The 47760-nt window shown below is 67.2% G+C and carries 47 protein-coding genes and 1 pseudogene; 22 read left to right on the top strand and 26 right to left on the bottom strand.

Going from position 1 to position 47760, the window contains the following annotated elements; translation table 11 throughout:
• The 9 genes from NNI01S_RS31145 to NNI01S_RS31105 all read right to left on the bottom strand — a co-directional run.
• Positions 1–1403 (bottom strand): cytochrome P450 (locus tag NNI01S_RS31145; RefSeq protein ID WP_063024814.1); only part of this gene is annotated, 1403 nt, incomplete at its 3' end.
• Positions 1400–2560, bottom strand: a complete 1161-nt coding sequence (locus tag NNI01S_RS31140) for an MAB_1171c family putative transporter (protein ID WP_063024813.1) — start codon at positions 2558–2560, stop codon at positions 1400–1402. The genes NNI01S_RS31145 and NNI01S_RS31140, both read right to left, overlap by 4 nt.
• On the bottom strand, positions 2557–3060 hold the full coding sequence (locus NNI01S_RS36245) for a hypothetical protein (RefSeq protein WP_245676442.1): 504 nt from the start codon (positions 3058–3060) through the stop codon (positions 2557–2559). The genes NNI01S_RS31140 and NNI01S_RS36245 overlap by 4 nt, the downstream gene beginning before the upstream one ends.
• 113 nt (positions 3061–3173) lie before the next feature.
• Positions 3174–4163 (bottom strand): pirin family protein, encoded by a 990-nt coding sequence (locus NNI01S_RS31130; RefSeq protein ID WP_063024812.1) that lies wholly within the window; start codon positions 4161–4163, stop codon positions 3174–3176.
• A complete protein-coding gene (locus NNI01S_RS31125) occupies positions 4160–4954 on the bottom strand; it encodes a GNAT family N-acetyltransferase (protein ID WP_063024810.1) in 795 nt (264 codons plus the stop codon). Before NNI01S_RS31125 ends, NNI01S_RS31130 begins: the two co-directional genes overlap by 4 nt.
• A gap of 150 nt (positions 4955–5104) precedes the next feature.
• Positions 5105–5398 (bottom strand): putative quinol monooxygenase, encoded by a 294-nt coding sequence (locus NNI01S_RS31120; protein ID WP_063024808.1) that lies wholly within the window; start codon positions 5396–5398, stop codon positions 5105–5107.
• 22 nt (positions 5399–5420) lie between these two features.
• Positions 5421–6431 carry an aldo/keto reductase gene (locus NNI01S_RS31115; protein WP_063024806.1) on the bottom strand — a complete coding sequence of 337 codons (1011 nt, stop codon included), beginning with the start codon at positions 6429–6431 and terminating at the stop codon, positions 5421–5423.
• A complete protein-coding gene (locus NNI01S_RS31110) occupies positions 6428–6859 on the bottom strand; it encodes a MerR family transcriptional regulator (RefSeq protein WP_245676441.1) in 432 nt (143 codons plus the stop codon). Before NNI01S_RS31110 ends, NNI01S_RS31115 begins: the two co-directional genes overlap by 4 nt.
• 97 nt (positions 6860–6956) lie before the next feature.
• Entirely contained in the window at positions 6957–7328 is a 372-nt protein-coding gene (locus NNI01S_RS31105) for a glyoxalase superfamily protein (RefSeq protein ID WP_063024803.1), read from the bottom strand.
• Between the two features lie 58 nt (positions 7329–7386).
• Here NNI01S_RS31105 and NNI01S_RS31100 point away from each other — a divergent pair, with 58 nt between their 5' ends.
• Positions 7387–7590 carry a hypothetical protein gene (locus NNI01S_RS31100; protein ID WP_063024801.1) on the top strand — a complete coding sequence of 68 codons (204 nt, stop codon included), beginning with the start codon at positions 7387–7389 and terminating at the stop codon, positions 7588–7590.
• 23 nt (positions 7591–7613) lie between these two features.
• On the opposite strand, the gene NNI01S_RS31095 is transcribed toward NNI01S_RS31100, so the two are convergent.
• Positions 7614–8105, bottom strand: a complete 492-nt coding sequence (locus NNI01S_RS31095) for a SixA phosphatase family protein (RefSeq protein WP_063024799.1) — start codon at positions 8103–8105, stop codon at positions 7614–7616.
• 181 nt (positions 8106–8286) lie between these two features.
• On the opposite strand from NNI01S_RS31095, the gene NNI01S_RS31090 reads away from it, so the two are divergent.
• Positions 8287–9957 carry an FAD-dependent oxidoreductase gene (locus NNI01S_RS31090; RefSeq protein ID WP_063024797.1) on the top strand — a complete coding sequence of 557 codons (1671 nt, stop codon included), beginning with the start codon at positions 8287–8289 and terminating at the stop codon, positions 9955–9957.
• A 143-nt stretch (positions 9958–10100) separates the two neighbouring features.
• Here NNI01S_RS31090 and NNI01S_RS31085 read toward each other — a convergent pair whose 3' ends face one another.
• The 3 genes from NNI01S_RS31085 to NNI01S_RS31075 all read right to left on the bottom strand — a co-directional run bounded on the left by NNI01S_RS31085 (position 10101) and on the right by NNI01S_RS31075 (position 12534).
• Positions 10101–10895, bottom strand: coding sequence for an acyl-[acyl-carrier-protein] thioesterase (locus NNI01S_RS31085; protein ID WP_063024795.1), 795 nt, complete (start codon positions 10893–10895; stop codon positions 10101–10103).
• Between the two features lie 188 nt (positions 10896–11083).
• The gene (locus tag NNI01S_RS31080; RefSeq protein ID WP_063024793.1) at positions 11084–12208 is read right to left on the bottom strand and encodes a transglycosylase SLT domain-containing protein; all 1125 of its coding nucleotides are present in this window, start codon (positions 12206–12208) and stop codon (positions 11084–11086) included.
• Positions 12205–12534, bottom strand: coding sequence for a type VII secretion target (locus NNI01S_RS31075; protein WP_063024791.1), 330 nt, complete (start codon positions 12532–12534; stop codon positions 12205–12207). The genes NNI01S_RS31080 and NNI01S_RS31075 overlap by 4 nt, the downstream gene beginning before the upstream one ends.
• 145 nt (positions 12535–12679) lie before the next feature.
• On the opposite strand from NNI01S_RS31075, the gene NNI01S_RS31070 reads away from it, so the two are divergent.
• Positions 12680–13654, top strand: a complete 975-nt coding sequence (locus tag NNI01S_RS31070) for an NADPH:quinone oxidoreductase family protein (RefSeq protein ID WP_063024789.1) — start codon at positions 12680–12682, stop codon at positions 13652–13654.
• Positions 13655–13672: 18 nt separating this feature from the next.
• Positions 13673–14785 carry a winged helix DNA-binding domain-containing protein gene (locus NNI01S_RS31065; RefSeq protein ID WP_063024787.1) on the top strand — a complete coding sequence of 371 codons (1113 nt, stop codon included), beginning with the start codon at positions 13673–13675 and terminating at the stop codon, positions 14783–14785.
• Between the two features lie 10 nt (positions 14786–14795).
• On the opposite strand, the gene NNI01S_RS31060 is transcribed toward NNI01S_RS31065, so the two are convergent.
• Positions 14796–15320 (bottom strand): Lrp/AsnC family transcriptional regulator, encoded by a 525-nt coding sequence (locus NNI01S_RS31060; RefSeq protein WP_063024785.1) that lies wholly within the window; start codon positions 15318–15320, stop codon positions 14796–14798.
• 160 nt (positions 15321–15480) lie between these two features.
• On the opposite strand from NNI01S_RS31060, the gene hppD reads away from it, so the two are divergent.
• The 7 genes from hppD to tuf all read left to right on the top strand — a co-directional run bounded on the left by hppD (position 15481) and on the right by tuf (position 22556).
• The gene (gene hppD / locus NNI01S_RS31055; RefSeq protein ID WP_063024783.1) at positions 15481–16683 is read left to right on the top strand and encodes a 4-hydroxyphenylpyruvate dioxygenase; all 1203 of its coding nucleotides are present in this window, start codon (positions 15481–15483) and stop codon (positions 16681–16683) included.
• A 59-nt stretch (positions 16684–16742) separates the two neighbouring features.
• Positions 16743–17270, top strand: coding sequence for a DUF3558 domain-containing protein (locus NNI01S_RS31050; RefSeq protein WP_063024781.1), 528 nt, complete (start codon positions 16743–16745; stop codon positions 17268–17270).
• Positions 17271–17280: 10 nt separating this feature from the next.
• Positions 17281–17838 (top strand): DUF3558 domain-containing protein, encoded by a 558-nt coding sequence (locus NNI01S_RS31045; RefSeq protein ID WP_245676440.1) that lies wholly within the window; start codon positions 17281–17283, stop codon positions 17836–17838.
• A 342-nt stretch (positions 17839–18180) separates the two neighbouring features.
• Entirely contained in the window at positions 18181–18555 is a 375-nt protein-coding gene (rpsL, locus tag NNI01S_RS31040) for a 30S ribosomal protein S12 (protein WP_039801925.1), read from the top strand.
• 1 nt (position 18556) lies between these two features.
• A complete protein-coding gene (gene rpsG / locus NNI01S_RS31035; RefSeq protein WP_014353063.1) occupies positions 18557–19027 on the top strand; it encodes a 30S ribosomal protein S7 in 471 nt (156 codons plus the stop codon).
• A gap of 137 nt (positions 19028–19164) precedes the next feature.
• Entirely contained in the window at positions 19165–21267 is a 2103-nt protein-coding gene (gene fusA / locus NNI01S_RS31030; protein WP_063024779.1) for an elongation factor G, read from the top strand.
• A 98-nt stretch (positions 21268–21365) separates the two neighbouring features.
• The gene (tuf, locus tag NNI01S_RS31025) at positions 21366–22556 is read left to right on the top strand and encodes an elongation factor Tu (protein WP_063024777.1); all 1191 of its coding nucleotides are present in this window, start codon (positions 21366–21368) and stop codon (positions 22554–22556) included.
• Positions 22557–22671: 115 nt separating this feature from the next.
• On the opposite strand, the gene NNI01S_RS31020 is transcribed toward tuf, so the two are convergent.
• Positions 22672–23313: a hypothetical protein gene (locus tag NNI01S_RS31020; RefSeq protein WP_063917767.1), complete on the bottom strand. Its 642-nt coding sequence runs from the start codon at positions 23311–23313 to the stop codon at positions 22672–22674.
• Positions 23314–23398: 85 nt separating this feature from the next.
• A complete protein-coding gene (locus NNI01S_RS31015; RefSeq protein WP_063024773.1) occupies positions 23399–25111 on the bottom strand; it encodes a WXG100 family type VII secretion target in 1713 nt (570 codons plus the stop codon).
• Between the two features lie 332 nt (positions 25112–25443).
• On the opposite strand from NNI01S_RS31015, the gene NNI01S_RS31010 reads away from it, so the two are divergent.
• Entirely contained in the window at positions 25444–28902 is a 3459-nt protein-coding gene (locus tag NNI01S_RS31010; protein WP_063024771.1) for a TraB/GumN family protein, read from the top strand.
• 131 nt (positions 28903–29033) lie between these two features.
• On the opposite strand, the gene NNI01S_RS31005 is transcribed toward NNI01S_RS31010, so the two are convergent.
• A complete protein-coding gene (locus NNI01S_RS31005; RefSeq protein ID WP_063024769.1) occupies positions 29034–29369 on the bottom strand; it encodes a CU044_2847 family protein in 336 nt (111 codons plus the stop codon).
• Between the two features lie 71 nt (positions 29370–29440).
• On the opposite strand from NNI01S_RS31005, the gene NNI01S_RS31000 reads away from it, so the two are divergent.
• The gene (locus NNI01S_RS31000; protein ID WP_169813048.1) at positions 29441–33205 is read left to right on the top strand and encodes a serine protease; all 3765 of its coding nucleotides are present in this window, start codon (positions 29441–29443) and stop codon (positions 33203–33205) included.
• A gap of 147 nt (positions 33206–33352) precedes the next feature.
• Here the strand turns inward: NNI01S_RS31000 and NNI01S_RS35540 are convergent, their stop codons facing one another.
• The gene (locus tag NNI01S_RS35540) at positions 33353–33541 is read right to left on the bottom strand and encodes a hypothetical protein (protein WP_169813044.1); all 189 of its coding nucleotides are present in this window, start codon (positions 33539–33541) and stop codon (positions 33353–33355) included.
• Here NNI01S_RS35540 and NNI01S_RS30995 point away from each other — a divergent pair.
• On the top strand, positions 33476–34348 hold the full coding sequence (locus NNI01S_RS30995) for a D-alanyl-D-alanine carboxypeptidase family protein (protein ID WP_281180708.1): 873 nt from the start codon (positions 33476–33478) through the stop codon (positions 34346–34348). The two genes, NNI01S_RS35540 and NNI01S_RS30995, sit on opposite strands and share 66 nt — an antisense overlap.
• A 125-nt stretch (positions 34349–34473) precedes the next feature.
• On the opposite strand, the gene NNI01S_RS30990 is transcribed toward NNI01S_RS30995, so the two are convergent.
• On the bottom strand, positions 34474–35244 hold the full coding sequence (locus tag NNI01S_RS30990) for an alpha/beta fold hydrolase (protein ID WP_245676439.1): 771 nt from the start codon (positions 35242–35244) through the stop codon (positions 34474–34476).
• 571 nt (positions 35245–35815) lie between these two features.
• On the opposite strand from NNI01S_RS30990, the gene NNI01S_RS30985 reads away from it, so the two are divergent.
• On the top strand, positions 35816–37039 hold the full coding sequence (locus NNI01S_RS30985; protein ID WP_063024766.1) for an FAD-dependent monooxygenase: 1224 nt from the start codon (positions 35816–35818) through the stop codon (positions 37037–37039).
• Between the two features lie 176 nt (positions 37040–37215).
• Here the strand turns inward: NNI01S_RS30985 and NNI01S_RS30980 are convergent, their stop codons facing one another.
• The 5 genes from NNI01S_RS30980 to NNI01S_RS36630 form a co-directional block, all read right to left on the bottom strand.
• Positions 37216–38403, bottom strand: coding sequence for an NAD(P)/FAD-dependent oxidoreductase (locus NNI01S_RS30980; protein WP_063024764.1), 1188 nt, complete (start codon positions 38401–38403; stop codon positions 37216–37218).
• A gap of 81 nt (positions 38404–38484) precedes the next feature.
• Positions 38485–39426, bottom strand: a complete 942-nt coding sequence (gene sigJ / locus NNI01S_RS30975; protein ID WP_063024816.1) for an RNA polymerase sigma factor SigJ — start codon at positions 39424–39426, stop codon at positions 38485–38487.
• A gap of 371 nt (positions 39427–39797) precedes the next feature.
• On the bottom strand, positions 39798–40883 hold the full coding sequence (locus NNI01S_RS30970; protein WP_063024762.1) for a fatty acid desaturase family protein: 1086 nt from the start codon (positions 40881–40883) through the stop codon (positions 39798–39800).
• Positions 40884–41435: 552 nt separating this feature from the next.
• Positions 41436–42242 carry a GAF domain-containing protein gene (locus NNI01S_RS33155; RefSeq protein WP_218019285.1) on the bottom strand — a complete coding sequence of 269 codons (807 nt, stop codon included), beginning with the start codon at positions 42240–42242 and terminating at the stop codon, positions 41436–41438.
• A 61-nt stretch (positions 42243–42303) separates the two neighbouring features.
• Positions 42304–42570: a helix-turn-helix domain-containing protein gene (locus tag NNI01S_RS36630; protein WP_084489436.1), complete on the bottom strand. Its 267-nt coding sequence runs from the start codon at positions 42568–42570 to the stop codon at positions 42304–42306.
• Between NNI01S_RS36630 and NNI01S_RS36625 the strand changes: the two genes are divergently transcribed.
• From NNI01S_RS36625 to NNI01S_RS30940, 6 genes and pseudogenes are all read left to right on the top strand, one after another.
• Positions 42501–42962 carry a hypothetical protein gene (locus tag NNI01S_RS36625; protein ID WP_084489432.1) on the top strand — a complete coding sequence of 154 codons (462 nt, stop codon included), beginning with the start codon at positions 42501–42503 and terminating at the stop codon, positions 42960–42962. The two genes, NNI01S_RS36630 and NNI01S_RS36625, sit on opposite strands and share 70 nt — an antisense overlap.
• Positions 42963–43006: 44 nt before the next feature.
• Positions 43007–43264, top strand: a pseudogene (locus NNI01S_RS35015) (allene oxide cyclase barrel-like domain-containing protein); the annotation flags it as partial.
• 288 nt (positions 43265–43552) lie between these two features.
• Entirely contained in the window at positions 43553–44101 is a 549-nt protein-coding gene (locus NNI01S_RS30955; protein WP_063024758.1) for a hypothetical protein, read from the top strand.
• Between the two features lie 92 nt (positions 44102–44193).
• Complete coding sequence (locus tag NNI01S_RS30950; RefSeq protein WP_063024756.1) at positions 44194–44532, top strand: hypothetical protein; 339 nt, start codon at positions 44194–44196, stop codon at positions 44530–44532.
• 380 nt (positions 44533–44912) lie between these two features.
• Positions 44913–45134 carry a transposase gene (locus tag NNI01S_RS30945; RefSeq protein WP_084489431.1) on the top strand — a complete coding sequence of 74 codons (222 nt, stop codon included), beginning with the start codon at positions 44913–44915 and terminating at the stop codon, positions 45132–45134.
• Positions 45135–45136: 2 nt separating this feature from the next.
• The gene (locus NNI01S_RS30940) at positions 45137–45460 is read left to right on the top strand and encodes an IS3 family transposase (protein WP_169813045.1); all 324 of its coding nucleotides are present in this window, start codon (positions 45137–45139) and stop codon (positions 45458–45460) included.
• 36 nt (positions 45461–45496) lie between these two features.
• Here NNI01S_RS30940 and NNI01S_RS30935 read toward each other — a convergent pair whose 3' ends face one another.
• On the bottom strand, positions 45497–45931 hold the full coding sequence (locus tag NNI01S_RS30935) for a YdeI/OmpD-associated family protein (RefSeq protein WP_063024752.1): 435 nt from the start codon (positions 45929–45931) through the stop codon (positions 45497–45499).
• 41 nt (positions 45932–45972) lie between these two features.
• Complete coding sequence (locus tag NNI01S_RS30930) at positions 45973–46602, bottom strand: VOC family protein (protein ID WP_063024815.1); 630 nt, start codon at positions 46600–46602, stop codon at positions 45973–45975.
• A gap of 667 nt (positions 46603–47269) precedes the next feature.
• Here NNI01S_RS30930 and NNI01S_RS30925 point away from each other — a divergent pair.
• Entirely contained in the window at positions 47270–47755 is a 486-nt protein-coding gene (locus NNI01S_RS30925) for a hypothetical protein (protein WP_063024750.1), read from the top strand.
• Positions 47756–47760: the final 5 nt, after the last annotated feature.

The raw sequence follows: 47760 nt of genomic DNA, 5'->3' as shown, positions 1-47760 counted from the left end.
CCGTGGCGCCGGGAGACTTTGAGGCGCAGGCGATCCGGCTTCAGGGTGATCGTCTCCTGCACGCGCAGTCGGTAATCGGGATCCGGGGTCAGATCGAAGGCGCGCAACAGTGTCGCCAAGACCAGCACCATCTCGTGCTGAGCGAATTGGCGGCCGATGCAGGCGCGCATCCCCACGCCGAACGGCCGGTACAACTCCGGATGGCGGCCGCGCACGCGCTCCGGGAGGAAACGGTCGGGATCGAACTGTTCGGGATCGCCACCCCACAGTTCGTGTCGATGAAGCTGGAGCAGGACGATGAACACCCACTCGTTCTTCTCGAACGGGTAGCGCCCACCCAGCATCGTGTCCGCGCGCGCCTTGCGGAAATATCCTGGGGCCGTCGGCCACAGCCGAAGGGTTTCGTCCACGATGCGCCGCACGTAGCGCAGCTTCGCGACGTGCTCGAAAGCGATGTCACCGTCGCCGCAGACCTCATCGATTTCCTGGCGGGCTCGCGCGGCCAGGGCCGGGTCGACCGACAGATAGTGCAGCGCGAACGCCAGGACGCCCGCGGTGGTCTCGTGGCCTGCGGTGAGGAAGGTGAGGATCTGGTGGCGGACGTTGGTCGGATCGAGCAGTTCCCCCGTCTCCGGATCCGGCACGGTGAGCATCCGGTCCAGCAGGTCCCCGTGCGCGCCCGCACCCTCCCGCGTGCGCTGCGCGATCACCTCGTCGATGGTCCCGTTGACGAGGTCCACGTCGCGCCGGTGCTGGGCGCGCTGCTCGCGGAACACCGTGCGCTCGACGAGCGGGTGGGAGTAGGCGGCGCGGTTGATGTAGGTCAGCGCGCGCAGCATCGCGGCGACCACGGGGTGCTGGTCGGTGCGGGTGAACGATTGGAAGTCGTAGCCGAACGCGGTCCGCCCGATGACTTCCAACGCGACCTTGTTGGTGTCGGCGGGTACGTCGACCCACTCGCCCGCCCGCCCCGCCCAGTACTCGACGAGCCCGGCGGCGCAGGTCCGCATCGTCGCGTGGTAGCCGCGCATCGCCGACGCGGTGAACGACGGCGCGAGGATGGCGTGGGCCTTGGCCCAGTTCGGTTCGGAGTTGTGCGCGGTGAACAGCCCGTCCCCGGCGACGGTGCGCAGGTCGCGGATCGGCACACCCAGGAATTTGGCCCAGAGCTCGTCGTCGTTGATCTCGCGCAGCAGGTCCGGATCCGACACGTACGTCACGCGGGTGCCGAAGATATTGCGCTCGTAGATCCCGCCGTACTTCTGCGCGCCACGCATGCCCCATTGACTGCTGTCGGTGACGTGCAGGTCCCATACGTCACCGGCGAGCGGCAGCCGGAACGGCGGGTGCGGCAATTCCCGGTCACTCGCGCGAATCCGGCGCTGGGAATTCGTCGTGGTCATCTTGCTCCGTCCAGTTGTGCGCACAGATAGGTCTGCGCCCGTCCCCAATGCCGCGCGACACGGCGCAGCGTACGGGTCTCATCGACGATGTCTCGACCGGGCGCCGACGCCTGCAGCCGAAGATAGGAACCCGGCTGTGCGCCACCGGCTTTGCGGTGCAAGGCGCGCGCGATCTGCACCGCATCGGCGACGTCGGCGGGCACGTCCGCCGGTAGCGGTTCGGCGAATCGCCCGAGCACGAGCAGCGCGTCCCGGATCTCGACCGCCATCCGGTGTAGTCGCCGCCGCGGGTCCGGATCCGGGTCGGAGTGCGCCAGGCGTGGAATCTCGGCGCACGTCGTCACCAGCTCCCGCCACATCGGGGTCAGTTGTCGTACGGTGCGCGAGGCCGAGTCGATGCCGAGCCGCCGCGCGATCTCGGTGCCCACCCGGGCGCCCGCGGCCAGCGAGCCGAGGCCGACCATGTACACGAAGTTGTTCTCGTTGGCGTGGAACCGGAAATCGACGAACGCGGTCCCGGTCCCGGTCGCCGCGCAGACCGAGCTGGCGAAGATCGAGACGGCCTCCTCCAACGTCCAGGCGCCGATGAACAAGATCAACTGATAGGTGAGCTTGTGCGACGGGCGCAGCTGCCCCGCGCGCAGCTCCCGGACGCTGGCCGTGAACACCAGGAGCCCGGTCACCCCGCACCACCCGGAGAAGAACGCGAAGTAGGCGATCGTCTGCCACCCTTCGGTCCGGTCGATGTACTGCCCGAGGACGCGGGCGTGTGTGCCGAGCAGCAGCATCAGCACCATCGACATGCCCGCCGCGGCCCACACGGTCCGCTGCATCCGCCGGTAGCCTGCCGAGGCCTGCTCCCACCACCGTTCCGACCAGGACTGCGCCAGCACGATCAGCGGCGCGAAGGTCGCGACGATGAACGTGGTGCCGAGTTGCCTGGTGAAATCCACGCTGAGCAGGCCCGCGTGGGCAAGGGCGGTCTGTACGGCTCCTTCGCGCAGCAGCGCCGCGATCACCGCGCAGATCAGGGCATAGGTCACCTGACGTTCACTGGGCCGGGCCCTGCGGTGCAGCCACGCCAGCCGCAGCAGGGCCACGGCGGAGCTGCCCCCGATGATCAGCCACGCGATGACCGGTGGAGCCGAGGAGGTCACCCCTCACCGCCCCAGAACGATCGCATCGGGCGAGAGGAGCGCCAGCGCGAGACGCCCGACAGCAGCAGGTCCGCGAACAGCTCGGCCTCGTCTTCCTGATGGTCGGCGAACTCGCTGCGGCCGAGTACCCGCCGGACCATGGCCGGGTCGATACTCGGCAGCAGCTGCCCCACTCCCGTGAGGGCCGCGGTGCCGGCCTGGTGATCGAGCACCATGTGGCCTGTCTCGTGCGCGATGATCTGGTCGATGTGGAAATCGGTGGTGCCCGCGGCGTAGGCGAACACGTCCACGTCGGTGCAATCCAGCCACAGGCCGCACGGTGCGCCGCGGCCCGGTTCCAGGGTTCCCGGTAGCAACGTCGAAGCGACCGGTACGAGTCGGATCGGCCGCCCGCGCCACTCGCCCAAGGCGGTCAAGAATTTCTCCCGGTTCCAGGGCGACGGAACCAGTTTCAGCACGGCCTCGCGCGCAGCCATCACCCGCTGCGTCGAGTCGTCCATCGGAAGCCCCCTCCCCACCGAAAAACATGTGGTGACTGGACTTTACAACGAACGGCGGACACCGGCCGCCCCGCCACCGAACCGTGGTGGAGCCGCGCTCTCGTGCGCGCGGCTCAGTCCCGGGCCGGGCCGATCCGGCGCTTGCGCGGTTTCAGGTGCAGGCCGGGCAGTGGCGGCGCGGGTATGCGCTGCTGCGGGGTGTGGCCCGCGATATCGGCGAATCGGGTGACGTCGTGGTTCTCCCAATCCGCCCGGGCGGCGGTGATGTCCTCGTGGCCGCGGCCGACGAAATTCCACCACATCACCAGTTCCTCGCCGAACGGCTCGCCGCCGATCAGCGCGAAGTGCGCGCCGCCGGTGCTGCCGAGCCGGAGTTCGTCGCGCTCGGTGCCCAGGTACAGCAGGGGGCCGGGCGCGAGTTCCTCACCCGCTACGGTCATCTCGCCCTCGATCACCAGCACGGCGTGCTCGAAGCGAGGGTCGAGCGGAAGGGTCACATCGGCGCCGGCCGTCAGCCGGACATCGGCGCCGACGATCGGTGTGTAGGCGATCGCGGGCGAGGTCTTCCCGGCCAGTGCGCCGATCAGGACGATCGCCCGGAGGCCGGGCGTCTCCACGACCGGCAGCTCGCGATGCTGCTCGAAATGCGGTGCTATGTCGGTACGGTCGCCCGGCAGGGCGATCCACAGCTGCAGGCCGTGCCCGGCGGGTGCGCCCGCGACGGCGTACTCGGAGTGGGCGATGCCGCGACCGGAGGTCATCAGGTTCAGCTGACCGGGCTCGATCTCCACGTCCGAGCCCACCGAGTCGCGATGGCGGATACGGCCCTCGAACGGCCAGGTCACCGTTTGCAGGCCGATGTGCGGATGCGGATCGATGTCCGGCGGCGCGCCGGTCTTGGTGACCGTCGGCGAGCCGAAGTGATCCAGGAAGCACCACGCGCCGACGGTCGGCAGGTCACGCTGCGGCAGCACGCGCTCGACGAAGACGCCGCGCACCCCGCCGAGCGGCACCTCCCGGGCCGGATACCGCTCCGCGACCGGGCCGGGGCCCGGCGCGGGTTCACACAGCGTCTCGGCCGGGCGGGGATCCAGATCGCTCACCGATCGACGCCCTTGCCGATCACGTGTTCGTCGTAGTCCGGGTGCTTGTCCAGGTAGGACTTGATGAACGGGCACACCGGACGGATCACGCGCTCGCGCTCGACGGCGTCCTCGATCGCGCCCTTGGCCAGGACCGAGCCGAGGCCCTTGCCGGAGAAGGCGCCGTCCACCTCGGTGTGCGTGAACACCGTCTCGTCGTCGCGTTCCTCGTAGTCGGCGAAGCCGGCCAGCTCCCCGCCGTAGAACACCTCGTAGCGATGCCGCTCGTCGTTGCGGACGACCTTGGACTCCGAAGCCGATTCGGTCATGGTTCCCTTCTCCTTCCGTGCGCGGACCGGATGTCTGCTGAGAATCGAAACCCGGTTGAACGCGCCGATCGTGGTGGCCACCCAGATGACGACGGACAACTGATCATCCGTCAGATACCGGCGCGCCGAAGCGTACTCACGCTCGACGACGTCTTCGCCCGGCAGCGTCGCCGTGACTTCCGCGATCGCGAGGACGGCTTGCTCGAACGGGGTGTACGTGCCGCCGCGTCGCCAGCCGGGCAGCACCGCGATCTCCTGTTCGGTGGCGCCGGCCGCCAAGGCGGCCCGGTAGTGCACGTCCAGGCAGTACGCGCAGCCGTTGAGCTGGGAGACGCGCAGATTGATCAATTCGATGATCCGGCGATCCAGCCCCACCGCCGCGCCAGCGGCCCTGACCTCGCTCGCGACGCTGTTGAGTGCACGGAACGCGGCCGGCGTCTGCTTGTCGATCCAGACGCGATCGTGTGGCGCTTCGGGCTTCATATTCGTGGGATGTTAGTCGTCGCCGGTGAACGGCGCAGACCTGGCCGCCGGATAAGCGGACTTCGGTCCGAAAGTTTGCGCGCTGATCACCGAGGATCGGCGCCGCCCTGATGGTCCGGCGTCGTAGCCGATGCCGGACCATCAGGTGCTTCAGGCGATTTCGGTGAATCGCCGCAGCTGGAACGGTTCGACCAGGACTTCCTGCAACGCGGTGGCGAGAGCCTTCAGATGCGGTGTCCGGAAGTGTGCGGCCAAGGCGTCCTCGTCGGCCCACTCCTCCAGGAGCACCATCCGGCTCGGGTCGGTGGGATGCAGGTAGAGCTCGTAGCGCAGGCAGCCGCCTTCCGCGAGGGTCGGTTCGATCATGCCTTGCAGGAGATCCTTCAGTTCCGCTTCGCGACCCGGCTTGGCGATGAAGCGCACGTTGAGCGTCAGCGTCGACATGGTCGTCTCCTGATCTCGAAGGTCATTCCCGGCCCGCGGAGGTGAACGACATGTCCGCGTACCGGGTTCCGGACACCTGACCCGCGATCGGCTCCAGTGTCGCGAGCTCGTCGGAGGTCAGTGCGATGGTGGCGGCGGCGACATTCTCGGTGAGCCTGGTCCGGCTGCGAGTGCCGGGGATCGGGACCACCGCGAGGTCGTGCACGCCTGCCTGGGCGTGCACCCAGGCCAGCGCCACCTGGGCCAGGGTGATGCCGCGTGCTTCGGCGATGGCCCGCAGCGGAGCGAGCAGTTCGGCGTTGCGGGCCGCGTTCTCGCCGGTGAAGCGCGGCATCGAGGAGCGGAAATCGTTCGTGTCCGCGGTGCCGATGAACGAACCGGTCAGGAACCCGCGACCCAGCGGCGAGTACGGCACGAACGTCACACCCAGTTCCGCCGCCGCGGGCACCACGCCGCGCTCGACATCCCGGGAGAACAGCGACCACTCCGACTGCACGGCCGCGATCGGGTGCACCGCGTGCGCCGCCCGCAGTTCGTCGCCCGTCACCTCGGACAGACCGAGGGCGCGGACCTTGCCCTCCCGCACCAGTTCCGCCATCGCGCCGACCGTGTCCTCGATCGGCACGGCGGGATCCTTGCGGTGCATGTAGTACAGATCGATGGTGTCGATCCCGAGCCTGCGCAAGCTGCCTTCCACCGAGCTGCGGATGTAGGCGGGGGAGTTGCCGAAACCCCGGTAGGCGGGGTCGTCGGCCTTGCGGACGATCCCGAACTTGGTGGCGATCACCAGCCGGTCGCGCTCGGCGCCGACGAAAGCGCTGAGGAATTCCTCGTTGTGACCGGAGCCGTAGACGTCGGCGGTGTCGAACAGCGTGACGCCCAGCTCCAGCGCCCGGTCCAGCGTAGCCCGGGATTCGGTGAGGTCGCTGGGGCCGTAGAACTCGCTCATCCCCATGCAGCCCAGACCCTGGGCCCCCACCCGGATGTCGCCGGCGCCCAGCGCGGTGGTGGGCAGCGTGCCGACCGTTGTCATACCTTGATCCCTTCGGTGTCCTGCGTGGTGACCACGGCCTGCTCGATCGCTCGGGTCTTGCCCTCGTACAGGGCGATCTTGTGATCGAGCACGGCCACGGTCTGACGAAGTTCATCGATCTTGGCGAGCACCTCCGCGCGGGTGTCCCGGAACATCGCCAGCCGCTGCTGGAGCGTGGCGTCCCCCGCCCGCACCAGCTCGGCGTAGCGGAGCATGTCCGCCACCGACATGCCGGTCGTGCGCAGCCGGCCGATCAGCGCCAGCCATTCCAGATCCCGGTCGCTGAATCGCCGCTTGCCGGTGTGGTCGCGCCCGATGTAGTCCATCAGCCCGATCCGCTCGTACCAGCGCAGCGTGTCCCGGCTCAGCCCCGATCGCTCGGATACCTCGCCGATCGAATACCGCGGCTGCTCCCTGTCGTCACTCACGCCCGCGTGAGAGGCGGTTTCACTCACTGCACTCGCCCTTCCCGTTGAACATCGATGACGCTAGTCACCTGGAGTGTGCTCCAAGCAAGGGCTGGATTCAGCTGCCGTAGTCGGGCAGCTGCTGGACGGCCCATTTGTTGCCGTCCGGGTCGGCGAAGAAGGTGAACAGGCCCCAGCCGAGCTCCTGGACCGGTGTGGCGTCCACACCGGCGGCGATCAACTGCTGATAGGCGTCTTCGGCGCTGGCCACCACCATCTGCATACCCCGGACGCTGCCGGGCGCCGCGTCGGTGATGCCCTCGCCGAGACAGATGGAGCAGCCGGAGCCGGGCGGGGTCAGCTGCACGAAGCGCAGGTTCTCGTCCACCCGGTGGTCGTGGTCGGCGTTGAAGCCGATCTTGGTGTAGAAGTCCTTGGCGCGGTCGACGTCGGTCACCGGAATGGCGACGAGCTCGATTTTCCAATCCATCCGGCGAGCATTCCATCGGGCGCCGACAAAGTCTCGGATTCCGGCCTACGCTGGGAACATGCCTGGAAAGGACATCGACCGGATCAGGGCTCGTTCGGCCTGGGCGACGGTCAAGGAAAGCCCGGTGATCACCGCCATCGCGATCGCGCCGTTCGCGCTCGCGCTCGGGGTGGTGTGGTGGTTGTTCGGTGGACTCGCCGCGTTCGCCCTGCTGCTCGTGCTCGGAGGGGTCGTCGTGGTCGGCGGCAGGTTACTGCGCTGACCGCGCGCACCGGTCGCGTGCGGTCAGCGCGGGATGTGGAAATGCACCAGCTCGCCGGTCCCCGGATCGACGTCCGCCCAGTCGCGGTCGAAGCGCAGCACCGCGAGTGCTGAGGTCGGGAACTTCCGGCTGAGTTCGACCGCGGGGGCGCTGTCGCGATTGCTCGCCAATTCCCAAGCGGTCCACGGCATGCCCGGCGCGTGCCCGACCACCAGCAGCGTCGCCACGTCGTCCTCGCTGAGGCGGACCAGCTCGATGAGCGTCTCCGGCGCGGCCTCGTAGATGCCGGGTTCGAAGACGACCGGCGCGGTGACCCCGGTGGCCGCCAGCGTCTGCCTGGTCCGGGTGGCGGTGGAGCAGCGCACGGCCTCGATCGGCGGCTGGGTCGCGCGCAACCAGTCGCCCGCGAGCCCGGCCTCGCGCCTGCCCCTCGGCGCGAGCGGTCGTTCGTGATCGTCGACGCCCTCCGGATAGGCCGATTTGCCGTGCCGCATGAGGATCAGGGTCCGCGCCATGGAGATACGGTAAGCCCTCCGGGCGAGAGGTCCCTGCCACACTCGAGGCAAACTGAAAGCGGCATCACATCACGAGCACCAGCGGGCGACCCTCGCGGCGGACGTGACGGACGCCGCTCATCTGTCCACCACAACACCCGGGTGGCCACAGCCCACGTACTTCTTCGAGGATCAGCACAATATGGCCTACGTAATCACGCAGCGTTGTTGCAACGACGCCAGCTGCGTCTCCGAGTGCCCGGTCGACTGCATCCGTCCCACTCCGGACCAGCCGGAGTTCGCGACGACCGAAATGCTCTACATCGACCCCGACACCTGTATCGACTGCGGCGCCTGTGTCGACGCGTGCCCGGTGGAGGCCATCTTCTCCGAGGACGACCTGACCGCTTCGCTGGCGCGATTCCGCGATATCAATGCCGCCTACTTCCAACGGCATCCGCTGGAATCGAACTTCGATCCGATCGTCACGCCCTCGCGTCCGCCGAAGGAGCTGGGCACCCTGCGCGTCGCGATCGTCGGCGCCGGTCCCGCGGCCTGCTACGCGGCCGACGAGCTGCTGCGCAGGGCCGACGTGGAGATCGAGATGTTCGACCGGCTGCCGACCCCATGGGGCCTGGTGCGGGCGGGCGTCGCGCCCGACCATCCCGGCACCAAGACGGTCTCTGGCATGTTCGAGTCCGCGTTCCGCCGCGAGACCCTGCAGTACTACCTCAACGTCGAGGTGGGCACGCATATCTCGCACGAGGAGCTGCTGCGCCACCACCACGCCGTGATCTACGCGGTCGGCGCCTCGAGCGACCGCAGGATGGGTGTCCCGGGCGAGGATCTGCCGGGCAGCCACTCCGCCACGGAATTCGTGGCCTGGTACAACGGCCATCCCGATTTCGCCGACCGGACCTTCGACCTGTCCGGCGAGCGTGCGGTGATCGTCGGCAACGGCAACGTCGCGTTGGACGTGGCGCGCGTGCTGACCGTCGATCCCGACGAACTCGCCAAGACCGACATCGCCGATCACGCGCTGGAGGCGCTGCGCCAGAGCAATATTCGCGAAGTCGTCGTGCTCGGCAGGCGCGGCCCGCTGCAGGCGGCCTACACCTCGCCGGAGTTTCTCGCGCTGGCGCATCTGAAGGGCGTCGACGTCGTCGTGGACGAGACCGATCTGGCGCTCGATCACGCCAGCCAGGCGATCGTGGACGACCCGCGGGTCGAGCCGTCGTTGACGTTGAAGTACACGCTGGCCAAGGAGTACGCGGGCGGCCGCAGGGCGGAGGGCAACAAGCGGATCGTGTTCCGCTACCTGACCTCGCCCACCGCGCTCACCGGCACCGAGCGGGTCGAAGCAATCGAGATCGTGCACAACGAGCTGTTCGAAGAAGACGGTCAGCTCGTCGCGCGGCCCACCGAGCGCACCGAGCGCATCGACACCTCACTCGTGCTGCGGTCGATCGGTTACCGCGGCGAGCGGATCGGTGAGCTGCCGTTCGACGAGCGGCGCGGCGTCGTGCCGAACGAGCACGGCCGGGTCATCGGCGAGGACGGGACGATGCTGAGCGGCGTCTACGTCAGTGGATGGATCAAGCGGGGTCCCCGTGGCGTCATCGGGTCGAACCGGGTCGACTCCGAGGAGACGGTCGAGCTGCTGCTCGCCGACTTCACCGCGGGCAAACTCGCCGCGCCGCAAGCCGACCGCGCCGCGCTGAAGGCCCTGCTCGCCGAGCGCCAGGCCGACCTGGTGGACCGGGCGGGCTGGCGAGCGATCGATCAGGCGGAGAAGTCCGCGGGCAAGTCCGCAGGCCGCCCGCGCGTCAAGTTCACCACCCGCGAGGACCTGATCAAAGCCGCCCGCGGCTGAGACCCCCGAGCCGGTCGGATCACCGAGATCCGACCGGCCTCGAGCCCCGATTCCCCGCTCGACCCTTGCGGTAGCGGCCGAGGAAGGCACAAACCAGCCCGCCTGCTCTCGCGAGACCCGGGCGGGGGCACGACCAGTACGGCCTAGAAACCCGGAGAGGCGGGCTGGCCCGGTAGCGGCATGATGCGGACGACGGTCGTCGTGGTTCCCCCGACCACGAACCACAACCGCAGCACCGGCTGCCCGGTGCGATCCCCCGGCTCGTACCGGCTGCGCACGCTCACGTGCTGGCGGGCCAGCACCGGGGCCACGTATTCGATCACCGCGCGGTGCGGGCCCGCGAGCAGTTTGGGGTATTCGACCAGGAACTGTTCCACCGCTTGCCAGTAACAGGCGTTGTTGACGTGGTTGAACTGGTCGATATCGGTGGCGCGCACCGGGAACGGTAAGTCGGTGTCCGACTCCGGCGGGGTCGCGTCGGTCAGATACGGCCGCCACCGCAGGCGATGTTCGGTGGAGGTGCGAGCGAGGTAGGCGAGGCCCTCGTCGCTGATCCGTGCGGGCATGCCGGTGGACTCGCTGATGTTGATCCAGAAACCCTCGGTCTCGATCAGTCCGCCGTTTCCGCTGGTGATCCGCACTCGCATGTTGGTCCACCGAGTGGACATCGCCGAGCACCACCGCAGCAGCCGCACCTCGTCCGGCCACAGGATCGGCCGGATGACGTCGATGACTGTGCGCCGGACGATCCAGTTCGGGTCGGTCCGGTGGAAGAACGTGCTATGCAGGTTTTCCCAGGCGATATCTTGCAAGTAGCGGGCGATGGCGTCGAACCGCAACCGGTCGTAGGGATCCACATCACCAGCCCGGACGGGCCACGCCGAAGCAAAGCCCATGCCCTCCTGGGGAAGCGGGGCGAGTGGCTGATCGAGTGACACTTGTGCTCCTCGCGCTGCACGGTGTGCCGCGTTTCTTCATGCGGTGCTGTTGTGACGACTTTACGGGGCGTACGTCACACCCTCGCGTCGAGCCGTCCGTACCTCCTTAATAGTCCGTCTGCCGGGATCTGGGCCAGCAGAAACGGGGTCTTGCGTGCGCGACCTGGCCGGGAGCGGTCGTGTCCGGGTCAGTAGCCCTGGTAGGCGCCGCCCGAGTTCACCGCGGCTACCCCCGGGACGCTGCCGAGCGACCCGTAGCGGTCGATGGAGTACCGCACTCCGGCGATGATGTTGTCGACCGGGTTCCAGATGTCGTCGTGGCCGGGCGCCTTGTACGCGTTGAACGTGCTGTCGATGGTCTGCATCAGGCCCTTCGACGGGTGCCCCGCCACCCAGTTGCTGTCCCAGCGGTTCTCCGCGTACGGATTGCCCGCGGATTCATGCTCGATGATCAGCGCGATGGCCCGCTCGTCGATCTGCGCGGGGTCGTAGCCCATCGCGATGAGCTTCTGTTTCGCCTCGGCGATCCATCGCGCGACGTCACCGCTCGGCAGCGGGCCGGTGGGGGCGGACGAACTCGGACCTCCCTGATACGTCGTGCCGGACGAGGTGCCGTGCGAGTTGTTGTGCCCGGACATCAGCTGACTTGTCCGGTCCGGCGAAGACGCGGCGACCGGGGTGCCCGATGCGGCGGCCGGTGCGGTGGCTGCTGGCGCGGTGGGCGCGGCGGGAACGTTCGCGCTGGGTTCGCCGAGCCCGGCGTACGCCGCCTCCAATTTCGCGACCGCGCCCTCGACCCGGGTCGTGGCTTGGGCCGCCACGTCTTCCGCGCTCTTCAAGGCGTTGGTGAGTTCCCACGTCCGTGAGGCGGCTTGCAGCGCCTCCTGGAAGACGAGCCCTTCGACGTCGGCCTTGTCCGCGTGCCCGCGGAGGTAGTCGATTCGCGTCTTGGCGTCCACGGTGCCGTTGGTGGCGACATCGAAGGGCGGCGTCTGGTTCAGCGCGTCGTCGCGCAGGCTCAGCACCTTGGCTTTCGCGTCGGTCAGGTTCTGCACCAGGGCGGTGAGCGCCGTCTGCAGCTCGAGCACGGCGGCGCTCACCGCGGAGGCGCGGGTCTTCTCGGTCTGCATCCGGGCGTCGGCGGCGTCGCCGGCGGAGCCGGACCACTGCTTCGCGTCGGACAGTGCTTTCGTGTCGTTCGCGCCTTTGGCGACCGCGGTGTCCAGCCCCTGCGACATCCGTCCGGCGAGCGCGCCCGCCGCCGAAAGCTGCTCCGGCTGCCAGTTCTCGACGTCAGGGATGGTGAGCGTCATGGCAGCTGAAGCCCGATCGCGCGGAGTTTTGCCGCGAAGTCGTCCTCGGCCAGTTCGTACTTGCCCGCCGCGTTGTGCAGGTTGTCGGCGATCGTGGTGAGCCGCGACCCGACCCGCTCCAGGCAACGGTTCACGGCATCGTTCGCGCGCTGGGCCACCGGGCCGAATTCGGTGCCGGGCAGCGCCCCCGCGAGGGCGCCGAAACCTTCGCCGCCGAGCTCGGCGACGGATGTGGCCTCGGTGCGCAGCGCCTGCGCGAACGAGCGCAGCGCCCCCGGGTCGACCTGCATCGTCGTCGCAGGTCGCGGCTGATTTTGCTCGACCATGAATCCCCCTTCCCTCCCGACCGCGAGGTCGCGGTCAGCATAGCAAAATCGGGCGTCCGGACGGGCGTGCTCGGGCGGCGCCCGTTATGTTGTCGGTGTGGCGCCGGCACGGATCATGCCGGGGCGAGGACAGAGAGGTCGGCACATGCGCGCAGCCCAGGTCAGCAAGCTGGAAGGACCGGAAGCGATCCGGGTCGTCGATATCCCGGAGCCCGCGGCGTTCCCCGGGGGCGTCGTGATCGACGTGCACGCGGCCGGTGTGGCCTTTCCCGACGTGCTGATGACGCGCGGCCTGTACCAGATGAAGCCCGAACTGCCGTTCGTGGTTGGCGGCGAGGTCGCGGGCATCGTCCGGGAAGCCCCCGAGGACGCGCACGTGCGGCCGGGTGACCGGGTCGTCGCGCTCACCATGCTCGGCAACGCGATGGCCGAGACGGCCGTCACGCCGACGCAGATGGTGTTCCGGCTCCCCGACAATGTCTCGCTGGAGGCCGGCGCAGGCATCCTGTTCAACGACCTGACCGTGCACTTCTGCCTGCGCACCCGCGGCAGGCTGGCCGAAGGGGAGACGGTGCTGGTGCACGGCGCCGCGGGCGGCATCGGCACCTCGACGCTGCGGCTGGCGGCCGCCCTGGGCGCTGGCCGGGTGATCGCCGTGGTGAGCACCGAGGCGAAGGCCGAGGTGGCACGCGCCAACGGCGCCACCGACGTGGTGCTGACCGACGGCTGGCTGGCGGCGGTCAAGGAGCTGACCGGCGGACGCGGCGTCGACATCGTGCTCGACCCGGTCGGCGGCGACCGGTTCACCGACAGCATCCGTTCGCTCGCCTCGGCGGGCCGGTTGCTGGTCGTCGGCTTCACCGCCGGGGAGATCCCGACCGTCAAGGTCAACCGGTTGCTGCTGAAGAACGTCGAGGTGACCGGCGCGGCGTGGGGCGAATGGGTGATGTCGCATCCGGGCTATCTGCAGGAGCAGTGGGCCGAGGTGGAGCCGCTGCTGGCCTCCGGAAAGATCGCGCCGCCGGAGCCGGTGCTGTATCCGCTGGACAAGGCCGCGGAGGCGGTCGCCTCGCTGGACGAACGGACGGCCACCGGCAAGGTCGTGGTCACGCTGCGCTGACGCGTTCCGGCCCGCCTCATGAAGCTGTCCAACCGGGTACTGAACCGGACCCTATTGGCTCGTCAGCACCTGCTCGACCGCTCGCGGTGGACGGTGCACGAGATGTGCGACCACCTCGTCGGGTTGCAGGCGCAGGATTCGCCGCCGCCGTTCGTCGGTTTGTGGAGCCGCGTCGCGGCCTTCGACCCGGCGACGGTGTCGGACGCGCTGGAGGACCGCTCGCTGGTCCGGATCACGTTGATGCGCGGCACCATTCATGTGGTCTCGCCCGCCGACGCGTTGCGGATCGCGCCGCACGTGCAGCCGGAACTGGAGAAAGTGCCCTTCCGCAAGGGCTTCAACTACGGCGCGATGGTGGGTCTCGACCCGGAGGAGGTGCGCGGGCAGGGCGAAGCGGTGCTCGGTGACGAGCCGATGTCCGCCGCGGACCTGCGCGCCCGCGCCGCCGAGCGCTATCCCGACCGCGATCCTGGTGCGGTGGTGCAGACCTGGCTGTACCAGCTGCCGGTCCTGCAGACCCCGCCGCGCGGGAAGTGGAAGGACAACAGCAGGCCGATCTGGTCGCGGGTCGAGCCCTGGCTGGGCGCTCCGCTGGATCCCACATACCCGTTGGCCGAGTTGATCTTCCGCTACCTGCGGGCGTTCGGTCCGGCGAGCACCATGGACATGCAGACCTGGTCGAAGCTGCCCGGCATGAAGGGCGCCGTCGCGGAACTCGGCGATCGGGTGCGTACCTATACCGACGAACGCGGCCGCACGCTGTACGACGTCGCCGACGGTGAATTGACCGATCCGGACGTCCCCGCCCCGGTGCGGCTGCTCGGCTGGTACGACAACGCTCTGCTGTCGCACCAGGACCGGACCCGGATCGTGCCCGACGGCGCCGCTCCTCCGCTGCGCGCCTTCGCGGCCCAGGTCTCCCCGGTGCTGGTCGACGGCTTCCTCGCGGGTCTGTACAAGGTGTTCGCGAACTCCGGCACCGCCCGGCTGCGCATCAGTCCCATCCGGCCGTGGACCAACGCGGAGCGCGCGGAGGTCGAGGCGGAGGCACACGCGCTGCTGGCCTTCCTGGAGGCGGACAAGCAGCGCAGCGTGGAGATCTTGGACCCGCAGGCCGACCTGCGCCCCTGAGCCGGATCGGCTACTGGTCGCGGGCGGGGCGATAGGCGGGAGCCTTGGTGGTCCCCGTCGGGCTCAGCGTGCGCAGCAGCGGCAAGGCCCGGCGGGAGACCACCGTGGACAGCACGATGACGCTGTGTGAGCGCACTACCGAGGAGGTCCGGTCGATGCTCAGCAGTACGGACTGCAACCCGGCGTGCGAGTCGGCCGCGATCCGGCACAGCACGTCGCCGGTGCCGGTCGTGGCGTAGGCCTCGAGCACGCCGGGGATCGCGTCGAGTTCGGCCGCCACCGCGTCCAGCGCCCCCTGGGCGATCTCCAGCGTGACGAACGCCTGCACGTCGAACCCCGCGGCGGTGACATCGATCTGCGGGTCGTAGGAGGCGATCACCCCGGACTCCTCCATGCGCGCGATCCGGGACTGCACCGTGGCCCTGGCGACCCTGGTCCGGCGGGACAGTTCGAGAATGCCCGCCTTCTGGTATTCGTGCATCGCGGTGAGGATGGCGAGGTCGAGCTCGTCGAGCTTCGCCGATGTGCGCGCCATGACGGCCTCCGTTCGAGCACCGGGCGGGCTTGCTGCCCGTCCCGCTGATGCTATTCAAATTGTCCAGCACCACCCGTCGGTTGCTAGCCGAATTCGCCACACTGCCTACCGCGAGTTGGCGCTGTTGCCTACTCGGCGGGCCCGGCGATTTCCTTGGTCCATGACCATCGAGCACCTGCCGGAGGCCCGCTCCGGCGCCGTTCCCAGCGACGGCGAGCTGCGCACGCTGGTGGGGTTGGTGGACCACGACGCCAGCGGTGACCCGTTCCCGGTCATCGGGTGGGACGCCCTGGTCTGGGTGGTGGGCAACGCCACCCAGACCGCGCATTTCCTGGAATCCGCCTTCGGCATGCGGCTGGAGGCGTACTCGGGTCCCGAGACCGGCAATCGTGATCACAAAGCGTTCGTCCTGCGCAGCGGCGCCGCGCGTTTCGTGATCACCGGAGCGGTGTGTCCGGACAGTCCGCTGGTCGCCCACCATGATCGACACGGCGACGGCGTGGTCGACATCGCGCTCGAAGTGCCCGACGTCGACCGGTGCGTCGCGTGGGCGCGCGCGCACGGCGCGACGGTTCTGGTCGAACCGCACGACGACACCGACGACTTCGGCACTGTTCGCTCGGCCGCGCTGGCCACCTATGGCGAGACCAGACACACCTTGATCGATCGTTCCGGCTATTACGGGCCGTACCTGCCCGGCTATGTCGCCCGCCGCTCCGGATACGAGCGACGCGACGGCGCGCCCGCCCGGTTGTTCCAGGCGATCGACCATGTGGTGGGCAACGTGGAACTCGGGCAGATGGACGAGTGGGTCGAGTTCTACCGGCGCGTCATGGGTTTCACGAACATGGCCGAATTCGTCGGCGACGACATCGCCACCGAGTACTCGGCGCTGATGAGCAAGGTCGTGGCCAACGGCAACCACCGGGTGAAGTTCCCGCTCAACGAGCCGGCCGTAGGCAAGAAACGCTCGCAGATCGATGAGTACCTGGAGTTCTACCGCGGCCCCGGCGTCCAGCACATCGCACTCGCCACCGGCGACATCCTGACCTGTGTGGACGCCTTGCGCCGGGAGGGCGTCGAATTCCTGGAGACGCCCGCGGCCTACTACGAAGATCCGGAACTGCGCGCCCGCATCGGCCGGGTCCGCGTCCCCGTCGAGGAATTGCAGCGCCGTGGCATCTTGGTGGACCGCGACGAGGACGGCTACTTGTTGCAGATCTTCACCAGGCCGCTCACCGACCGCCCCACGGTCTTCTTCGAACTCATCGAGCGCCACGGCTCCCTCGGTTTCGGCAAGGGCAATTTCAAAGCGCTGTTCCAGGCGATCGAACGTGAGCAGGAGGCCAGGGGCAATTTGTGAGGCGGGGGTGGGCGATCTCGTCGAGCCGCTGCGGCTGGTGCGTCGGTAGAGTTCTTCCCATGCGGATCAAGTCGGCAGTCGGCCTCGCGACAGCCCTGGTGCTCGCACTGGCGGGTTGTGGTTCGGGGGAGGGGACCGAGGACTCGGGTCCGTCGCGTCCGGCGCCGAAGGTGGTGGCGCTGGGCCCGTTCGTCGGGGAGTGTGGTCACGTGACCGACGACGAGGTGCGCAATCTCGGTGGCCTGAGCCAGATCTCCGGGGTGTTCCGCAACGCGGTGGGCTGCAATTGGCAGTCGGCCGGAATCGGTTCGGCCAGCATCACGTTCGCTTCCTACCGGGGCAGTCCCATCGAACGGGAACGTGCGTGGGTGTCCGTCGAAGGCCGCGCGCCGGATCCGATAAAAGTAGCCGGACGGGATGGCTTCGCCGCCTTGGATCCGGGTGGGACGATCTGTGATCTGGCGGTGCAGCTCGGTGACGACTTCTTCGAGTGGTCGACGAATATCGGGTCGTTCGCCGCGGGGACCGCTAACCCGTGCGACCGGAGCCGCGCTCTCGCCGAGCTGACTCTGCAGCGGATCCAGTGAGGGGTGAGGAGTGAACGTCGGCCGGGACCTGTTCAGGCGCGGCGCGGCCGCAGCCGCTGCCATGGCCATCGCGTTGTCCGTGGGCGGCTGCGGCCAGGTGATCTCCGGAACCGCGCAGCCCGTGGGCGCGAGTCAGCCGGTGAATGCCAGGCTGGACAAGTTGCTGCGCGAATGCGAGATCCTCTCCGACGACCAGATCGGCAAGGCGATCGGCGAGGGCGTCCAGGTCAGCGACTCGTTCTTCGGCGCGGTCTGCATGTGGGACCTGCTCGGCGCGCCCGGCGGCAATGGCATGGCCACGCTGAACTGGTACGAGAACGGCACACTCAGCAACGAGAAGCAGACGAACAACAAGCTCGGCTACGAGACCACCAATATCACCATCCAGAGTTCGCTGGCGCTGCAGATCCGCAGGCCGAAGGATCCGGACTCCTGCGGCGTCACGGCCAGCGCTCCGGACAACGGCGTCATCGGCTGGTGGATCAACTACCGGCCCGGCTCGGTGCACCCCGATCCGTGCGACGCGGCGAAGAAGCTGATGGAAATGACCTTGAACCTGGCCAGGTAGACGCTTGCCGAACCGACCCGCTTTGACCGTGTGTCCCGGCCACGGGTATCGTGGATCGCTGTGCCCGGAAGCATGCGGGCAAGTTCGTGCGTGACCGTAGGCCAGCGAGAGCGGCCGACGACTCCAGCGTGCCCGGAATCAGGGCTCCGCGCCGCGCGCGACACGCCCGACCTCGGGACGCGAGAAACGTGGCCGGACGTGCGAGTGAAAGCTCGATGACAGCGGTGTGAACGACGGGCCCGGCAGTGGAAGCTTGCCTCCACGAAGGGCCCCGGGAGCGCCGCGAACTTAAAACAGACATGAAGTCCACACACCGCGTTAACTAATAAGGAAAGCCGGTCTATGCCAACCATCAACCAGCTGGTCCGCAAGGGTCGCCGCGACAAGGTCGCCAAGACGAAGACCGCGGCCCTGAAGGGGAGCCCGCAGCGTCGTGGCGTGTGCACCCGCGTGTACACCACGACCCCGAAGAAGCCGAACTCCGCGCTGCGCAAGGTCGCGCGTGTTCGCCTGACCAGCTCGGTCGAGGTCACGGCCTACATCCCGGGCGAAGGGCACAACCTGCAGGAGCACTCGATGGTGCTCGTGCGCGGCGGTCGTGTGAAGGACCTCCCGGGTGTCCGCTACAAGATCATTCGCGGCTCGCTCGACACCCAGGGTGTGAAGAACCGCAAGCAGGCCCGCAGCCGTTACGGCGCCAAGAAGGAGAAGAGCTGATATGCCACGCAAGGGCCCCGCACCCAAGCGTCCGCTGATCAACGACCCGGTCTACGGTTCGCCGCTGGTTACTCAGCTGGTCAACAAGATCCTGCTGGACGGTAAGAAGTCCACCGCCGAGCGCATCGTCTACGGTGCGCTGGAGCAGGCGCGGGAGAAGACCGGCACCGATCCGGTCGTCACCCTCAAGCGCGCGCTGGACAACGTGAAGCCGTCGCTGGAGGTGAAGCCCCGCCGCGTCGGTGGCGCCACCTACCAGGTGCCGGTCGAGGTCCGTCCGGGCCGCGCCAACACCCTTGCCCTGCGCTGGCTGGTCAACTTCTCGCGTGCGCGCCGGGAGAAGACCATGGTCGAGCGCCTGGCCAACGAACTGCTCGACGCCAGCAACGGTCTCGGCGCCTCGGTCAAGCGCCGCGAGGACACCCACAAGATGGCCGAGTCCAACCGGGCCTTCGCGCACTACCGCTGGTGACGTCTGCCCGGCCCGTCGTCTGGGTCGGGAGGCACAGCCGGAACGCGGCACTCACCGGCCGCGTCCGGCGTTGACATAGAGGCGACCACAGGGTCGTCCCCGATAATCCCAACTAGCTACGAGCGGGGAAGATTTCCGTGGCACAGGACGTGCTCACCGACCTGAACAAGGTCCGCAACATCGGCATCATGGCCCACATCGATGCGGGCAAGACGACCACAACTGAACGCATCCTCTTCTACACCGGCATCACGTACAAGATCGGTGAGGTCCACGACGGCGCCGCCACGATGGACTGGATGGAGCAGGAGCAGGAGCGTGGTATCACCATCACCTCCGCGGCTACCACGTGCTTCTGGAAAGACAACCAGATCAACATCATCGACACCCCCGGGCACGTCGACTTCACCGTGGAGGTGGAACGGTCGCTGCGCGTGCTCGACGGCGCCGTCGCGGTGTTCGACGGCAAGGAAGGCGTCGAGCCGCAGTCCGAGCAGGTGTGGCGTCAGGCCGACAAGTACGACGTGCCGCGGATCTGCTTCGTCAACAAGATGGACAAGCTCGGTGCGGACTTCTACTTCACCGTGCAGACCATCAAGGACCGCCTCGGCGCCAAGCCGCTGGTCATCCAGCTGCCGATCGGCGCGGAGGACACCTTCGAGGGCATCATCGACCTGGTCGAGAACAACGCCAAGGTCTGGCGCGGCGAGACCAAGCTCGGTGAGCAGTACGAGGTCGTCGAGATCCCGGACGACCTGAAGGACAAGGCCGAGCAGTACCGCCAGGAGCTGCTCGAGACCGTCGCCGAGTCGGACGAGGCGCTGCTGGAGAAGTTCTTCGGCGGCGAAGAGCTGACCATCGAGGAGATCAAGGGCGCCATCCGCAAGCTGACGGTGACCTCCGAGCTCTACCCGGTGCTGTGTGGCTCCGCGTTCAAGAACAAGGGCGTGCAGCCCATGCTGGACGCGGTCATCGACTACCTGCCCTCGCCGCTGGACGTGGAGGCCACCACCGGCCACGTGCCCGGCAAGGAAGAGGAACTGCTCACCCGCAAGCCGAGCGCCGACGAGCCGTTCGCGGCCCTGGCGTTCAAGATCGCGGTGCACCCGTTCTTCGGCAAGCTGACCTACGTTCGCGTGTACTCCGGCAAGGTCGACTCCGGCGCCCAGGTCATCAACTCGACCAAGGGCAAGAAGGAGCGTCTGGGCAAGCTGTTCCAGATGCACTCCAACAAGGAGAACCCGGTGGGTGCGGCCTCGGCCGGCCACATCTACGCGGTCATCGGCCTCAAGGACACCACCACCGGTGACACCCTGTGCGATCCGCAGAACCAGATCGTGCTCGAGTCCATGACCTTCCCGGACCCGGTCATCGAGGTCTCCATCGAGCCGAAGACCAAGTCCGACCAGGAGAAGCTGGGCACCGCGATCCAGCGCCTGTCCGAAGAGGACCCGACCTTCTCGGTCAAGCTCGACCAGGAGACCGGCCAGACCGTCATCGGCGGTATGGGCGAGCTCCACCTCGACATTCTGGTCGACCGCATGAAGCGCGAGTTCAAGGTCGAGGCGAACGTCGGTAAGCCGCAGGTGGCCTACCGCGAGACGATCACCAAGCGGGTCGAGAAGCTCGAGTTCACGCACAAGAAGCAGACCGGTGGTTCCGGCCAGTTCGCGAAGGTGATCATCGCGCTGGAGCCGTTCGTCGGCGAAGACGGCGCGCACTACGAATTCGAGAACAAGGTCACCGGTGGCCGCGTGCCGAAGGAATACATCCCTTCGGTGGACGCCGGCGCCCAGGACGCCATGCAGTACGGTGTGCTCGCCGGCTACCCGCTGGTGAACATGAAGGTCACGCTGCTCGACGGCGCCTACCACGACGTCGACTCGTCGGAAATGGCGTTCAAGATCGCGGGCGCGCAAGCGCTCAAGGAAGCGGCTCGCAAGGCCGGTCCGGTGATCCTCGAGCCGCTGATGGCGGTCGAGGTCACCACGCCCGAGGACTACATGGGCGATGTGATCGGCGACCTGAACTCCCGCCGTGGTCAGATCCAGGCCATGGAGGAACGCAGTGGTGCCCGTGTCGTCAAGGCGCTGGTTCCGCTCTCGGAGATGTTCGGTTACATCGGTGACCTGCGGTCGAAGACCCAGGGCCGGGCGAACTACTCCATGGTGTTCGACTCGTACGCGGAGGTTCCGGCCAACGTGTCGAAGGAGATCATCGCCAAGGCGACCGGCGAGTAATGGCTCCCGGGCGTTTGTAAACCCTTTCCCCGTTGTCCGCGGGGATGACCCCGCACTGCTGCAATTGCACGCACCAACAAGTCCAGGAGGACAAAAAAGTGGCGAAGGCGAAGTTCGAGCGGACGAAGCCGCACGTCAACATCGGCACCATCGGTCACGTCGACCACGGCAAGACCACGCTGACCGCAGCGATCACGAAGGTGCTGGCTGACAAGTACCCGGATCTGAACGAGAGCTTCGCGTTCGATCAGATCGACAAGGCGCCGGAGGAGAAGGCTCGTGGTATCACGATCAACATCTCCCACGTCGAGTACCAGACCGAGAAGCGCCACTACGCGCACGTCGACGCCCCGGGTCACGCCGACTACATCAAGAACATGATCACCGGTGCGGCGCAGATGGACGGCGCCATCCTCGTGGTCGCCGCCACCGACGGCCCGATGCCGCAGACGCGTGAGCACGTGCTGCTCGCCCGTCAGGTCGGCGTGCCCTACATCCTGGTCGCGCTGAACAAGGCCGACATGGTCGACGACGAGGAGATCCTCGAACTCGTCGAGATGGAGGTCCGCGAACTGCTGGCCTCGCAGGAGTTCGACGAGGACGCGCCGGTCGTGCGGGTCTCCGGCCTGAAGGCGCTCGAGGGCGACCCGAAGTGGTCGGAGTCGGTGCTGGAGCTCATGGCCGCGGTCGACGAGTCCATCCCGGACCCGGTCCGTGAGACCGACAAGCCGTTCCTGATGCCGGTCGAGGACGTGTTCACCATCACCGGTCGTGGCACCGTTGTCACCGGTCGTGTCGAGCGTGGCGTGATCAACGTGAACGAGGAAGTCGAGATCGTCGGCATCCGCCCGGAGAAGACCAAGACCACGGTCACCGGTATCGAGATGTTCCGCAAGCTGCTCGACCAGGGCCAGGCGGGCGACAACGTCGGTCTGCTGGTTCGTGGTATCAAGCGTGAGGACGTGGAGCGCGGCCAGGTCGTCGTGAAGCCGGGCACCACCACCCCGCACACCGAGTTCGAGGGCCAGGCGTACATCCTGTCGAAGGACGAGGGCGGCCGCCACACCCCGTTCTTCAACAACTACCGTCCGCAGTTCTACTTCCGTACGACTGACGTGACGGGCGTTGTGACCCTGCCCGAGGGCACCGAGATGGTCATGCCCGGTGACAACACCGAGATGTCCGTCAAGCTGATCCAGCCGGTCGCCATGGACGAGGGTCTGCGCTTCGCGATCCGCGAGGGTGGCCGCACCGTCGGCGCCGGTCGCGTCACGAAGATCATCAAGTGATTCGTTGAATCGCTGGTGACGGCGCCGCTCCTTCGGGAGCGGCGCCGTTCGCGTTTTCGGGGGATGGCCGAACGGCTGCGCCGATCCGCCGATTCGCGGGATCGAGGACTGCGGCTCAGCAGGTGTAAGCGCGGCCGACGGCCGGTTCGCGCTCGGCCTCCAGTAGTTCGCGCAGGCAGCCGAGCGGAACGATGCCTTCGCTGCTCATCTGCACGCCGGTGTGCCGGTCCGGATGCACACAGGTGAGTCCGGTTGTCGCGAGGCGGCAGAGGTACGCGCCCCACGCGATGGTGCTGTCATACGGCAACGTCGCGCCCTCGCCATTGATGAAAAGTCCTGGGTCACCTCGGAATTGGCCCACGGTCAACCGCTGACCGGAGTAGGTCACATACCCGCCGAACCACTGGCCGTAGCCCGTACCCGGCGCGGGGACCGGGTCTTTCACGTCGACCACGCAGTCGAATCCGTCCATCCCCAGCGCGGTCCCGGTGATGCAACTGATTTTGCGGGTCGGGCTGACGAACGCGATATCGTTCCGCAGGTCGGTCACCGGACCGCCGTCGGTCCGGGCCGAGTGAAAGCCGGCGAGATCAACCGGCGTACCTTGCCGAATCCAAGCTATCCGATCTTGCAGGTCCCCGGCCTTCTCCGGCGCGCTCGCCTGCGAGGTCCCCGCTACCGGCTGCGGTCTGCCCGTCGTGGTGTGCGCGCAGCCGCCCAGCAGCAGCACCAGTCCCACCGCAACCATCCATCGCATGCCGTTCACGATATCTCTGCCTCGCAATGGAATTCCCTTCGCGAACCTGGCCGTCGCGCGCCGGATGTTCGCACAGCTGCCATGATCACCGGGATGCGGCGGAGTTCGCGGTGGTGACCAGCAGGCGGTGCAGCACCTGCGCGGGCGGTGCGGCCTGTGTGGCGTTGAGGACGACGTCGGTGAACGCCTCGGCCAGCGCGGTGGCGGGCTGGAATCGTCCGCCGTCGAAGCTGTGGCCGCTCAACTGCGACCGCCATTCCCGGAAGGCGGTCACCGTGCGGTTCAGCGAGCCTTTGTCCTCTGTGCTCAATTGCGGCAGATAGGCGGTGAGCAGCGCTCGCTGTGCGGCGGCGCGAGCGTGGAAGCGGCCTGCCCCGTCGAACGCTCTGCCGAGTTCCCGCACGATCGACGAGTACACCGGCCGCCGGGCGCATCCCGGTGCGAGCAGTCCCGCGTTGTCGGCCGCGGTGACGGTCCGCTGCAAATACTGCGGATCGGTGGCAGCGCGCACCGCCAGCACGACACGTGCGGTAGGCAGCGCTTCGGCCGCCCCCGGAAAGCGCTTCCCGGACGAATCGGGAGTGCCATCGGAGGGGCCCGCCGCTTCTGCTGTCGTGACCGAATCCCATTCCAGCAGAGCCGTTTCGCCGTCAGCCAGTTCCTCGATTCCGATGGCGCGCAGGGTGATCTGCGGGTATCGCGGCAGCACGTCGTCCACTGCGGCGACGATGTCGGTGAGTGCCTCGGCCGCTACGCCCGGAGTGTCGAAGCCGAAGGCGCGCACGCCGTGGCGCTCGGCCAGTTCTCTGGCGAGACGTGCCGCGACAGACTCGGCGGAGGCGTTCACCTTCCGGTCCGGCTTCTCGTTCTTCTGGTCCGGTCGTGCGGTGGGCCGGCCGGGCATGCGCGGCGGAGAACCGGGTGTGCGCGCGTCCGGGGCGGACACTCTCGGCGGTCGACCTGCGGCGTTGGACCACGGCGTACTGCCCGCCGCCGCGCCGCCGGCTTGCTTCGCGGCGGATCGCGTGGCGGCGGACTGCGTGGCAGCGGCTCGCCTCGTTTCGGCGTTGGCCTTCGTCCACGGTGAGGACGGCCGATTGCCCGGCGTAGGCCGGGTGAGCGCGGCATCCGCCTGACGAGACGGGTTCACGCTGGGGCCGGGCAAGCCCGGCTGTTCGGCGCCGAGATGATCTGCGCCGTTCGGAAACCCCCCGGCCTGGCCCGGCCGCTGACCGAAGGCGGGCCCGTCATCGGGTGTGCCCGGGGTCCGAGCAGGCGGCGCCGACGAGGGCGATGACCGATCGGCCGGTGAGCCTGCGGCGGCCGGTTGTCTCGGCGTTGTCGCCGTGACCGCCGCAGTGGGCGCGGGAGATCCCGCGAACGGCTGCGCGGCGCTGGGTACGTCCGTGGCATCGGGGCCGAGCCGATGGGTGGGACCGGCGTCGGCACGCACCGGAAGTGAGGCCGGGCCGTTGTGGAATTCGTTGGCGGCGTCGTGGATACGCTGCCCGGCCGCCCGGTCCTGGTTCTCGAAGTTTTCCGCGAGGTGGCGCAGATCGCTGCCGGCCTGCTGGAGTGCCTCGACGAGGCTGTTCAACTCGGTCATCGTCCGTTGGTATTCCGGAACATAGGATTCGGCGAACGCGCGACCGGCGTCGTCTTTGCCCCAAGGTTCGCCCTCTCCGGCCAGAGCGGCGCGCAGGTTCCGCACGGTGGCCGCCACATCCGCCCCGATCAGGTCGAACCGCGGTGCGTGGTCGCGCAGCTTATCCGGGTCGACCGAAAACTTCTCGCCCACAACCGTCTCCCTACGCATTGCAATCCATTGTCGCGGCCTCGCGGTCGCATTTCACGCCGACGGTCAGACTGCCCGGCGCGGAGCGTTGGATCGAGGCCACCTTGCCAGGTGCTCCGAAAGTATTAGCTAGCGGAATGCTGGATTCAGGCAAGGATTCGATTCGCTACCCATCCGGTAGTTGCATTCTCCACAGTTCATCACCCTGTCGCGATTGCTGCCGGTCGGCTCCTCTCATGGTCAGAGCTATTGCCAGGACTGGGAATAGTGATTTGCGGTCCGATATGTCTAGATAGTCCCGCAGCGACTGTGAGGGTGCCGGGAGGCAGGCTGCGATGGATTCGAGCGGTTTGCTGGCCGAGGTGCCCTCGGCTGTGCGGGAATTGGTCCTCGGTCATTGGCCGGAGACCGACGTCGATGGGATGCGTCGTAATGGAGACGCGTACCTGGTGGCTTCCGGTGAATTGACCAGCTCGGCCGACCGCTATGAGACCGAGGCGGCGGGCACGGAGCAAGCTGTCGAGGGCGCCACGTCGAGGGCGCTGGCCGAACGCCATCAGGTGGTCGTGCGATCCATGCGTGATCAGGCGGCGGTGTGTCAGAGCCTGGGCAAGCAGTGCCACGACGTCGCCGATTCGGCTGTGCAGACCCAGCATCTGCTGATCGCGATGGGAATCGCGCTGGCAGCGCAACTGGCCTATGACGCGCTGCTGTTCTTCCAAGGCGGTGGCGCGAAGGCGTTGATCGACCGGATCGAAGCCGAGCAAGCGATGGCCGCTGCGGCTGCGCGACTGGCCGCGGAGGTGGGCGAGCGGGCAGCCGCGGGCGCAGCGCAACGAGCGGCGCTGCACAGCGCTGTCCACGCGGCGAAGATCGGCCTGCTGACCAGTGCCGCGATCAGTGGTGGCGCACAGTTGTGGGATCTGCATGACGGCGTGCGCGAGAAGTTCGACGTGGGCGCCTTCTTGGAAATGCTGCTCGGTGGTGTGGTCGGCGGCGTGGCCGGTGCCGAGGCGGGGCGCAGGCTCGCGCCGCGTGTGCTGGGCTGGACGCGTGGCAGGGCGGCCACTGCTTCGGGCCGGCTGGCCGCGCACTTGGGCGGCACGATGTTGCTCGGTGGCGCGGGCGGCCTCGCGGGCGGTCTGGCCGGCGCGGCGCCCTCGGTGTTGATCCACCTGGATGAGATCCACAGCCTCGGTGATCTGTTCAAGATGGTTCGCGAATCCGCGATCACCGGCTTCGGCAGCGGGTTCGTCGGCGCGGCGGGTTCTGCGATTCGTGTCCACACCGCAGGCCGTAACGCGGTGCGTTCGGAAAGCGACGCGCCTCGACTCGGTCTGCGCCACTACGAATTCGCCTCACACATCAACGAGCTGTTGCGCTCGGGTGAACCACCGCGGGTGGAGACGATCGAGCGGTTCACCACCGAAGGCAAATCGGCGAAAGTGGTGGAGCGGCTGATCTTCCACGACGGCACCGAGGTGATCCACAAGGTGGTCTCCGATCCGCAGCACGCGCACGCGGAATTCCTGAGCTCGCTGGTCGGCGACGCGGCCGGGGCACGGGTGCCCGCGGTGCATGTCATCGGCGACCACGTCTACATGGAGGTCGTGCCCGGCACGGTGGCGGCGGAGGCGTATCCGCGAAGAGCGTTCCCGCCGGAGGTCCTCAGCGGTCCTGCGGGAATGCGCCAGGGTGTCATGGATGTGCTGATACGCATGCCCGATCGCAACAGCGACAACTGGATGGTCGATCCGGCCGGGAACGTGTGGGGGATCGACCACAGCCGCGCATTCGAGAACTTCCCGGACGCACAGTATGTCGCCGGGCCCTTCGCGGAGAACTTCCTGCGCTACGGCGACAACCTCGAAATCCTGTGGAACGACCACGCTCTCACTCGCCCGGAACTGCACGAGATCCGCCGACGAGTCGAAGAACTGAGCCCGGTCTTCCACGCCGCGGGCCACCGGGACTGGTACGACGGCATGCTCCAGCGGATGACCGCGTTGGAGGAACACGCCATCGGTGGCGGCGACCTCCGTCGTGTCACCCCACCCCATGTGGCTGCGCCTGCGCCCGGTGGTGGCGACCCCCCGGCCCCGGCCTCGAGCGCCCACGCTCGACGAGCACCGGACAACAGCCCCGATAGCCAGGGAATTTCAGTGCGGCCACTCGCCGACCGGCCCGCTTGGATACCGGAGCGTGAGGGTAATGGCAACGATTCGGGCGAACCCGGTACACCAAATCGTTCGCCCGAGGAAGAAGGATTCGAACCACTCGACAGGGAACCGGTCGGCGACGGATGGGATCGGTCAGCCGACGACGCCGAGATCGTTTCCGACGAATCCTGGAACCGGCCCGACGACCTGTCGGACGGCGCCGACGTCCTCGAGGCGCTTGATCGGGGGCTGGTGGAGGCCCTGGAGTATCGGCGGCCCGTCGATTGGGGTGAGCTGATGCGAGACAACCGAATCCTGCTGCTCGGCGAGGACCACTCCAACGTCGCCGCACGGCACTTCCTTCAGGAGCAGGCGGCAGCGCTACGCGCAGCCGGCGTAACGCACTACGGCATCGAGGCCCCACACCATCCCGCGATAGACGCGCTCAATGCCGGTCTGCGGCCCAACCTTGCCGAGGTGCGGTTCGGACCCGGCTGGGCGACCTATCAAGAGGTCGTGGAAGCGATGGCCGCGGAAGGGATCAAGATCGTCCCCTTCGATGTCGCGAATCCCGCATCGCCACACGGCTCGGCGCTGCGCGATGTCCGAGAATCCGCCATGGCCAAACACATCACCGAAGTGATGGCAGCGGATCCGAGCGCCAAGATGGTAGTCCTGGTGGGACGCCTCCACATCACGCGGGATCTTGCGGAGTGGGCGAGGACGACCGGCGCATACGGGCATCCACTGGCGGCCCGGCTGACGGATGCTGGCTTGACGACGAGGACCGTGGGCGTATGGGGTGGGAACGACCCGCTCTCCGTCGTCGAACGGGTGCACGCGGCCGACGAGACCTTCATGGCCGACCTACCCCCGCGTAGCGACGCCCGTTCCCGCCCCCCGCTCTGGGAAGCGGACGCCATCCTCCATCTGCGCCAAGGCGAAGGCGCATTCGAGACAGAAGTGGGTGGCTCACGCCTTCCGCCGCAGGAGGGCCGCGCCGTGTCTCGGGCGGCGGCCGGCCCGGAACCGGAAGCGGCCGACCGTGTGCATTACCGGGAGATCGCAACGGACGATGCCGAAGCCGTCCTCGCGCGAGTGGCCGGCGACCTGCGCGCGATGATGAGCGACTGGGGCAATCGTGACCACGTTATCTCCGCCTTGCATCTGGGCAATGCCATGCTCGGTGCGCAGGTCCATCTCACATCGGTGGGCGGTGATTTCCTCGCTACGAAAGCGGGTGAGGCCGGAGAGCGGGTACTACGAGTCGAGGTATCGACCCCCCCTGCTTCGGAACAGCCCCCCGGAGCCAGGACCGAAATACCGGTTGTGGCACTGGCCCTCATCGAGCAGCGACTCTGGGCATTCGCCCACCGATACGGCATGGAGAAAAGCCCTGACGGCAGAACAGTCTTCTGGTTCGAATTGGATGAAGCAGGACCGGATTTCAGTGCCGCCGCTCTCGAGGCGGTACACGGGAGCCGGAGCGAAGGGGCCGCCACGCTCTCGCAACCCGACGCCGCCGAGCAGACGCCGGATCAGCCGGGCCCACAGATGCCCGATGCGCAACGCCCGGCTTCCGACGACAGCGCTGTCAGGGGAAGCGAGAACGATTCAATTGGCTCGAAGGAGTAGGGCACGCAAGATTCGTCTTTCTCGCTCTCGGTATCCGGCCGGCGATTCGGGCGAATGGCCGGAGCGGTGTCGTCGCTCTCGGCGGCCCGCTTCCAAAAAAATCTTGCCGAGATGCGAGGAGCGCTCGGTCGCTATTCGGCTCCGGGCGAACCGTTCCCGGTTTCCCATTCCATCGTGACGTGGAATGCCGCTTTCCCGCTGGCCTTGCCGAGTACCGCCACGAGAGCACCTGCCTCGACGGCCATTTCGCATTCGAATTCGACCGTGAAACGGTTGGGAGCGGCCCGTTTGAGTCCCTGGCCGATGCTGTCGGCGAACTGGCTCACCGAGGCGACCACCTGATCGAGGGAGGGCAGCCTGCTCGCGATCTCGCGTTCGTCGTCGGAGCCGGAGGCCGCGCCGACCGGTTCGGCTCGGACGAACAGTTTTCCGCCGTTGGGCAGACGGACCGGAACGAGTTGTTCCACGGCATCCCCTCTCGCTTCCGCAGTCCCCCAGATGCTATGTCGACAAAGCCTTTCGGGACGAGAATATGCGCATGGCTCAGTCACGGTCGGCCTTGGTCGAGGCGCTGTCGCACGCTGTGCTCGCCTTGGCCGGTGGCGACGAGACCGTCGGCACAGGTTTTTTCGTGGCGCCCGGATTGGTGCTCACCTGCGCGCATGTCGTTCCGGAAGGGCTCGGGACGGTGTCCGCCGTGTGGGCTGGTGAAACCCTCGCTCTCGCTGTCGTTCCCGAGTGGCGGCTACCCTCCGGTCCGGACGGAACCGGACCGGACCTCGCTCTGCTGCGCCTCGAGCGGACCATCGATCATCCCGTGGTATGCCTGGCCTTCGATATCGAACCGGGTGACGAACTCTGGGGTTACGGACATCCCGACGGCGTCTATCGCGCAGGCGATTCGGTGACCTTCCGCGCCACCGGGCCGTCATCGCGCGGAATGCCGGGCGAGGAGGCGGTGCCCCTGCAGCACGTTTCCGACGGTCGTGCCGGCCCCGGCTTCAGCGGTGGTCCGGTCCTCAACTGGCGCACCGGCGCGGTGTGCGGTGTCATGCGGTTCGCCTACGGGCTCGACCGCGGCGTGCCCGGTGCGCGGCTGGTGCCGATGGCCCGAGTCCTCGCCGCGTACCCTTTCCTGGAACCGCCGCAGGCCGTCACCGCCGACCGGCGAGCTTGGTTGCGCCGCCTCGACGACGACCAATTGCGACACGGCGGTTGGCGCTACCCCGGACCCATGCTGCGCGATTATCTGGAATCGGCGCGCGATGCGGCACTCAATCACCCCTACGCCATCGGTGTTCCCGGCGCGGCCCGGCCGCTGCTGTCGGAGGTGTATCTCGACCAGCGGATGGTCCCGTACGCGGCGGTCAACGTCCCCGACGCGAGTATCACGCGAATTCCCGCACTCGCCGTTCTCGACATGGCCGACAAAGTCATGGTCATCAGCGGCCCCGGCACCGGCAAATCGAGCCTGCTGCGGCGACTGACCGCGACCCTGGCCGATCAGTGGCTGCTCGGGGAATCCCCGCCGCCGGTGGTCCCTGTGCGTATTCCGGCGCGTTCGCTCCTGCTGCGCGGCGGACTCGGCGAGGCATTGCGCACCAGTGTCCAGGAGGATCTCGGAACCCGGCTGTGGCAGGGGATTCCGGAAGGGTTCTTCGCCGCACCGCCCATGGCCGAGACCGCCTGGCTCGTCATCGTCGACGGCATAGACGAGGTGATCGACCCCGACGACCGGAAATCCGTTGTGGAGACACTGGCCAGGCTGTGGCGCTCACCGGATCGTGGATATCGCGTCGTCGCCGCTACCCGGCCGCTGCCCAGCGACGAGCTGAAACCGCTCTTCGAACTCGACGCCGCCGCCTACCGGCTCGAACCGTTCACCCTCGGCGATCTCGAAATCTTGTCCTCGGGATGGTTCGCGCGTCTGGGATTGCGGGACGCCGATGCTCTCGCCGAGCGGTTCGTCGACGCCGTGCACGGCAGCGATATCGGTGAACTCGGTGGCGTGCCGCTGATCGCGACCATGCTGGTGCTGTTGTTCGCGGAACGACCGGAGGCCGGGCTCCCGCACAGCCGAACCGAACTCTACGAACAATTCGTCGATCTGCTGTTGGTGAAGATGCATCGCCGTCCGACCAGTGCGCTCACCCAACTACAGACTCGCGTCGAAGGGTGGGGCAGTGAGGCCAGGCATGCCGTCGACCTGCTCATTCAACGCACTCGAAGCGTTCTGGAGTCCGTCGCCCTCACCTTCCGCGAAGGCGGGCACCAGTCTCCGCTGGATTTGGCGGTGAACGTCACCGCCGAGACGAAACCGCCGAACTTCCCGCTCGGTGAATGGCGCGTAGCCGTCCGAGAAGTTCTCGTCCAGAGCGGGTTGATGACCGCGACCGACACCGATCTGATGTTCCTGCACCAGACGATTCTGGAGTTTCTCGCCGCCTGCGCGTTCACCCGCACCAGAGGCGCCGATATCGCACTCGGCCTTACCCCGATCGTGGGTTACATCGACGAGCAGAGGGAACTGGTCGAAGCGCCGAACGACAACAGCTTCGCCCGTTTCGTGTTCAGCCTTTGGGCACGGGACGGACAGGACATCGGCCCTCTCGTGCTCGCCTTGTACGAGCGTGATCCCGACAGCATCTACGCGAACCGGGACGACAGGGGCGACCGGCCACTCCCTCCGGGCGAAGGCACCGGCCTCAGCGCGGTCCTGCTGCGCGAGCGCAACGTGATACCCGAACCCGCGCGGTCGGTCGTCATCGGCAAATTGGTCAGGGCCGCCTTGGAATACGGCCGGATCTGGGCTGCCACCGCCATCGCCTACGCCGACCGGGTGCGTGGTTGCGAGCTGCTGGCCCGGATGGCCTCGATGTCGTCCCTGGCCCTGTATGTCCGGCTGGACGCGGCCAGGGAACTGGCACGCTGGGACCCGGTGGGTGGATCGGAGATCCTCGCGGAATTCGCTCGCGAGGGCCCGGAACTCGGTGGCTACTCCGAATGGCGCTCGATCGAAGGGCCCGACACCTTCTTCTTCCCCGTGCCCGTCGACATCCGGACCGCGCTGTCGACGAAGCTCGACGCGGCCCTGTACCTGGCGGAGGTCGATTCGGCGCGGGCGATCGGCATCCTCGACGCGATGGCTCTCGATCCGGCGCGGCCCTTGCTGGACCGGGTTCGCATCGCGTGGACTCTGCGGGAACTGGACCCTGTTCTGGCCGAGACCCGGTTCCACGAGATCACAGCACTGCCTTCCATCGACGACCCGATTTCGGTCGAGACATTCGTCGGTCTCGCTCGCACGCAGGGCGAGACCGAATCGCGCATGGACCTGCTGATCGCGTGGGCCATGGACCCCACCCGTGACAGCCGCCAACGGTTGATGGCCGCTATCGGCCTGGCGACCATCGACGGTGGCGCGGGTGTCGACGTATTCCGCGCTCTGGTGGGGCCGGTGGGACAGCCGGTGTCCTATTCGATCACCACCACCGCCGACGGCGTGCACAGCATGAGATGGTCAGCCGACCCCGATGTGCTCGAGTCATGGACCGGTATGCCCCTGCACACCGGCGAGGACCTCGTGATCGCCGCGGAATGCCTGGCGGAGCTGGATACGGCCGCTGCGGTCACGACGATGTTCGACCGGCTCGTCGCTATGAAGATCGAGTTACTGCCCGAGCGGTTCGTCGCACTGCTCGCCACACTGGACCGCGCCGCGGCATGCGAAGCGCTGTCGCAACGCGTTTCGGACGGCTTCGGGCACGAGGTGGTGGCAGAGGCCGGACAGTTGGCCGAGCTCGATCCCGCGATCGCCAGGGATGTTCTCATCGAAGCCACGAACCGAGCATCCCTTCCGAAGGTCGAGCTGATTCGGATCCTCGCGGCGCTGGATCGCCAAGCGGCTCTGGATGTCGCCGCCACCATCATCGAACAGAACTTCTTCGATACCACCGTGGAGGATATGGTCGAGCTGCTGGAGGATCTCGATCCGGAACTGATCGATCCGGCTCTGGTCCGCAGGGCGGACTACCACCAGTTCTCCGCATTCAATCAGGTCGATACGGTACGACGTCTGATCGCGCGCGGCTCACCGCACGCCATCCCGTTACTGCACCGCATCGTCGCGAACGGAATCTTTCCCCACATCGTCGCGGAGGCCCGAAGCCTCCTCGCCGGTAGCACAGGAACCCAGCAACCAGCTCTGCCGCCCGTCGCGGCGCCGTTGCTGCTCGACGCTGCCGATCCGCCGAAGGCTCCATGGTGGAGGCGAATTCGACGCCGTAAAGGCGAGTCGGCCTGATAGATCATCCCTATCCGGGCACGTTCGGCGACCTTCGCGTCGAGGGCTCCGATGAACAGTCGAGGGGAGTGTGACGAGTGGGCGGGGCGGCCATGCCGCACAGCGGGCGGTCGCGCGCGAGGACGCCGGAGTATGAGAGTTTGCTAGTTAGATGCTGTTGCCGAAGTGGTGCAGTGATTGCTTGACAAAATCCCATTGATTACTGAATCCGCACGGCAGACTGTGGCGATGCGGATATTTGCCCGATTGTTGCAGGCGGCCGTTGCCGCAGTGCTGGTCGTGGTAGTCGGTCAGGGAGTCGCGGCCGCCCCCGCCGCGAGTGAAGCCCATATTCATCTGCCGTGGCCGACATCTGAGCCGGACGGGGTGCAGGCGTCGGGAGCAGCGCTGGCAGACGGAATCACCGGCACGATGCTGTGGTCGCGACAGCCGAACACGCCGTTCCCGATAGCCAGCATCACAAAGGTGATGACGGCTCTGGTCGTGCTCGACTCCGGCGACCTCGACCGGGCCGTCACCGTGCCGCAAGAGGCCATCGGCTATTGCGCCAGGTACGACGGAAGCAACGCAGGCCTGGTCCCCGGCGAGGTGCTCACCGCGCGGCAACTCCTGTACGCGCTGATGCTGCCGTCCGGCTGTGACGCCGCCTATGCCCTTGCCGAGTCCTACGGCCCCGGTCAAGACGGCTTCATCGCCGGAATGAACGACACCGCGCGTCACATGGGCCTGGCAGGAACACATTTCACCGATCCCAGCGGACTGCCAGCCCCCACCGACCACTCCACCTACTCCACGCCGGCGGACCTGGTGGCCCTCGCTCTGCGCGCGATGAGCCACCCGGTGTTCCGTGACGTCGTCAGATCGCACAGCTATCACGTCCCCGCCGGACCGGGCAACCGCGCTCACCTGTGGCAGACCACGAACCGGCTGCTGCGCGACTATCCCGGCACTATCGGCATCAAGACCGGATGGGCCGACGCCGCGGGAACCTGCCTGCTGTTCGAGACGGTGCGGGCCGGAATACCGCTGATCGGTGTGGTCCTGCACAGCGCATCCGACAGCGACCTCGCCGCGAAGGACGACGCCGAGCGCATGTTGAACTGGGCCTATGACCCGATCCTGAGCGCGCTGCCGATCGGTTAGCGCCGAAGGCGGCAGGCAGGGGACGCCGCCGCGGAGGACCTGATCGGCGTATACCGTCAGTTCGTCGCATCCTCCGCGGCGGCACCTGCACTTTCCGCCGCCGGAAACCGGTCGTCCGCCGGAATTCAGTGCTGACCGGCGAAGTCGCGGATGAGTGCGCCGGTGCTGCCGGGATCTTCGACCATGGGCGTGTGGCCACAGTGCAGGCGCTCGATCCGAATGCCGGGGACGCGGCGATAGTCCTCGAACGAGTCCGGCTGCCAACGCTTGTCCTGCGCGCCGTAGAGCACCATGGCCGGCACCCCGAGGTCGGTGAGCCGGTCCGGTTCGGTCCGTTCCCGCAGGTAGTCGTCCGATGCGGTGGAGGTCGCGGTGAGACTGCGGTAGGTCATGCCACGCAGGTCGGCGACGAACTGGTCGGGGATCTGCACGTCCCGGGTGAACGCGGAGCTCATGGCTTGCCGGAGGACGAAGTCCGGGAGCAGCGGCCACAGCGGCTGCCCGATCGCCGGAACGAACAGCAGGTCGCCGATCGCACCGCTGCCGGTGACGGCGTCCAAGCGGGGGCCGGAGTCGATCAGCATGATCGCCGACACCAGGTCGTCGCGCTGTTCGGCCAGCGAGGTGGCCACGTAGCCGCCGGAAGAATGTCCGACGACCACCGCCCGGCGCACGCCCAGCCGGTCGAGTACGGCCCCGACCCGGCTCGCCTGTTCGGAGGTGCTGTAGCCGCTGTCGGGTTTATCGGACTTGCCGTGGCCGAGCAGGTCGATGCGCACGACGTACTGGTCCCGCAAGGCGGGCAGCACCGGATCCCAGTAGGCGGTCGAGGCTCCCAGCCCGTGCAGCAGCAATGGTTTCGTCCACGGTTGCTCCTTCGATCGATTGGACGTCACCACGTTCGGGCACGACAGCGGGTCGCGTATTGAAGAAATGTCAGCGTTCGCGGCTGCCAATCCCACCTCCACCGCGACATCCGCGAATTCACCGGCACACCCCCCGCCTCCGCAGCCACCGAACCGTGGCTCACCATTGACGACCGAGCCTGGCCGTCCACGACAGCGACGTAGTCCGGCACGTCGGGAATTTCTGCCGGATTCGTTGATCCGGAAAATGCCTTCGCGGATTCACGCCGCCGGGGGATTCGCAGACATGGGCAACGGGGAAACGTCTGGTCACCGTGAGTATCTACCCGATCCGACGGTTGCGTGTGTGCTGGCGCGGGACGGGTCACCGTTCACATATTCGTCGTGCGCTGGACGGGGCGTGGCGAATCGGGGAAGGGTTGCACCGATGAATTCTGGGCGGATCCGCCGTCGTTACCGCTGGATACACCGATAGCGGTGGGCCTGCGCAGGGACCGTTCCAGCGCGGGCGGGAACACAGGGAGGCAATGATGAGCGTCGAGGACCTCGCGCAGGAGCAAACGATCCGGGTCGTGATCCGGCCGCGTGAGCAGGGGGCGCAGTGAGCAGGACCAGGGTCTTGGTGGCGGGGGCGAGTATCGCGGGGCCCGCGCTGGCGCACTGGCTGCGTCGGCGGGGAGCCGAGGTGACCGTGGTGGAGCGGGCCCCCGAATTGCGGCCCGGTGGGCAGGCGGTGGACGCGCGCGGCGTGACCAAGGAGGTCATCCGGCGGATGGGGCTGGACGCGCCGGTGCGCGCGGCCCGCACCGAGACCGCAGGCGCGCACACCGTGGACGCGGACGGGAACGTGCTGGAGACCCATCGCGCGGACGACGACGGCGGCGACGGATACATCTCGGAGATAGAGATCCTGCGCGGGGACTTGTCCCAGGTGCTCTACGACGACACCCGCGACGATGTCGAGTACGTCTTCGGCGACCGGATCGCCGAACTCACCCAGGACGCCGACGGGGTCGACGTGGTCTTCGCGGGCGGCGATCGGCGGCGCTTCGACCTGGTGGTCGGGGCGGACGGGCTGCACTCGGCGCTGCGAGCGATGGTCTTCGGGCCGCGTGAGCGGTTCATCCGCCATCTCGGTCTCGTGCTGGCTTTCTACAGCGTGCCCAACGAGTTCGGGCTGGATCGCTGGTTGATCGACTACCAGGAGTCCGGGCGTTCCGCGGGCCTGCGGCCCATCCAGGACGCCACCCGGGCGATGGCCATGTTCTCCTTCTCCGCGGGGGACTTCGACGTCGACTACCGCGACGTCGCCGCGCAGAAGCGCCTGCTGCGCGAGCGGATGGCCGGGATGGGCTGGTTGACCCCGCGCATCCTCGCGCACCTGGACGACGCTCCGGACTTCTACCTCGACCAGGTCGCCCAGGTGGTGATGGATCGCTGGTCGAGCGGACGGGTGGGGCTGCTCGGGGACGCGGCGTTCAGCTCGTCGCCGATGTCCGGGCAGGGCACCGGGCTGGCCCTGGTCGGCGCCTACCTGCTGGCCGGAGAGCTGGCCGCCGCCGGATGGGACGCGGAGGCCGGGTTCGCCGGATACGAGCGGCGGATGCGCTCGTTCGTCGAGGCGAACCAGGAGATCGGCCGGTTGCACGCGCGTAGCCTCGCCGTTCCCGCGCCGGAGGCCGAGCCGAGCCCCGATTTCGCAGGCGAATGGTTCGCCGAGCTGATCGAACGCGCGCTCAGCGGCGTCGAGCTGCCCGACTACGCGGGAGTGCCGGACTCGGGGGTCCCGGCCGGACCCCCGATCACCTCGTCGGCCAAGCCGTAGGCGTCACCTGACGTGTCGAGAGGGACGACGTTGCGGTACACCGCTCAACGATCCGGTCATGCCGCATACCGCGCTGCACTGGGAGATGCCCTACAAGCGACCCCACCTCGTCTGCCGTATCCCGGTCCGCCCCAGCCCGTCCGGCCGGAGCGGACCCGGGCCGGTTCCGCACGCGCTCAGACCGTCGCGACCGGAGCCCCCGCGCCGGTCGCGACGACCCGGCGACGTCGGCTCGGCGCCAACAGGGTCGGGTGCCTCACGGACCAAGCCGCGGCCGAGCAGATCAGCTCCTTCACGCGGGCGGCCTTGCGACCCACGTCGACCTTGGAGGTCGGCTGATCCTCCTTGGTCACCTTCTGCACGATGGCATCGCGGCGGCCGAGGCTGATGCATTGGCTGTTGTAGCCGATGGGGGCATCGGGAACTGCACGTCCGGTCAGCCGAGCGGCGATGGCATCGGCACCCAGCCAGGCCATCGGGGAGGCGGTGGCGCAGCCCATGCGCAACGTCGCGCCGCCCACTCCCGCGGCGTGCGCGGCATCGCCGACGGCGTAGACCTCCGGATGCGAGACCGAGCGCTGGGTAGCGTCGACGACGATCCGCCCGGCCTCGGAAACGGTGAGCGTGCTGGCGGCCGCGATCGGGTGCACGGCGAAGCCCGCTGTCCAGACGGTCATCTGCGCGAGGATCTCCGCTCCCGATCGGGTGGCCACGCCGTCTTCGGTGACCCTGACGACGTCGGCGTGCTCGTGGACGGTGATACCGAAGCGTTCGAACGCGCCGCGCAGGTGGCTCTGCGCCTTCTCGTCGAGCCAGTCGCCGACGCCACCGCGCGCGGCCATCGCGACCCGCAGATCCGGGCGCGTCTCGGCGATCTCGGTGGCGATCTCGATACTGGTCAGGCCGCCGCCCACGATCAGCACGGTCTCGCCCGCCCGCAGTTGGCTCAGGCGTTCCCGCAGTCGCAGCGCGGCGTGCTTGCTCGCCACATGGTGGGCGTGCTCGACAACGCCGGGCACGCCGAAATCGGCGACGGTACTGCCCAGGGCGTAGACGAGTGTGTCGTAGGCGAGGGTCTCGGTCCCCTGGTCGCCGATCAGTTCGACCGTCTTGCGGTCCGCGTCGAGCGAATCGACCCGTGCGATGCGCACCTCCACGCCGGTGCCGGCGAACATCTTGCGCAGTGGACGAACCGGCAGGTCCTGCCCGGTGGCGAGCTGGTGCAGGCGCACCCGTTCGACGAAGTCGGGATCGGCGTTGACGAGGGTGATCTCGACGTCGTCGCGGTGCAGTCGCTTGGCCAGGCGGCCGGCGGCGGTGGCTCCGGCGTACCCGGCTCCGAGGACGACGATGCGGTGCTTCATGGTGTTGCTCCTGTCTCGGTGGGTTCGTAACTCGAACCGGACAGCCGCACGAATGCTGACAGGAGCAGACTGTGACTTGCGTCACCACAAATCGGGCAGCGGTGCTCCCGGTGTGTAGGTGGCCCACTGTCGAGTGGCGAACGCCAGCTTGTCGGGGTTGACGTGGGCGTGCATGGCGGCGATGCCGTCTGCGGTCACCTCCAGCACCACGACGCCGACGATGCGATCCTGGGCCACCAGGACCAGTGCGGGCCTGCCATTGACGATCGCGGCGAACGGCGTGGGCTTGCCGCCGAGCTTGTCCCACTTGGCGCCCGAAGGTTTGATAGCGAGCCGCACGAACATCGCGATGCGTTCGGCGCCCACGAGCGGCCTGTTCAAGGTGGGGAAGTAGGCGCCACCGTCACCGATGATGGTGGCGTCATCGGTGAGTAACCGCACCAGCTCGTCGGTTCGGCCGCTGACCGCCGCGGCCAGGAATTCCTCCACGATCCGGCGGGCGGCGGTCTCGTCCACCTCGATGCGCGCCCGTTCCACGGCCAAGTGCTGTTTGGCGCGGCGATAGATCTGCTGGCAATTGGATTCGGTGAGGTCGAGCAGGTCGGCGATCTCGTGGTGTGCGTAGCCGAAGGCCTCGCGCAGTACGTACACCACGCGTTCCTTGGCGGTGAGCCGTTCCATGAGCGTGAGCATGGCGATCGACACCGATTCACGCTGTTCGACGGTGTCGGCCGGGCCCAACATCCGGTCGCCCGCCAGCACCGGCTCCGGAAGCCATTGCCCCACATAGGTTTCCCGGCGCGCGCGGGCGGAGGTGAGCTGGTTGAGGCAGAGATTGGTGAGCACCTTGGTCAGCCACGCCTCGTGGTTCTCCACGTAGGCGCGGTCGGCGGCCTGCCAGCGCAGATACGTCTCCTGCACCACGTCTTCGGCGTCGCTGGCCGAGCCCAGCAAGCGGTAGGCGATCGCTTCCAGGCGGCCCCTGGAGCTTTCGAACAGATCAGCCTCGCGCGTGAGCAACATGTTGGTCATAGTCGGCCATGCGCACCGGTCGTGTCCAGCGGGAACAGTTCCCTGGCCGGGCCTGTTCATGGGCCTCGCGCAGGTGCTGGCCGCGACCGGGAACTCGCACTCCCCGACAAGCAGCTCGTGCTTCAGCGCAACGCTCGGAGAATATCCGGTTTCGAGCGGCTATTCCGAGTCCAGCTGACTACGACCTGCTGATCGCACGCGATGTCGTCGCCACTGTTCGATCCTCGGTGCGACGCACACGCCGAGTCCACTGCTCGCGCCACCGAGTGGGGCGATCGTTCGGACCGACGTCCGGGCCTGCCGATGAGCGGACGCCCAACACCCCGCCGCCTGCCCGGTGCGTCGTGATGCCCGGCTCGGGTTCAGCGATTGCTCTGGGGCACTGCCGTATCCGGGTGTCGATCGGAGGCGCGCAGCGGAGCGCCGACGTGGTGCAGGTGTCGCAGCGCCTCGCGGTAAGAGGAGATCAGCCCGGTTTCGTGGTAGGGCACGCCGATTTCGGTGCAGTAGTCGCGGACGATCACCTGGGCGTGACGCAGGTTCGGCGTCGGCATGCTCGGGAACAGATGGTGCTCGATCTGATAGTTGAGCCCGCCGAGGACGAGGTCGGTCAACGCGCCACCCCGCACGTTGCGGGAGGTGAGTACCTGGCGGCGGAGGTAGTCGGGGCGCTCGTCGCCGGTCGAGGTAGGCATGCCCTTGTGGTTCGGGGCGAAGATACAGCCCATGTACAGGCCGAAGAGGCCCTGATGGACAGCGAGGAACGCGAAGGCTTTGTCGGCGGGCAGGACCGCGAACAGCGCGGCCAGGTAGGTGGCGAAGTGGACGAACAGCAGCGCGCCCTCCCATGCGCGGTGCTTGATCGATCGATTTCCGAGCGCACGGACACCGGCCACATGGAGGTTCAAGCCCTCCAGCAGCAGGAAGGGAAAGAACAGGAACGCCTGCGCTCTCCCGATGAGACGAGCCAGACCGCGGCTGGACCGCGCCTGCCGCTGTGACCAGACCAGAATGTCGGGCGCGACATCGGGGTCGAGTTCCTCGTGGTTCGGGTTGGCGTGATGCCGGGTGTGCTTGTCCTGCCACCAGCCGTAGCCCAGGCCGATGCCCGCGTTGCCGACGAGTCGCCCCACAAGCTCCGTCGGCTGCCGCAGCCGGAAGACTTGGCGGTGCGCGACATCGTGCATGACGAGCGCGATCTGCGCGAACGTCACCGCCATGAACCCCGCGACCATCAGCGTCCACCACGAATCGCCGATGAGGACGAACGCCGCCCAGCCGCCTGCGAACGCGACCCCGACAAGGCTGAGCCGGACGGCGTAGTAGACGGGACGCCGGTTCATCAGCCCCGCGTCGGAGATCCGGCGCAACAGACGGGCGTAGTCACCGTCGGCGCCGCGCCGCGGCGACCGTGGAGATGACTCGGGGACCAAGGCAGGTGTCGTCATAGATCTTCCTGAGAGCTGAGCCGGAGACGCCACCTCCGTCCATCGACGCTGTCACCGGTCGACGTCGGTGCCGGGCGCCGATTTCGATACCCCGAAGCTATCGGCCGGATTCTCGTTATTCGTAACCCTCTGGTATGAGATGGAATCGGTCTGCGGGGTGATATTCGAGGTCTACGGAGGACGAGGGCGGCTGACCGGGTATCGGGCAACGCATCCGGGTCGCCGGTCCGGACGTCCGTTCAGGCTGCTGATCGAGCGATACTGACGTTATCGACCCGCGGCGGTGTCGCTGCCCCGCCGTTCCCAGCCGTCCGGACGATAGACCCACCGTTCATCGCTGCCGTCGCGAGATGGGTGAACCTCGCGTGCCACCTCCGCGCGGCGAGTTCTGACCCGCGAACTGATCGAACAGACGCTCAGCTGCCCCGCAGTGACGCCCAGGGGAAACGCCAAGTGCACCACGAGGCCGGTAGCTGCGAGTGCGCGCGTGGCGGGCGGTCACCCGGGCTGCCGGTGCCGCACGGGGGCCGGGAGGTTGGTTCGTGGTGACGGTCAGCGGTTGAGGTAGGCGGCCAGGCCACCGAGTTCCTCGGTGGCGATGAACACCGAACGGACGTTGATGATGGCCTCTTCGACGTGGGTGGTGCAGCCCCAGGCCGAGTCGCCCCACGAATCGGCGATCTTCAGCTCCGCCGGCGCGGTGCAGCCGGCGGTGCCGCCGAGCTGGCAGTGCTCAGGGTGCGGCGTGGTGGCCTGTACGGCAGCCGCGGCTCGTATCTGGGCGGCGAGCTCGGCGGCGGCAGCGGCGCGTTGCTCGGCATCGTCGCGCAACTGGCGTTCGGCGCGTACCGCCTTGATGGTGGCCAGGCGCAGCTCCAGGTGCTGCGCGACCTGGTCGGCGAGATAGCCGAGCACGGTCCTCTGCACCTCGCTCAACTCCCGAGGCACGGCGTCGATCGCGGTAACGGTGCCGAGGTGGTGCCCGTCGGCGGTGACGATCGGGGCGGCGGCGTAGAACCGCAGCCCCAGCTCACCACGTACCAACGGATGATCGAGGGTGCGCGGATCCGTGACCGCGTCGTTGACCACGTACGGGCCCTCGGCGCAGAACGCCGACGCGCACAGTCCCGGTTCCGTGCCGACCTGCGCGACATCATCCAGTCCCTTGGCCGCGGCGAACCAGACCCGGTCGGCGTCGACGATGCTGACCGTGGAGATCGGGGTGCCACACACCGCTGCGGCGGTCGCCGCGATGGTGTCGAACTGGCCGTCGGTTGGAGCGTCGAGGATCTCGTAACGGCGTACCGCGGCTAGCCGGGCGGGGTCGGTGAGGGCGGTTCTGTCAGCGGTGATCGACACGGTGTGGTGCTCGCTTCCCATGGGGGTGTTCAGGCCGGGATAGGGTACGTGGTTGCGGCGGTCATGCCGCATCCGCTGTGGCTGCCGTGATGCCGGCGCGGTCGAGGACTCGGTACACCGTCGGGCGCGACACCTCGAACAGCTCCGCCAGCTCGGCGATGGTGTGCTCGCCGGCGGCGTGCAGTTCGAGCAGGTGCACCTGGCGGGCTTTCGACAGTTTCAGGGCCCGGCCGCGGGGGGATCGAGCAGGCCAAAGGGATGTTGATGCTGGTGTACGGGATCGGTGAACAGCAAGCGTTCGCGCTGCTGCGGTCCTGCTTCGCAACACACCAACGTGCGACTACGCGAACTGGCCGGGCGGATCCTCACCGAACTACCCACCGCGGGCGGGCAAGCCCCACAGCCCCGATACGCGTCGAGCTGAACCGGATCCTGGCCGGACATCCCCCGGCCGATGAAGCCACCCGCGATCGCGCCGAGCCGAGGCGCCCGGTGCGCGGATCGGCTGACCTGAGCACCTGGACACACCGCCGGAGGGATGGTGTTGGAGAACCGATCGATTCTCAATACCCACTGCTGATTCGGTTTGCTCTTCTCGGAATCAGCCGTCGCAGTGGGGATCATCCGGTCATGGCGAAGAAGCTGATTGAACTGGTCGCGGACGAAACGAGCCGGACCCCGGTCGATCACGCCCGGCAATGGCCGCCTCGATCCAGGTGACGTGCTGATCTCCACCGACGACTGGTCCCACGAACGGGCAGAACGTCGGCCTTCACAGCGTTGTCTGCACGGTCGTGTCCGTATCGAACGGATCGGTGGAAGTGAGTTGCCAAGCCACCCTGTGGCTACCCGATGGGCAGATGACGGGTCAGGGCATGGTGGTAGATCCCGGCACGCCCAGCAAGGCCGAGTACGACATCGCGATCACTGGAGGCACCGGCAGCTACAAAGCAGCCCGCGGCTACATCCACGTCGAGGTCATCTCCGAGACGAGCACCAACCTGACCGTTCACCTCAACTGACGTCCCGGCGAGCTGCTTGGTCCAGTAGCAACCGCTTGCGATGTTGGAACCGATCGGTTCTCGACATTCCCGCGGGTTTCATCCGGAATAGGTGATCCCTGCCTCCCAGAGGTGCTCATAACCTTGTGGTTGAGCGCCGCGTAGAGGTGGGGAGCCACTGGGCGGGTCTGCCGTGTGCACTGACCCGTTCGACCGGCTCACCGCGACACGGCTCCGGGGACTGTTGCGTGATCTGGCCGGGTTCGTGTCATCGACTGCCAGGCAGTGCACGATCTCGTTGGAGGGGAAATGACCAGAACCGATCCACAGGAATTCTCCACTCTGCTCGACACCATCGCCCAGGGCCACAGCGCCGGCGACGGCACAGTTTCGGTGGAGTCCTCCACTCTCATCCCCGAGGTCAGAACGGCGAATGTTCCGCAGGAGGTCAAAGACGCCGTTCAACCGGCCGAGACCGGCATGTTGGAGCAGCTGCGCCACACCGACGACGCCGCGTACGCGTACGCTCAGCGCGTCCTCGCCGGTGACATCTCAGGCGAACAATTCGAGGACCTGATCAATCAACTGATGGAAAGCGCCCAAACCCAGTTCATCCAGCTGCAGGACTCGACCAAGGCAGCACTCAGAAGCCTCGGCAGCCAGCACCCCGACTGGCAAGGGGTGATCGTTTCCGTATTCGAAGCGGTCACCAACCTGCAGCTCAACCTGCTGACAAAGGAGTTCGACTTCCTTCAATCGCTGATGTCGCACACGCCCCAGCAGGCAGGTCAGGTGAACGGATTCTTCAGCGACTTGATGCGTCACCTCGTGGACGGGTGGAGCCAGATCGTGGGGTGATACTGGCAGCTGGGCGTGGGCTCGGGTGTGCCTGTGCGGGTTCGCGCCACCGGCTCCTTGTGTGACGAGCGCACAATCGAAGGAGGAAGCGAATGACCAAAGCTGAGCAAGATCTCGAGGTCGAGCAGTATCCGATGTCCGTCGCGTCGGAGGCGACCGAACGTGCCTCGATCGGCTGGTACAAGTTGCACAACGACTCGGACAGCCCCGTCGCCGCCGTGGTAGCAAACGGCCGAGATGGGGCCCGCCTGAGGGTGATCGTGATTCCGCCCGGTGACACCAGTGGCCAGTTCGATGACGGTAGCCACGTATTCTTCTTGTGGGCTTCCTGGGCTTCAGAGGTGTACGAGTGCGCCACCGGCACAGTCTGGGCACACTTCCATGGGGACTTGCGGGGGAACCAGGTGAACAACGTGAGTTCGTTCCAGTAGCCGTGACCAGGGGTCCTGGCTTGGCCGGGACCCCTGGTCGCCAGCGGGGACGGACGTATCCCCCGCCCTTAAGGGTCCAAGTCCGCGGGACTGGCGATAAGCCACCACAGATAATTTCGCGAGTAGGTAGCACCTGTGGAGAAAAGACCGGGCTCACCGACAGCGAACTGGCCTTCTTAGACGCCCTGGGCTCCAATGAGTCGGCGCGCCTAGCCATGCAGATGAGACGATGCGGGCTATCGCACACGAGCTGACCGCCATCGTTCGCGAGGATGCGAAGACAGACTGGAACGCGAACCGTTACGAGATAAGTAGAAGTATCCGGACGAGTTGAAGGCTCGAGCGGTTCGCTTGTATCTGGAGTCGGACCCGAAACCGACTTGATCCGTAAGCTCGCCCAGCAGCTCGGGGTGCATCACGAGACGCTGCGGAACTGGATCCGCCAGGCCGATACCGGCCAGCGACCGGAACCGGCGTCCGCTGATCTGGCCGAGGAAAACAAGCGGCTGCGTAAACAGGTGGCCGAATTGGAGCGTGTGAACGACATCCTGCGGTCTGCGAGTGCGTATTTCGCCTCGGAGCTCGGCCAGACCCGGAGGTGATCGTGCGGTTTGTGAAGGACAGCCGGCACCCGGTCGAGCTCGTATTGCGGGTGCTGGGTATCGCCTCGTCAACCTATTACTGGTGGTGCAAACGTCTGCAACAGCCTTCGGCGCGGCAGATCGCCGACGAGGCGTTGCTGGCCGAGATCGTCGATATCCATACCAGCTCCGGCGGCACTTACGGCTCTCCCCGCGTGCACGCGATGCTGGCACGGCGCGGCATCCCGGTCGGCCGCAAACGGGTGGAGCGGGGGGATCGGTGCGGGTGTTGGGTGCCGTCGGGTCGGAAGCGGATTCAGTTACTGGCACTGGTGGCGTTCCTCTGACCCGTGTAGACAGTCGGCGGATATCGCTACCGAATTTCAGCCTTGCAAGGTGGCGATGGCCTTCTCGATGCGCCGTTGACGCGTGTCGGGCTTCTTCGCGCTCTCGATGGCGTGCACGTGCTCGCGCTTGCGGCTGTAGGCAAGGTCGTCGTAGGCGGCGCGGGCGACGGGGTCGGCGTCCAGAGCTTCGGCGAAGTCCGGTGGTTCGACGACGACACGAGGCTCGGTGTCGAGTTCGACCTCGACCTCGATTTCCTCGCCGATCTCGACACCCGCGGCCTGCCGGTTGTCGTTGCTGAGGCCGAGCAGGTAGCGACCGCGCATGAGGGCGACCCGGCTCTTCCAGGAATGCCCGTTGATCGTGATCGTCACCGGTGGCCGCGCGCCCTCGCCGAGCGCGGCCACCACCTCGGGCGGAACTTCCAGGCCACGCATGGGCTCGGGCGGTTCGACGTGGGTCCGGAACTTCATGAGCCTTCTCCTGCTGTTCTGCCGCTGGTCAACTTGTGGGCTCAGGCCGTGGTTTCCCACGTGAACCCGTCCGGGTCGGTGAACGAACCAAGGCCGCTGTCCATCACGATGCGGTGCGATCCGCTGCCTTCCGGCGACATCCCGGCGTCCTTGGCGGCGGCCTTGCGCGGATACATCGCCAGGGTCACCGGCGAACCCGGGTTGGCGAACTCGGCGTACTTGCCGCCGAAGCTCTTCGCGACCGTGAACCCGCGATCGACGTAGAACTGCTTGCTGGCCTTGACATCTGCCACGCCGAGCAGCAATACCAGGTTGTCGATCTCGCGAGTGAACGGCCCGACGTCCTTCTTGTTGGAGGTGTCGACCTTCCAGATCGTGCCTTCGGGTGCTTGCAGGACCGCGCCGTATCCCCACAGGCTCTTCTTGGCCGGTTTGACGATGCTGAACCCGGCTGCGACGGCGGTGATGACGAGGCTGTCGACCGCGGAGGGCTGGGAGACGACCAGCGACAGCAGGAATCCGCGGAATCCGGTGCTGGGGGTCAGCGAGGCGCGGAACCCGATCCGGTCACCGAGCCCGAAGGCGGACTCGTAGATCGCGGCGGCGGCTCGGGGGTCGGCCACTTCGAGTTCGATGGTGATGTCGGTGCTGGTCTTCGTGGTGATTTCCATGTCCATAACGATAGGAACGGGCCACCCCGGCGCCATCCGTGCCGACCACGGAACCCACCACGGAGAATTCAGTAGGTGGTTTGTTGGTGGACCGCGGCGGCCCTGTCTCCATGACCGAGCAGAAGACCTTCGGGTCGTGCGCATGGAAATGACGTCGCTCCTGGGAATCGGATCTGCGAGGCCGCGATCTCACGGGTGTCGTGCTGACCCATACGTAGATCGCAGGCGCTCGCGTGAACGCTGCCTGGTTCTATCGGCCATCTGTGACGTCACTCATCGGTGGATGTTGGCGTCAGTCGGGGTCGGGAAATGTTCGTACCGGCGAATTTTGACGTCGTGATCTTGGTTGCGGTGCGAGGATCGGTGTGCTTGGTCTCGGGTCCGGTCCTGGTGGAAGTGAGCAGCTGTCGCCTCGTCAGTCGAAGGTCGAGCTGTATGCGGGGGTTCGGGCAGAAAAGTCACGCGAGCAGTTACCGCGGACCGGTCTCTCGTTCTGCCTGGGTTTCAGGTGTCCAGCATCCCTACAGAACTATTCATAGGGCTTAAGCATAACTGCTGTGTGGCGTGGTCTAGGCTGCGGTCTGCTCGACGGATCTGTCCCACCACCTGCCGACACCGAAAGGCACACATAGTGGTTCGTGGAAGACTTTTCGCTTCGATACTCGCGTTGACCGCCGCCGTACTGGTCAACGCAGCCGGACCGGCCAGCGCAACGACCAGCATATGGATCGGGAGAGCGTTCCCAGACGCACACGGCGACTACAGCTGGTGGGTCGTCGCCGAGATCACCTACGTCTGCGAACCCGGCCAGGCCAACGCCCTGTGGGTCAAGGTCGAGTCCGAACGGTTCACAAGCCCGGAAGGCCAACCCGTCCGTATGAAAGACGAGGCGCTGGATCGGGTGACCTGTGACGGCGAATCTCGGCAGACGAAGGTCAGGGTGCCATTGGGCTACGACTACGGCGAGGGCCCGAATCGCGCAGATGCTCACGACGGCGACGGCATTGAACTCATGACGTATTACTACGATGGCCGTGCGGTCGAGATCACCGCCGCGTTCGCCTACCTGCCGCCTGACGCCGAGGACATGAGCCAGGTCGAGATCCATAACGACACCACCGAAAACCGGAGCCTGACTCTGACTCAGGAATAGTCCTC

Origin of the sequence: Nocardia niwae NBRC 108934 = DSM 45340 (assembly GCF_001613465.1) — a bacterium.
Classification (GTDB): Bacteria; Actinomycetota; Actinomycetes; order Mycobacteriales; family Mycobacteriaceae; genus Nocardia; species Nocardia niwae.
Note: the sequence above shows the minus strand (reverse complement) of the source record. Positions and strands in the feature narration are given on the sequence as shown.

What these genes read in the sequence shown, in the direction of transcription:
- NNI01S_RS36245 (WP_245676442.1), bottom strand. Translation starts at nt 3,060, where the DNA reads ATGGACGACTCGACGCAGCGGGTGATGGCTGCGCGCGAGGCCGTGCTG.
- NNI01S_RS31125 (WP_063024810.1), bottom strand. Translation starts at nt 4,954, where the DNA reads ATGAAGCCCGAAGCGCCACACGATCGCGTCTGGATCGACAAGCAGACG.
- NNI01S_RS31120 (WP_063024808.1), bottom strand. Translation starts at nt 5,398, where the DNA reads ATGTCGACGCTGACGCTCAACGTGCGCTTCATCGCCAAGCCGGGTCGC.
- NNI01S_RS31115 (WP_063024806.1), bottom strand. Translation starts at nt 6,431, where the DNA reads ATGACAACGGTCGGCACGCTGCCCACCACCGCGCTGGGCGCCGGCGAC.
- NNI01S_RS31105 (WP_063024803.1), bottom strand. Translation starts at nt 7,328, where the DNA reads ATGGATTGGAAAATCGAGCTCGTCGCCATTCCGGTGACCGACGTCGAC.
- NNI01S_RS31100 (WP_063024801.1), top strand. Translation starts at nt 7,387, where the DNA reads ATGCCTGGAAAGGACATCGACCGGATCAGGGCTCGTTCGGCCTGGGCG.
- NNI01S_RS31095 (WP_063024799.1), bottom strand. Translation starts at nt 8,105, where the DNA reads ATGGCGCGGACCCTGATCCTCATGCGGCACGGCAAATCGGCCTATCCG.
- NNI01S_RS31090 (WP_063024797.1), top strand. Translation starts at nt 8,287, where the DNA reads ATGGCCTACGTAATCACGCAGCGTTGTTGCAACGACGCCAGCTGCGTC.
- NNI01S_RS31080 (WP_063024793.1), bottom strand. Translation starts at nt 12,208, where the DNA reads ATGACGCTCACCATCCCTGACGTCGAGAACTGGCAGCCGGAGCAGCTT.
- NNI01S_RS31075 (WP_063024791.1), bottom strand. Translation starts at nt 12,534, where the DNA reads ATGGTCGAGCAAAATCAGCCGCGACCTGCGACGACGATGCAGGTCGAC.
- NNI01S_RS31070 (WP_063024789.1), top strand. Translation starts at nt 12,680, where the DNA reads ATGCGCGCAGCCCAGGTCAGCAAGCTGGAAGGACCGGAAGCGATCCGG.
- NNI01S_RS31065 (WP_063024787.1), top strand. Translation starts at nt 13,673, where the DNA reads ATGAAGCTGTCCAACCGGGTACTGAACCGGACCCTATTGGCTCGTCAG.
- NNI01S_RS31060 (WP_063024785.1), bottom strand. Translation starts at nt 15,320, where the DNA reads ATGGCGCGCACATCGGCGAAGCTCGACGAGCTCGACCTCGCCATCCTC.
- hppD (WP_063024783.1), top strand. Translation starts at nt 15,481, where the DNA reads ATGACCATCGAGCACCTGCCGGAGGCCCGCTCCGGCGCCGTTCCCAGC.
- NNI01S_RS31050 (WP_063024781.1), top strand. Translation starts at nt 16,743, where the DNA reads ATGCGGATCAAGTCGGCAGTCGGCCTCGCGACAGCCCTGGTGCTCGCA.
- rpsL (WP_039801925.1), top strand. Translation starts at nt 18,181, where the DNA reads ATGCCAACCATCAACCAGCTGGTCCGCAAGGGTCGCCGCGACAAGGTC.
- rpsG (WP_014353063.1), top strand. Translation starts at nt 18,557, where the DNA reads ATGCCACGCAAGGGCCCCGCACCCAAGCGTCCGCTGATCAACGACCCG.
- NNI01S_RS31020 (WP_063917767.1), bottom strand. Translation starts at nt 23,313, where the DNA reads ATGCGATGGATGGTTGCGGTGGGACTGGTGCTGCTGCTGGGCGGCTGC.
- NNI01S_RS31010 (WP_063024771.1), top strand. Translation starts at nt 25,444, where the DNA reads ATGGATTCGAGCGGTTTGCTGGCCGAGGTGCCCTCGGCTGTGCGGGAA.
- NNI01S_RS31000 (WP_169813048.1), top strand. Translation starts at nt 29,441, where the DNA reads ATGGCTCAGTCACGGTCGGCCTTGGTCGAGGCGCTGTCGCACGCTGTG.
- NNI01S_RS35540 (WP_169813044.1), bottom strand. Translation starts at nt 33,541, where the DNA reads ATGAATATGGGCTTCACTCGCGGCGGGGGCGGCCGCGACTCCCTGACC.
- NNI01S_RS30980 (WP_063024764.1), bottom strand. Translation starts at nt 38,403, where the DNA reads ATGAAGCACCGCATCGTCGTCCTCGGAGCCGGGTACGCCGGAGCCACC.
- sigJ (WP_063024816.1), bottom strand. Translation starts at nt 39,426, where the DNA reads ATGTTGCTCACGCGCGAGGCTGATCTGTTCGAAAGCTCCAGGGGCCGC.
- NNI01S_RS30970 (WP_063024762.1), bottom strand. Translation starts at nt 40,883, where the DNA reads ATGACGACACCTGCCTTGGTCCCCGAGTCATCTCCACGGTCGCCGCGG.
- NNI01S_RS36625 (WP_084489432.1), top strand. Translation starts at nt 42,501, where the DNA reads ATGTTGATGCTGGTGTACGGGATCGGTGAACAGCAAGCGTTCGCGCTG.
- NNI01S_RS30955 (WP_063024758.1), top strand. Translation starts at nt 43,553, where the DNA reads ATGACCAGAACCGATCCACAGGAATTCTCCACTCTGCTCGACACCATC.
- NNI01S_RS30950 (WP_063024756.1), top strand. Translation starts at nt 44,194, where the DNA reads ATGACCAAAGCTGAGCAAGATCTCGAGGTCGAGCAGTATCCGATGTCC.
- NNI01S_RS30935 (WP_063024752.1), bottom strand. Translation starts at nt 45,931, where the DNA reads ATGAAGTTCCGGACCCACGTCGAACCGCCCGAGCCCATGCGTGGCCTG.
- NNI01S_RS30930 (WP_063024815.1), bottom strand. Translation starts at nt 46,602, where the DNA reads ATGGAAATCACCACGAAGACCAGCACCGACATCACCATCGAACTCGAA.